Annotated in this window: 45 protein-coding genes (2 of these 45 only partly in view); 9 read left to right on the top strand and 36 right to left on the bottom strand. The window is 37.0% G+C overall.

Annotated features, from left to right (window positions below; genetic code table 11):
• Positions 1-1,041: the end of a carbohydrate binding domain-containing protein gene (locus ACZ5R4_RS19820; RefSeq protein WP_464367877.1), read on the top strand. 1,335 nt of this gene lie to the left of the window's left edge; the window shows 1,041 of its 2,376 coding nt (coding positions 1,336-2,376); the start codon falls outside the window, past its left edge; its stop codon occupies positions 1,039-1,041.
• A gap of 272 nt (positions 1,042-1,313) precedes the next feature.
• On the opposite strand, the gene dhaM is transcribed toward ACZ5R4_RS19820, so the two are convergent.
• The 7 genes from dhaM to ACZ5R4_RS19785 all read right to left on the bottom strand — a co-directional run bounded on the left by dhaM (position 1,314) and on the right by ACZ5R4_RS19785 (position 8,295).
• Positions 1,314-1,706 (bottom strand): dihydroxyacetone kinase phosphoryl donor subunit DhaM, encoded by a 393-nt coding sequence (gene dhaM, locus ACZ5R4_RS19815; RefSeq protein ID WP_109983637.1) that lies wholly within the window; start codon positions 1,704-1,706, stop codon positions 1,314-1,316.
• A 2-nt stretch (positions 1,707-1,708) separates the two neighbouring features.
• Positions 1,709-2,329, bottom strand: a complete 621-nt coding sequence (gene dhaL / locus ACZ5R4_RS19810) for a dihydroxyacetone kinase subunit DhaL (RefSeq protein WP_054787151.1) — start codon at positions 2,327-2,329, stop codon at positions 1,709-1,711.
• A 12-nt stretch (positions 2,330-2,341) separates the two neighbouring features.
• Complete coding sequence (dhaK, locus tag ACZ5R4_RS19805; protein ID WP_464367876.1) at positions 2,342-3,334, bottom strand: dihydroxyacetone kinase subunit DhaK; 993 nt, start codon at positions 3,332-3,334, stop codon at positions 2,342-2,344.
• 128 nt (positions 3,335-3,462) lie between these two features.
• Positions 3,463-5,115 carry a glycerol-3-phosphate dehydrogenase/oxidase gene (locus tag ACZ5R4_RS19800; RefSeq protein WP_109983639.1) on the bottom strand — a complete coding sequence of 551 codons (1,653 nt, stop codon included), beginning with the start codon at positions 5,113-5,115 and terminating at the stop codon, positions 3,463-3,465.
• Positions 5,116-5,140: 25 nt separating this feature from the next.
• Complete coding sequence (glpK, locus tag ACZ5R4_RS19795; RefSeq protein WP_109983640.1) at positions 5,141-6,631, bottom strand: glycerol kinase GlpK; 1,491 nt, start codon at positions 6,629-6,631, stop codon at positions 5,141-5,143.
• Between the two features lie 45 nt (positions 6,632-6,676).
• Complete coding sequence (locus tag ACZ5R4_RS19790) at positions 6,677-7,510, bottom strand: MIP/aquaporin family protein (protein ID WP_109983641.1); 834 nt, start codon at positions 7,508-7,510, stop codon at positions 6,677-6,679.
• A 233-nt stretch (positions 7,511-7,743) separates the two neighbouring features.
• Positions 7,744-8,295, bottom strand: a complete 552-nt coding sequence (locus ACZ5R4_RS19785; RefSeq protein WP_054859818.1) for a glycerol-3-phosphate responsive antiterminator — start codon at positions 8,293-8,295, stop codon at positions 7,744-7,746.
• A gap of 365 nt (positions 8,296-8,660) precedes the next feature.
• Between ACZ5R4_RS19785 and ppc the strand changes: the two genes are divergently transcribed.
• The 8 genes from ppc to ACZ5R4_RS19745 all read left to right on the top strand — a co-directional run bounded on the left by ppc (position 8,661) and on the right by ACZ5R4_RS19745 (position 17,723).
• The gene (gene ppc, locus ACZ5R4_RS19780) at positions 8,661-11,411 is read left to right on the top strand and encodes a phosphoenolpyruvate carboxylase (protein ID WP_109983643.1); all 2,751 of its coding nucleotides are present in this window, start codon (positions 8,661-8,663) and stop codon (positions 11,409-11,411) included.
• A gap of 195 nt (positions 11,412-11,606) precedes the next feature.
• The gene (locus ACZ5R4_RS19775; RefSeq protein WP_054859816.1) at positions 11,607-11,888 is read left to right on the top strand and encodes a spore morphogenesis/germination protein YwcE; all 282 of its coding nucleotides are present in this window, start codon (positions 11,607-11,609) and stop codon (positions 11,886-11,888) included.
• 144 nt (positions 11,889-12,032) lie between these two features.
• Entirely contained in the window at positions 12,033-13,160 is a 1,128-nt protein-coding gene (locus ACZ5R4_RS19770) for a glycerate kinase (RefSeq protein ID WP_109983644.1), read from the top strand.
• 227 nt (positions 13,161-13,387) lie between these two features.
• Entirely contained in the window at positions 13,388-14,338 is a 951-nt protein-coding gene (locus ACZ5R4_RS19765) for a ribose-phosphate diphosphokinase (RefSeq protein WP_109983645.1), read from the top strand.
• Positions 14,339-14,468: 130 nt separating this feature from the next.
• Positions 14,469-15,224 carry an ABC transporter permease gene (locus tag ACZ5R4_RS19760; RefSeq protein ID WP_109983646.1) on the top strand — a complete coding sequence of 252 codons (756 nt, stop codon included), beginning with the start codon at positions 14,469-14,471 and terminating at the stop codon, positions 15,222-15,224.
• Positions 15,225-15,245: 21 nt separating this feature from the next.
• Positions 15,246-16,016, top strand: coding sequence for an ABC transporter ATP-binding protein (locus tag ACZ5R4_RS19755; RefSeq protein ID WP_054787260.1), 771 nt, complete (start codon positions 15,246-15,248; stop codon positions 16,014-16,016).
• 17 nt (positions 16,017-16,033) lie between these two features.
• Positions 16,034-17,104 (top strand): ABC transporter substrate-binding protein, encoded by a 1,071-nt coding sequence (locus tag ACZ5R4_RS19750; RefSeq protein WP_109983647.1) that lies wholly within the window; start codon positions 16,034-16,036, stop codon positions 17,102-17,104.
• 91 nt (positions 17,105-17,195) lie between these two features.
• Positions 17,196-17,723, top strand: a complete 528-nt coding sequence (locus ACZ5R4_RS19745; RefSeq protein WP_109983648.1) for a nitroreductase family protein — start codon at positions 17,196-17,198, stop codon at positions 17,721-17,723.
• A gap of 10 nt (positions 17,724-17,733) precedes the next feature.
• Here the strand turns inward: ACZ5R4_RS19745 and ACZ5R4_RS19740 are convergent, their stop codons facing one another.
• The 29 genes from ACZ5R4_RS19740 to ACZ5R4_RS19600 form a co-directional block, all read right to left on the bottom strand.
• Positions 17,734-19,551 (bottom strand): DUF2264 domain-containing protein, encoded by a 1,818-nt coding sequence (locus ACZ5R4_RS19740; protein WP_464367875.1) that lies wholly within the window; start codon positions 19,549-19,551, stop codon positions 17,734-17,736.
• Between the two features lie 21 nt (positions 19,552-19,572).
• Positions 19,573-21,333, bottom strand: coding sequence for a heparinase II/III domain-containing protein (locus ACZ5R4_RS19735; protein WP_464367874.1), 1,761 nt, complete (start codon positions 21,331-21,333; stop codon positions 19,573-19,575).
• Positions 21,333-22,940, bottom strand: a complete 1,608-nt coding sequence (locus tag ACZ5R4_RS19730; RefSeq protein WP_464368520.1) for a response regulator transcription factor — start codon at positions 22,938-22,940, stop codon at positions 21,333-21,335. Before ACZ5R4_RS19730 ends, ACZ5R4_RS19735 begins: the two co-directional genes overlap by 1 nt.
• A complete protein-coding gene (locus ACZ5R4_RS19725) occupies positions 22,927-24,741 on the bottom strand; it encodes a sensor histidine kinase (protein WP_464367873.1) in 1,815 nt (604 codons plus the stop codon). Before ACZ5R4_RS19725 ends, ACZ5R4_RS19730 begins: the two co-directional genes overlap by 14 nt.
• A gap of 109 nt (positions 24,742-24,850) precedes the next feature.
• Positions 24,851-26,218 carry an extracellular solute-binding protein gene (locus ACZ5R4_RS19720; RefSeq protein ID WP_054859809.1) on the bottom strand — a complete coding sequence of 456 codons (1,368 nt, stop codon included), beginning with the start codon at positions 26,216-26,218 and terminating at the stop codon, positions 24,851-24,853.
• A 128-nt stretch (positions 26,219-26,346) separates the two neighbouring features.
• On the bottom strand, positions 26,347-27,174 hold the full coding sequence (locus tag ACZ5R4_RS19715; RefSeq protein WP_464367872.1) for a carbohydrate ABC transporter permease: 828 nt from the start codon (positions 27,172-27,174) through the stop codon (positions 26,347-26,349).
• A gap of 15 nt (positions 27,175-27,189) precedes the next feature.
• Complete coding sequence (locus ACZ5R4_RS19710; RefSeq protein ID WP_109983653.1) at positions 27,190-28,122, bottom strand: carbohydrate ABC transporter permease; 933 nt, start codon at positions 28,120-28,122, stop codon at positions 27,190-27,192.
• The gene (locus tag ACZ5R4_RS19705) at positions 28,112-28,783 is read right to left on the bottom strand and encodes a YesL family protein (protein WP_464367871.1); all 672 of its coding nucleotides are present in this window, start codon (positions 28,781-28,783) and stop codon (positions 28,112-28,114) included. The genes ACZ5R4_RS19710 and ACZ5R4_RS19705 overlap by 11 nt, the downstream gene beginning before the upstream one ends.
• A 143-nt stretch (positions 28,784-28,926) precedes the next feature.
• Positions 28,927-32,295 (bottom strand): glycoside hydrolase family 30 protein, encoded by a 3,369-nt coding sequence (locus ACZ5R4_RS19700; RefSeq protein ID WP_464367870.1) that lies wholly within the window; start codon positions 32,293-32,295, stop codon positions 28,927-28,929.
• Positions 32,296-32,355: 60 nt separating this feature from the next.
• Complete coding sequence (locus ACZ5R4_RS19695; protein WP_464367869.1) at positions 32,356-35,139, bottom strand: FIMAH domain-containing protein; 2,784 nt, start codon at positions 35,137-35,139, stop codon at positions 32,356-32,358.
• 112 nt (positions 35,140-35,251) lie between these two features.
• The gene (locus ACZ5R4_RS19690) at positions 35,252-38,707 is read right to left on the bottom strand and encodes a glycoside hydrolase (RefSeq protein WP_464367868.1); all 3,456 of its coding nucleotides are present in this window, start codon (positions 38,705-38,707) and stop codon (positions 35,252-35,254) included.
• Positions 38,708-38,741: 34 nt separating this feature from the next.
• A complete protein-coding gene (locus ACZ5R4_RS19685) occupies positions 38,742-39,368 on the bottom strand; it encodes a YesL family protein (protein ID WP_464367867.1) in 627 nt (208 codons plus the stop codon).
• Between the two features lie 14 nt (positions 39,369-39,382).
• Positions 39,383-40,267: a carbohydrate ABC transporter permease gene (locus ACZ5R4_RS19680; RefSeq protein ID WP_054787240.1), complete on the bottom strand. Its 885-nt coding sequence runs from the start codon at positions 40,265-40,267 to the stop codon at positions 39,383-39,385.
• Complete coding sequence (locus ACZ5R4_RS19675; RefSeq protein ID WP_464367866.1) at positions 40,260-41,141, bottom strand: carbohydrate ABC transporter permease; 882 nt, start codon at positions 41,139-41,141, stop codon at positions 40,260-40,262. The genes ACZ5R4_RS19680 and ACZ5R4_RS19675 overlap by 8 nt, the downstream gene beginning before the upstream one ends.
• A 78-nt stretch (positions 41,142-41,219) precedes the next feature.
• The gene (locus ACZ5R4_RS19670) at positions 41,220-42,500 is read right to left on the bottom strand and encodes an ABC transporter substrate-binding protein (RefSeq protein WP_109983661.1); all 1,281 of its coding nucleotides are present in this window, start codon (positions 42,498-42,500) and stop codon (positions 41,220-41,222) included.
• A gap of 231 nt (positions 42,501-42,731) precedes the next feature.
• Positions 42,732-43,523, bottom strand: coding sequence for a mechanosensitive ion channel family protein (locus tag ACZ5R4_RS19665; RefSeq protein WP_054787235.1), 792 nt, complete (start codon positions 43,521-43,523; stop codon positions 42,732-42,734).
• 188 nt (positions 43,524-43,711) lie between these two features.
• The gene (locus ACZ5R4_RS19660; protein WP_054859793.1) at positions 43,712-44,083 is read right to left on the bottom strand and encodes a hypothetical protein; all 372 of its coding nucleotides are present in this window, start codon (positions 44,081-44,083) and stop codon (positions 43,712-43,714) included.
• Positions 44,084-44,102: 19 nt separating this feature from the next.
• Positions 44,103-44,618, bottom strand: a complete 516-nt coding sequence (locus ACZ5R4_RS19655; RefSeq protein ID WP_054859792.1) for an acyl-CoA thioesterase — start codon at positions 44,616-44,618, stop codon at positions 44,103-44,105.
• 165 nt (positions 44,619-44,783) lie between these two features.
• Entirely contained in the window at positions 44,784-45,662 is an 879-nt protein-coding gene (locus tag ACZ5R4_RS19650) for a LysR family transcriptional regulator (protein WP_109983663.1), read from the bottom strand.
• A gap of 120 nt (positions 45,663-45,782) precedes the next feature.
• Positions 45,783-47,126 carry a GH1 family beta-glucosidase gene (locus ACZ5R4_RS19645; protein ID WP_464367865.1) on the bottom strand — a complete coding sequence of 448 codons (1,344 nt, stop codon included), beginning with the start codon at positions 47,124-47,126 and terminating at the stop codon, positions 45,783-45,785.
• A 384-nt stretch (positions 47,127-47,510) separates the two neighbouring features.
• Positions 47,511-48,128 (bottom strand): SGNH/GDSL hydrolase family protein, encoded by a 618-nt coding sequence (locus ACZ5R4_RS19640; protein ID WP_464367864.1) that lies wholly within the window; start codon positions 48,126-48,128, stop codon positions 47,511-47,513.
• 45 nt (positions 48,129-48,173) lie between these two features.
• Entirely contained in the window at positions 48,174-49,154 is a 981-nt protein-coding gene (locus ACZ5R4_RS19635) for a glycoside hydrolase family 113 (protein WP_347834547.1), read from the bottom strand.
• A 21-nt stretch (positions 49,155-49,175) separates the two neighbouring features.
• Complete coding sequence (locus ACZ5R4_RS19630) at positions 49,176-51,635, bottom strand: beta-mannosidase (RefSeq protein WP_464367863.1); 2,460 nt, start codon at positions 51,633-51,635, stop codon at positions 49,176-49,178.
• Between the two features lie 86 nt (positions 51,636-51,721).
• Positions 51,722-52,651, bottom strand: a complete 930-nt coding sequence (locus ACZ5R4_RS19625) for a glycoside hydrolase family 113 (protein ID WP_277678724.1) — start codon at positions 52,649-52,651, stop codon at positions 51,722-51,724.
• A gap of 16 nt (positions 52,652-52,667) precedes the next feature.
• Positions 52,668-53,498, bottom strand: coding sequence for a carbohydrate ABC transporter permease (locus ACZ5R4_RS19620; protein ID WP_277678725.1), 831 nt, complete (start codon positions 53,496-53,498; stop codon positions 52,668-52,670).
• Between the two features lies 1 nt (position 53,499).
• Complete coding sequence (locus tag ACZ5R4_RS19615) at positions 53,500-54,372, bottom strand: carbohydrate ABC transporter permease (RefSeq protein ID WP_464367862.1); 873 nt, start codon at positions 54,370-54,372, stop codon at positions 53,500-53,502.
• Positions 54,373-54,538: 166 nt separating this feature from the next.
• On the bottom strand, positions 54,539-55,885 hold the full coding sequence (locus ACZ5R4_RS19610) for an ABC transporter substrate-binding protein (protein WP_277678727.1): 1,347 nt from the start codon (positions 55,883-55,885) through the stop codon (positions 54,539-54,541).
• A 166-nt stretch (positions 55,886-56,051) separates the two neighbouring features.
• The gene (locus tag ACZ5R4_RS19605) at positions 56,052-56,630 is read right to left on the bottom strand and encodes a hypothetical protein (protein ID WP_054859787.1); all 579 of its coding nucleotides are present in this window, start codon (positions 56,628-56,630) and stop codon (positions 56,052-56,054) included.
• 247 nt (positions 56,631-56,877) lie between these two features.
• A protein-coding gene (locus ACZ5R4_RS19600; RefSeq protein ID WP_277678744.1) for a substrate-binding domain-containing protein crosses the window boundary here: on the bottom strand, positions 56,878-57,671 show its 3' portion. The gene runs 217 nt beyond the window's last position; 794 of the gene's 1,011 nt are visible here — the last part of the coding sequence; the start codon falls outside the window, past its right edge; it ends in the stop codon at positions 56,878-56,880.

The following is a 57,671-nucleotide window of genomic DNA, read 5'->3' as shown; positions in this document are numbered from 1 at the left end:
AATGAAAACTTGAAAAAATTAGATACTGTGAAGGTGAAAGGAAACGGCAAAACTGTAACGATTCAGCTTTCTAGTGAAAGTGTGACGACCTTTATCCCGAAAGAATTTGAATTACCAGCATTTGACGATTTGAAGGATATATTCTCTAGCTATGAAGCAGAAGAAAATGACGGACAATCTCCGGAAATGATAGCGCCTCCTGCTAACCAGAAAAAAGGTTATATAGAGCATGTTAGAAATGGAGATTATATCAAATACACCAATGTAAATTTTGCAGATGGCACAGCTAATGGACAGCCTGGCATGAAGCATATTTTATCAATGGATGCCTTAGTCCATCCGATAAATGGTGGTACGATCGAGGTTAGATTAGATGATCCCTATCATGGCAATTTAGTAGGAGAAATAACTGTTTCAGGAAAAGGCTCTAATGATTGGATAAAAACATCGACCATGATTGATACGAATTCAGACACTGGTGCCTATGGAATTCATGATATGTACCTCGTGTTTAAAGGAGAAAACCGTAAAAAGCTCTTTGCGATAGACAAATTGACCTTTAATGATGGAATAGAAAAGCCAATAGAACTTAAAAAACATGTCTTGGATTTTGAGAATGGCACAACAGAAGACTGGACAGGAAGAGCAGGTACTGAAATGGTTGAGGTAACAGATGTTGAGGCTTATTCGGGTAGCTATAGTTTGAAAACATCTAACAGAACTTCTTCCTGGCATGGACCAACTATGGATATTACTAATATGGTTGTAAAAGGTAAGGAATATGAGTTTTCTACCTATTTCCGTTTTGTGCAACCACCAGCAACAGAGAGTAAAGTAAAGCTTACATTGGAAGTCACTGATTTTGGAGGAACGAAATATATAGCACTCGACGAATTAGATACCAATCGCAATGATTGGTTCGAATTAAAAGGGAACTATGTCTTAGATCCAGATATAACCACTATTAAGCTCTACGTCGAAACCTCTAATCCAAATGATTCCTTTTATATCGATGATGTAATCATTAATCCAGTACAATAGACGAACAAAAGCGCAAGCGACCGTTTAGAAACGTAGCGACTGGAGCGAACCAACTGAGATAAAGGAATCACGGTGAGGTTACGAACCGATGATGACTTATCGTAGGGCGGTGCGGGAAGTCGCCTAGTTTCTGGGCGCTGGAGCTGGACGTGGCCCAATTCGCTTCCCCTTATCCATAGGATCATATTTTTATACCTTCCTCAGAACAAAAATTTATCCCTCACTGCTCTAGAGATTTCTAGCATAGTGGGGGATATTATAGTTTTATAAATTCATGAAGAATGGTCTATTTTCAGCTTATCCAAACTTACCATAATTTCTTCTACTGTTTTCCCCAGATTTGCTTCCACCGCTGCGATATAAGAGCCTTCTACTAGTGGCACATCCTCCGCTATTTGTAGATTGTTCCTATCGACTAATTCCAGTACCATTTCTGCGTTCATTTTGGCGCTACCTAAATCATAGAGTAGAACAGCTCCATTCTCATTGCCGACTTGGTCGATTGCTGATTGTATCCTTTCCATACTCGTTCCAATTTCGCCATTCTCTGTCCCACATGCAAGAGCGATTGGCACATCTTCAATCACTTGATCAATCAGCTTTTTGATTCCTTCACCTATTTCGAAGCTGTGAGAAATAATAATGATCCCAGCTTTACCAGACATCTTCATCCCTCCAATTCCAATACTTCGACTAAAGCTTCAAAAATATACAGTGATGACATGGAACCAGGATCAACATGTCCTTTAGATCGTTCCTTTAGATAAGAGGCGCGACCTTTTGTTGCTATCATTTCTCTAGTATCCTCAATAGTTGCTTGGCAAACTTCTACCATGCCACCCCAATCGTTTACCTCTTCTTCCTCTAAAAAATCAGCTACTTGTGACCAAACGTCATACATTGTTTTTTCACCAAAATCTGCTTTACCTCGTGAATGAATCCCATCGACTGCTTCTTTAATTGCCTGCTTAAAAACATGCTCGTCCACATCTTTCCCTTGCATCGCAACGGACATTTTTAAAAATGCTGTTCCATAGAGTGGTCCAGATGCACCTCCAACTTTTGCCATCAGTGTCATTGCTGCACTTTTTAATACATCGGAAACCGAATCATAGTTTACATGATGGATCTTGGCAGTTACCTCTGTAAAACCACGAGTCATATTGATTCCATGATCACCATCACCAATTGCTTGATCTAGTACCGTTAATTGCTCTTTGTGCTCATCCATTCGTTTTTGTATTTCTTTCATCCATTCGACTGCTTGATCGACTGTTAAAATGATCATAATATCCTCCTATTAAACGTGAAATGCTATCGTTTTTACTTTTCGTGTTAAGAGATTTTTCAATTCTTGATCTAATTTTAATAAGGTTATCGAAAATCCTGCCATTTCTAAAGATGTCATATATTCTCCTACCCATGTTTGGAAGATTTTAATCTCCTTATTGCCTAAAAGTTCTGAGAGCTTTCGATAGACAATGTGTAGCTCCATTTCTGGTGTAGCTCCCAATCCATTGATCATTACTGCAACCTCGCTTCTTTCATAATCTATATCCGATAAGATTTTGTTGACTAAAATTTCCGTTATTTGATCAGCGGGTTTTAACGGAACGCGTTCAATACCTGGCTCTCCATGTATTCCAATTCCAATTTCCATCTCGTTTTCTGCTAATGTAAAACTTGGTTTACTAGCTGCTGGTACCGTACAAGCTGATAAGGCAACCCCCATAGAGCGAACATTCGCAATTGTTTTTTCCGCAATGCTCTTTACTTCTTCAAGTGAGGCACCATTTTCTGCTAATGCCCCCGCTATCTTGTGAACAAATACAGTTCCAGCTATTCCTCTTCTACCTATAGTAAAGGTACTATCTTCTACAGCTACATCATCATTAACAATGACTTGATCTACTTGGATCCCTTCCATTTCAGCCATTTCTTTGGCCATTTCAAAGTTCATCACATCTCCGGTGTAATTTTTAATAACTAAAAGAACACCTTTCCCACTGTCAACTGCTTTGATCGCTTCTAACACCTGATCTGGAGTTGGAGAGGTAAACACTTCCCCTACTACAGCAGCATCTAACATTCCTTTTCCCACATAACCTGCATGGGCTGGTTCATGCCCACTTCCACCTCCACTTACAATACCAACTTTTCCTTCAGCTGGAGCATCAGTTCGTACAACTACATTTGTATTCGGAAGCCTTTTCAAAAGATTCGGATAAGCTGTTACTAATCCAGTAATCATTTCATCGACAACATGATTTGGATCATTTATTACTTTTTTCAATCCGCTTCACCTCTACTTTCATTTTCTTTCATCGTATCGGAATTTAGATGTTTTTTCCACTTTTAATGTATCTGTTCCTACTTGATAATGATGGACTCAGTCAGAGCTCTGACTGAGTCCAATTCGGGTTATTCATTTGTTGGGTGTACTGCTTCATATAAGAGATTTTCAAGCTCTTTCGTATACACATCCTTTTGCTCATCTGTCCATTTAAAAATATGTTGCATTTCATCTATAACAGCATCTTTTTCCTGCTGAACCCAGTTTATGTCAAAGAAAAGCGCTCCTGTTCTTCGAATAAAGAAATCAACAGGTTTACACGTTAATTCGTGCTCTATACTATACAGAAGCATTGCCTTTGTTACAGGATGAATGTCTGAATCATCCTCTAAAGCTTTCTTATAATAGTCAAATAATTTTGGAACATTAGATCCATAGCGAAGGATAAGAAGTTTTGTCTCTTCCTTTGTTAGCCCTATCTTCATTCCGTCCTTAACCTGTTCTTTAGCATAAGCCACAAAGCCTTTTGAACCACCAACATCTCCACCTGAAATTGGTAAATGCTTCGTATTGCTCGGCTTAAATACCCTTTTTTCTTTTTCAATCATTTTATCAACAATTACTTTTACTACATCCTCTGCCATCTTGCGATATCCAGTTAGTTTTCCTCCAGCTATTGAGATAAGACCAGAGCTTGATTCGAATATTTCATCCTTTCTAGAAATCTCAGAAGGGTCTTTACCTTCTTCATAAATGAGAGGTCTTAGTCCTGCCCAGCTTGATTCCACATCTTGTGAAGAAATATCTAGGTTCGGGAACATAAACTGAATAGCATTTATTACATAGTCACGATCTGATTCGGTCATTGTTGGATGGGCAATATCGCCTTTATATACTGTATCTGTCGTTCCAACATACGTTTTCCCATCTCGTGGTATGGCAAATACCATTCTACCGTCAGGCGTATCAAAATAGATCGCTTGTTGCAATGGAAATTTTGATTGATCAAAAACAAGATGTATTCCTTTTGTCAGCTGAAGTGTCTTTCCTTTTTTCGATTGATCTATTTCTCTAATTGTATCCACCCACGGACCAGAGGCATTGACAATGTACTGCCCATGAATATGATGGGTCTCATCATTTAACTGATCCTTAATCTGAACACCAATAACCTTGCCATCTTCATAGATAAGATCATCTACTTTTGCGTAGTTCAGAGCAAGTGCTCCCTTTTCTACCGCTTTTTTCATTACTTCCATTGTTAATCTTGCGTCATCAGTTTTGTACTCCACATAATAACCGGCACCTTTTAGACCTTCACTCTTTAAAAGTGGTTCACGCTTGAGTGCCTCTTGCTTATTAAACATTTTTCTTCTTTCTGATTTTTTAACCCCTGCTAAAAAATCATACACCCTTAGTCCAATATTAGTGGATAACGGGCCAAATGTACCCTTTTCATAGAATGGAAGCATCATCCATTCTGGTGTGGTAACATGAGGTCCGTTCTCATAGACAATTTCTCTTTCCTTGCCGACCTCTGCAACCATTTTTACTTCAAATTGTTTTAAATACCTAAGTCCTCCATGAACAAGCTTTGTTGATCTACTTGATGTACCCGCAGCAAAATCTTGCATTTCAAAAACGGCTACACGAAGGCCACGTAGAGCAGCATCTAGTGCGATACCTGCTCCAGTTATTCCGCCACCAATAATAATCATATCAAGCGGCGTCTCCTTCATTTGTTGGTAAGTATTTTTGCGATTCAAACTAGAAAAAGTCATAATAGATGTCCCCTTCTTTTTGTTTTTATTTAAATACTCTGGCTGCTTCTACTGCCTTTTTCCATCCTGAGTACAGCTTTTGTCTGTCTTGATCGTTCATTTCACTACTAAATCTTTTGTCCATTTGCCATTGTGCTTGAATTTCCTCGCGATCCTTCCAATAGCCTACAGCTAATCCAGCCAAATAAGCTGCACCCAATGCCGTTGTTTCGATTACCTTTGGTCTTTCTACAGGAAGATCCACTAAGTCACTCTGGAATTGCATTAAGAAATTATTTGCAACAGCACCACCATCTACTCTGAATGATTTTACTTCAAGACCTGCATCATCCTTCATGGCAGCAAGTACATCCTTTGTTTGGTAGGCAATCGATTCAAGTGTTGCACGGATGAAATGTTCTTTTTGTGTACCTCGTGTCAATCCGAAAACTGCTCCACGTACATCACTGTCCCAATATGGTGTACCTAGACCAACGAAAGCAGGAACAACATAAACACCATCTGCTGATTCTACTCTTGTCGCATACTTTTCAGACTGTTTTGCATCTTTAAACATTCTTAATCCATCTCTTAACCATTGAATTGCAGAACCACCTACAAAAATACTTCCTTCTAATGCATACTCCACTTTGCCGTCAACACCACAAGCTAAGGTTGTTAATAATCCGTGGTCAGACTTCACTGGCTCTTCACCTGTATGCATTAACATGAAGCACCCTGTTCCATACGTGTTTTTCACCATTCCTTTTTCGAAGCATGCCTGACCGAATAATGCTGCTTGTTGATCCCCAGCAATTCCTGCAATCGGTACATTTTGACCAAAGAAATGGTAATCTACGGTCTCGCCGTACACCTCTGAGGAGGATTTTACTTCAGGAAGCATGCTAGATGGAACCCCCAGAATATCGAGTAGCTGTTCATCCCATTTCAAATCATAAATGTTATACATTAGTGTTCTAGAAGCATTAGAGTAATCGGTAACATGTACTTTTCCGCCAGTTAGCTTATAAATCAACCATGTGTCAATTGTCCCGAATAATAAATCTCCATTATCGGCCTTTTCTCTTGCGCCTTCCACGTTGTCAAGGATCCATTTCACTTTTGTTCCAGAAAAATAAGCATCGATTAGTAAACCTGTTTTATCACGAAAAAGATCTTGATGTCCTGCTTCTCTTAATCTTCGACATATATCTTCTGTTTGACGTGATTGCCATACAATTGCCTTATAAATTGGCTTTCCAGTATGTCGATCCCAAACAACTGCTGTTTCTCGTTGATTCGTAATTCCAATACCTTCGATTTGGTTTGCCTCAATATCTGATTTTCTCAGAACTTCTGCGATACATGATAAAACAGAGGTCCAAATTTCATTCGCATCATGCTCTACCCATCCCGATTTTGGAAAAAACTGCTCAAATTCTTTTTGTGCAACATCCACAATCGAGCCTTTTTTGTTAAAAATAATTGCTCTTGAACTTGTCGTACCTTGATCAATCGATAAAATGTATTTTTCCATTTTAATTCCTCCTCGTATCTTAAAAATCCTCTATATTAAATGTCTTTATACAACCTTGTCACTGGCTTTTTCTGCTATGTTTGTATTATTTTTTCTTAATTCTTTAGAGACAGCTACTATAACAATTACTAACACAACAGCTGACATGATCCAAAATAATGCTGTTATTTCCCCTAGGAAGAACGCATTATAAAATACGGCGCCATAAACACCACCAATAATCGGACCAAATACTGGTATGGCGGCATAACCCCAATCTGAGGACCCTTTGCCGATAATAGGTAATACTGCATGGGCAATTCGTGGACCTAGATCTCTTGCTGGGTTTATAGCATAGCCAGTTGTTCCACCTAAAGACACTCCGATCGCAACAATTAATAACCCTACGATTGCTGGATTGAGACCGTCTGTAAAATCATTAGCACCAATGAACAAAAGCCCCATAATTAATACAAATGTACCGATCATTTCACTTAATAAATTGGATGGCAGACTTCTTACTGCAGGATCTGTTGAAAAAACAGCTAACTTTGCCCCTTTATCTTCTGTTTTGCCCCAATGAGAAAGATATTGAAGAAATACAATAACTGCACCAATAAAAGCACCTATTAGCTGAGCTGTAATATAAGTCGGCACTTTTGACCAAGGAAATTCACCTATCGCTGCGAACGCTAAGGTCACGGCAGGATTTACATGCGCATCGGAAACATTACCAACAGCGTAAACTGCCATTGCCACAGCTAACCCCCAGCCAATCGTAATCACTACCCATCCAGCACCTTCCGCTTTTGTCTTTTTTAATACTACTCCACCAACTACTCCTCCACCGAAAATAATGAGGATCATAGTTCCAATTAATTCTGCCACAAATTCAGACACTTTACTCACCCCTTATAGTTTAAATTACCCTTAAAATTACAAGTCATAACACGAAATTAGTTAGAGTACAAAAAAAGTCCACACTAACAATATCCATACTTCCCCCAAGGAAGTACTAAATATTGCAGTGTGGACTCCATTTCTCCAACACATTCGTTAACTTGTTGCTTCTAAGCATAACTTATAAATAAAACGCTGTCAATCCTATTTTTTGTTTGAAATGCATCCCTTATTTAGAATTCAAATTCCCACAAAGCATTATTCGAGGTTGTGACAGCAATAGCTCCTGCATTAGAGGCTTGATTGGCTTGTTCTTTTGTATTAATTAAGCCACCTGCTATAACCGGAATTCCAGTGTCCACGGCGACTTCTTCTATTACGGAAGGTATAATACCTGGAAGGACTTCGACATAATTCGGTTTGGATTGTTCTACTAATCTTTTACTATTTTGCAAAGCAAGGCTATCCAATGCAAATAACCGTTGAATCGCTATTACTTCATTCTTTTTAGCTAATGCTATTACATTAGCACGTGTAGATATCACACCATCGACTTTTACGACACGAATTAAGTATTCCATTCCGTAACGATCTACTTTTAAACCATTAATCAAATCGGTATGAACTAAAACCTTTTTTCCCCGTTTATGTGCATAATTCACCATTTGATGAATTTGAGCTATTCTCGTTTCAAGTAAAATTAAGATTTCGAAATTACTATGGGCTATTCTTTCAAAATCCTTCATTTTTCTTGCTGCTGGTAAGACTCCAGATAATTTTATCAATGATTACAACTCCAATTCTATCTTCACTTTTTCTTTATTAATTAGGGAAATTTCTGAATATTCCCAATAAAAAATATTTGCGCAACCATTCGTTTTAGCTTAAACTAGTAATGTTCCTGTTTTTCTTTCCCCTTGATTATACATGATTCTTCTAGCTGTGGTAGCGAAAAATTATTCAATTCGACAAATTCATGTTATGATAGTAAAGGTGTCTATTTATATTCATTTCTAAGCCAATTCCTCTATCCAACTCCAACCAATGAAACGTTGTGCGATTTTCGCGCAAGGACGATCAACAATTCGTACTTAATTTTTACGAAATGTTCCATATCATACAACAATATTTTTGAAAGGAAGTGGGATAAATGGGAGTAAAATCTGACGAGAAAACAATTTCCTTACTTAAAGATGTGGAGTACTTAACGAAAATTTTAGATGATGTCTTATTACATGAAGGCGGAGAAGAATTATTAGATAAAATCAAGAAAATCCGTGAACTTTCTACAAATGTTCGTGATACTAGTACCCAGGCAACACAAAAAGAAATTAAGGAAGCAATCCAATCCCTTGATCCTAGTTTACGTCAAAATGTAATTCGAGCGTTTTCTATTCACTTACATTTAATCAATGTTGCGGAACAGAACTACCGGACTCGTCGTCGACGCGAATATCAGGCTCAAGATGCCAACATCATACAGCCTGGTTCACTTGAAGCGGGTGTGAAGCAATTAGTTGATAATAACGTAACCCCTGAACAAATCACTGAATTATTAGATAAGCTTTCTCTTGAATTAATTATGACAGCACACCCAACAGAAGCAACTAGAAGAACGATACTACAAATCCATAAACGGATTGCAAAACTATTAACTGCTTGGGATTATTCTTATACACGATATGAGAAAAAATTGATTAAAGAGAAAATTTATAATGAAATTACCATTCTTTGGCAAACACAAGAAATCAGGCAGAAAAAACCTTCTGTAATGAAGGAAGTATCCAACGGTCTTTATTATTTCTATCATGTCTTATTTGATGTATTACCTAGAATTCACGATGATTTAGAAGATCTTCTTTTTGAAAAATATAATCAACGTTGGAACATTCCATCCTTTCTCCGATTTGGTTCATGGATCGGTGGAGATCGAGACGGAAATCCTTTTGTAAAAGCAACTACTACATTCGAAACCATTAAACGTCATCGTCGATTAGTCCTTAAAAAATATAAAGATTCACTAACCATCTTAAAGGATCGTTTGAGTCATTCTGATACGAAGATTGAAGTGAGTAAGGAGCTTCGTGAATCCATAGAGTTAGATAAAAAAGCTTTAGGAGAAGAAGGATGGCATAAGGAAGACGAAGTGTATCGCGTTAAATTAGCTTATATGCTTAAAAAATTAGCCTATACTGAACAGGATGATGAACGAGGATATTCCGAATCAGAGGAGCTTTTAGCAGATCTTAATCTTATTCGTGATAGTATGAAACTGCATCACCCAAACAAGAATCCGGTTAAATTATTAAGAAAAGTTGCTCGCCAGGTAGATTTATTTGGATTTCATTTAGCATCATTAGATATACGTAACCATAGTGGTGAGCATGAAGCAGCACTGACAGAAATTTTTAATAATGTAAGCATTACAGATAATTATAAAAACCTAAGTGAAGAAGAAAAGGTACAAACTTTAATCAGTGTTTTAGAAAATCCTCGTCCTATGATCTCGATATATGATGAGTTCACACCGGAAACATTAGAGGTAATTGATACCTTCCGTATGATAAAACGGGCTCAGGACACCTTTGGATTACGTGCAATTGAAGTCTATTTAATCAGTATGACAGACAATGTCAGTGACTTATTAGAGGTACTTGTATTAGCAAAAGAAGCAGGACTATATCGCGTGTATCCTGATGGTAAAGTAGTAAGTCGTATACACATTGCCCCACTACTTGAAACCATTGATGATTTAAAGAATGGTCCAGAAATGATTCAAAAGCTATTAGATATTCCTTTATATCGTAAGCATATTGAAGCTCGTGGCAACCATCAAGAGGTCATGCTCGGGTATTCAGATGGTAGTAAAGATGGAGGAAATATTACAGCAAATTGGGAACTTTATAGTGCACAGCAAGAAATTCACGCTATTGCATCTAAATATGGAGTGAAGCTAAAATTCTTCCATGGACGTGGCGGTTCGCTTGGACGTGGTGGTGGTCCACTTTATTCAAGTCTATTATCACAGCCTCCTGTTACACTTGGAGATGGTGTAAAAATAACTGAACAGGGAGAAGTATTATCATCTAGATACCTTTTAGAAGACATTGCTTACCGAAGTCTAGAGCAAGCCACATCTACTTTAATTACAGGTATTCTCGGTATCAATGATGAAAGCTCTACTATGCAACCAACTCCAGAAGAAGAACAAGCAATGGGCATCATTTCAGAATATGCCTTGAAAAAATATCAATCCCTAGTATTTGATGAACCAGGATTTATTAAATACTTTAATCAAGCAACACCATTGCATGAGCTTGGTGATCTAAATATTGGTTCTCGTCCAATGAAACGTAAAGGTAGCGATAATTTGGAAGATCTACGCGCCATTCCTTGGGTATTTGCATGGACTCAATCAAGACAGTTGTTACCTGCCTGGTTCGCGACAGGAACTGGCTTTAAAAAATATCTAGATGAAACTAATAATTTAGAATTTTTACAAAATATGTATAAGCACTGGCCATTCTTTACGGCAACAATAGATAATTTACAAATGGCTCTTACAAAGGCAGATCTTGAAACAGCAAAAGAATATGCTAACATGGTCGAGGATCCTGACATTCGTGACCGAATATTTGGTCAAATTGAAGAGGAATATCATATAACAAAAGATATTATTTTGAAAATTACAGGACAAGAAGAATTGCTTGATAATAAGACAAATATTAAAGAATCAGTACGTGTACGTAATCCATTAATTGATCCGTTAAATCAATTACAGGTTCAATTAATTTCTAAACTACGGAACACAGATGAAAACAGTGAAGAATATCAAGAATTATTGTTGGAAGCTTTATTAACCATCAATGGTGTTGCGGCAGGTCTTCGCAACACTGGCTGATTCACTTTTCAAACCTTTGGGCATAAATTAAATGCTCAAAGGTTTTTTTATTTTCATAGGCGGGTAAAGAATTAGTAAGTTAGAAAATTAAATGTGTCTATTTTTTGAAGGAAAAGTTACAAAATTGTGAACAAGTGTGTTATACTGTAACTGGAAACACTTACAAATAATTAATTTGCCTATGAGGTGATCATGATGGATATATTATTGATATTCTTGTTAATATTTAGCTTTACACCATTTTTACTTTGGGGTGACAACTGGAAAAAAACAGCGTTATTCCAAATTCCATTTATTTTAGGTGCATGGTATACATTTATAAAATTTGTTTCCGTTGGTATCGCACCACATGAAAGTTACCTTTGGATCCTATTCTTTGCTAACCTAGTATATGGACATATTGCCTTTACCATTATGTTATTAGAAATGCGAAAATCATTAAAAGCACGCCAAGGCTTTGTTCAACATAATAATTAAAAATGAGAATTGTACATGTATGATCGAGAAGGTAAATAACACCTTCTCTTTTTATTGTTCAAATATTAGGGTTACTTGTTGTATGTATGCGCTACCTTCAGTATAATTTGAATTAAGTTCGTAATCTGTCCGAGGAGGATTAACATGAATATAATAGTTGCTCCAGATTCTTTTAAAGGAAGTTTATCCGCTACAGAGGTAGCTATGACAATAAAAAATGCTCTAGAGGAAATCGCTGAGGATACTGTTACAATTAAGCCAATGGCTGATGGTGGTGAAGGAACGATTGAGGCTATTCTGTCTTCTACTAATGGAAATGCTGTATCTGTTTCCACATCCGGGCCATTAGGTAATCCCATTGATACCTATTATGCTATCATCGATGAAAACATAGCAGTCATTGAAACCGCATTACATGCAGGAATTATCCAAGTAAAGGAAGAAGATAGAGATCCCAACCTAACCACCACTTATGGCATAGGAGAAGCGATATTAGATGCTTTAGAAAGAGGTTGTTCTTCATTTATTATTGGTTTAGGTGGAAGTGCAACTAATGATGGTGGACTTGGAATGCTACAAGCACTTGGATTAGAGGCATATGATGAAGATGGAAAGAAGCTCGGTCCCTTTGGACAAGACCTGTTAAACATCCACTCCATTAATTTATCAAAGCTTGATCCACGCTTAAAAAATACCCATTTCCAAATTGCTTGTGATGTCGACAATCCTTTATGCGGAGACAATGGAGCATCAGCAATCTATGGACCGCAAAAAGGGGCAACGGATGAGCAAATAACACACTTTGACGATGCATTAGATTACTTTGCCAATCTTATAGAAAAGGAATTCAATATAAACGTGAAAAATACCCCAGGAGCTGGTGCAGCTGGTGGCCTAGGCTTTGCATTTCTAGTCTTAAATGGACAACTAGAATCTGGTGCCTCCCTTGTAGCTAAGGCAATTCAATTAAAAAAGGCGATCACAAATGCAGATCTTGTTATAACTGGAGAAGGCAAAAGCGATGAACAAACCTTATTCGGTAAAGCCCCTAGCCATGTAGCTGATCTCTCTCAGCAATATGGGAAGCCATGTCTATTACTTTCAGGTAGCTTAGGTGAAAATAATGAACGTTTACGCGAAAAATTTGCTGGATGCTTCTCTATCACTAATCGACCACTATCCCTACAGGAATGTATGAAGAATAGTAAAACACTACTATCTGAACAAACAAAGCAAATTCGAACATTAATTAGTTATTTTGGGGTAAGGTAAGAATTCCATCCATGAGGTGCTAACATTCCTCAAGATTCCTCCGAGATAAAGAAGGATAACGAGAGCTTGTGGACAGTTGTGATTTTAGGATGAAATAAAACAACGAATTACTTTTCACCTCGAGCCTTTTGCTTTATGATTAGGTAGTTAGCTTTTTTTAATTACAATAAAATTTTCTATGAATTGTTTTATATTTGAAATTTTCACTAAAGTAGGAGGTTTTTTCCTTGAGCAATACTTATCATAATACTAATTTGAGAGTATTTAGCCTTAATTCGAATACAGAACTCGCAAAAGAAATTGCTGATAATATCGGAATTGAACTAGGCGAATCATCTGTAAAAACATTTAGTGATGGCGAAATACAAATTAATATTGAAGAAAGTATTCGTGGTTGTGATGTCTATGTCATCCAATCAACTTACGATCCTGTAGAGGATCACATAATGGAATTACTAATCATGGTTGATGCATTAAAACGTGCATCTGCTCGATCGATCAATGTAGTAATACCATATTATGGATATGCCCGTCAGGATCGAAAATCACGTGCCCGTGAACCAATAACCGCAAAACTGATTGCTGATTTAATCCAAAAGGCCGGGGCAAACCGAATGATTTCTATTGATTTACACGCTCCTCAAGCCCAAGGATTCTTTAATATACCAGTTGATCCAATCACAGCTGTTCCAATTATTGGCGAATATCTGTCAAAGAAAAAGCTAAAAGACATAGTTGTTGTGGCACCTGACCATAGCAGTGTATCACGAGCCAGACAGCTCGCAGATCAATTAAAAGCACCTATTGCGATAGTCGATCGAAGGGGGCCTAGAGATAATGCATCTACTATTAATGTTGTAGGTGAAGTGAATGGAAAAACCGCTATCATCATTGATGATATAATTGATACAGGTCGTAGAATAACGACAAGTACCATGACATTATACGCACATGGTGCAACAGAGGTTTATGCTTGTACCACACACCCGGTTTTATCCGGTATAGCTGTAGAGAAAATTGCTGCTTCTAATTTAGTAGAGTTAATTGTTACTAATACTATTCCATTAACCGAGCATAAAAAAATCGACAAGCTTACCCAGTTAACCGTAGCACCAATAGTAGCAGAAGCGATTATCCGATTATACGAACAACAATCTGTAAGCTCCTTATATACATAATCATAAACAAATGCACCTCCACCCGGACTTTATCTATATGATAAAAATCCGGGTTTTTTCTTGTTCATTTTCTCATGCACATTATTTGGGCGGTTATCATAATATGACCATATAAGAGAGGAAGAGGTTTATGAAGACAAAATTATCGATTCAACAATTGATCACCATCTCCTCCCCACTCATTTTATTATTACTTTGGGAAATTCTATCCCAAACCAATATTTTAGATGCGAGATTTTTCCCGCCACCAACGGTAATATTACAAACTTTAATAGAATTAGGGGAATCAGGAGAGCTATTTCAGCATGTCTCAGTAAGCCTTGTGCGAATTTTGTTAGGCTTTTTATTAGGGGTGCTTCCAGCAATTTGTATTGGTTTATTAATGGGGATGTATAAACATTTTAAATACTTCTTCTCCCCTATTGTGATGATTTTCATGCCAATACCAACTTTAGCTATGCTACCGATTATCTTAATCTTGTTTGGAATTGGGGAGTTTTCCAAAATAGTAACCATTGCTATCAGTGTATTTTTTCCTGTTGTAATTAATACTGCTGCAGGAGTTGCCAATATTGACCGGATTTACTTAGATGTCGCAAAAAACTATCAAGCAAGTGCGAAGGATTTTTTCTTAAAAATCGCACTACCTGGGGCACTACCTGTCATGCTTGAAGGGATTCAAATGGGTCAGGCAATTGCATTACTGACGATTGTTGCTGCAGAAATGATTGGTGCAACCTCTGGAATTGGGTACTTGATTTGGATGAATTATAAAGCCTTTCTTTTACCAGAAATGTATGTAGGATTAGTACTTATATCGTTTTTTGGTTATTTATTTTCCCTATTACTTAGAGGACTCGAACGAAAATTATTGCCATGGAAATAATGGTTGAAACGGGGGATGATGATGTCAAAAATCCAAATCAAGCAATTATCCAAAAAGTTCAAGAAACGGAATAAATATATTGAGGCTTTGGATCAAATCCATTTGTCGATTCAAGAAGGAGAATTTGTCTGTCTACTAGGACCGAGTGGCTGTGGAAAGACCACTTTACTTCGAATTCTTGCAGGATTAGAAGTACCTACTACAGGAGAAGTTAACATTCAACAAGAGGGATCATCCAAAACCCCTATCCAATCTATGGTATTCCAGGAAAATGGCGTGATCCCCTGGCTTACAGTAGAAGAAAATGTTGCCTTTGGATTAAAAATGCGCCACCTACCTTCCTCGTATATAAAGGAACAAACAGAACATTATTTACGGAAAGTCGGTCTTATAAATTTCAAAAAGCTCTATCCAAAGGAACTATCTGGTGGAATGAAGCAAAGGGTAAGCATTGCAAGAGCTTTTGCGAATGACCCTGAGATTTTATTAATGGATGAACCGTTTGCTGCACTAGATGAGCAGAATAAATTTATATTACAAGAAGAGCTTTTATCTATTTGGCAGGAAACGAAGAAAACGGTACTTTTTATTACACATAGTATCGATGAAGCTTTACTATTAAGTGATCGAATTTTACTGATGAGCGCACAGCCAGGCAAAATCGTTAGGGATATCCCGATTAGGTTGGAAAGACCAAGAACCATTGAACAGGTACGCTCCGATCCTGAAATCACCAATACCTTCTTAGAAATTTGGGAGCATTTACAGAAGGAAGTAAAACAAACAAGATAAGTTTTGGGGGAATGATGATGAAAAAAATCATTGGTTGTCTGCTTATAAGCATTTTGGCTATATTATGTTTAACGAGTTGTCAGCAGGAGGAAAAGCCTAAAGCAGAAAAAGCATCCGATGGAGAGCTTCCACCATTAGAAAAAACAGAGAAAGTTGTGATTGCAGAAGATGGATCAGCTTCTGGTGCAGGCTTTTATATCGCTAAAGATAAAGGTTATTTTGAGAAGTACAATATTGAAGTAGAATTTGCTACATTTGGCAATAGTGATGAAATGCTCCCGGCCGTTGCAGCAGGGGAAGTCGACGTGGCGGGCGGTGTCTCCTCTGCCTCTTTCTTTAATTCCATTGCACAAGGAATCGATGTTCGATTTATTGCAGATAAAGGACACAACAATAAAGGCAATTCGTATTTCACATTTGTTGTTAGAGAGGATTTAAAGGACGAAATTAAAGATTATGAGGATGTCAAAGGGAAACGAATTGCAGTCTCCACGAAAAATGCAGTAGATGATTATATCTATCATAAAATGCTTGAACATGCAGGAGTGTCGCCAAATGAAACAGAATTTGTGTTAATGAGTGATTTTGCTAACATGATGGCAGCGATGAGTAATAAACAGATTGATCTCGCCTTGCAAATAGAGCCCTTAATTACTCAGGGTGAAAATAAAGGTATTCATACCCGCTTTGGTGATGCAACGGATTATGCACCTAAAGCACAAATTGCCATGGTATTAGGGTCACCAAAATTTCTGACAGATCGTCGTGATGTTGCTGTACGTTTTATGGCTGCCTATCTAGAAGGTATACGTGATTATCATGATGTTTTTATGAAAGGTACTGGTGATGAAGAAGAGATAATCTCTATTATGGCAAATCATACGGCTTTAAAGGATAAAGAACAATGGGTGCAAGCTGGCGTAACAGGACTCAATCCAAATGGTACGATTTTTGAAGAGGATGTGATTCAACAGTATGAATTTTATAAGGAACAGGGTGCTATTCAAGAAGAGCTAGATTTTGATAAAATTATCGATATGTCATTAGTTGAGGAAGCAATTGAAGTAATTGGTACCTATCAAGAATAAGAGTAACATTTTCCTTCTATTCCAATTGTTTTAGTAGATTTAATGTTTGCTATTTGCTAAAATATAGAAAAAGGAATGAGGAGGAAAAGAAATGGATGTATTAGAGGCGATAAAAAAACGTCGTGAAATCACAAAATTTGAAGACCGATCCATTGAGAAGGAAGTACTGGAAAAGGTCATTGATGCGACCTACTATGCTCCTTCAGGAAACAATCTCCCCTCAAAAGATATTATCGTAATAAAAGATACGGAAAAGCTTAAAGCATTAAAAGATACGACTCCCTTTATGCCATGGATCGCTGAAGCAAAGGCAGCCATTGCGATAACTGGTAGGCCGGATATAAGTAAATATTGGCTCCAAGATACTTCGATTGCATCTGGTTATACATGGTTAGAGGCTGTGAATCAAGGATTAGGTGCAGCCTTTGGTGCGATTTATCATGCAGAGGATGAAGAGGAATCTGTTCGTAGAGAAAATCATGCGCGAAAGATATTGAATATTCCTGAAGATCGTCGTGTTGTTGCCATTATCGGTCTCGGTTATCCAGCCGAAACAAAGCCACCTAAAAAGCTTTCGCCAAAAGTAGAAATGGTTCATTTTAATAGTTTTACAGAGTAAATCCCGGATTCTAGCCCCGGGATTTTACTATATCAAATATTTTCTTTTTACCTGAAGAGTAAATACTATCTCCTTTTTTATAGGGTCTTTTTTGCCATTCTGATAACTCATTAGTCGATGGCTGTCCATAAAAAGCATGGATCAGTAAATGTTCCCCTTCTTGGATCGATGATGTTATCGTCGGAATAACCGTTCGCTTATATAAAAGATTTGTATTGGCATTTGGACGGATAAGGATGGCCTTGTGTTCATCCATTAAGTCAATACAACCGACCATCCCATTGTCATTTACCATACCAATACCTACCCCTTCTTTTACTAGTTGTTCTTCTGAAGTATGATCTATGCCTAATGCAAAGCCACCATCAGCAATGTCTAAAGGTCGTTCTGTCTTGATCTGATGGACACGAACATGCCAAGGTAATCCTGGTAATATCCATGTTTGCACCATCACATCCTTCCATGGACGCCATTTCATATATAGGTGGGTCTCCTTCACTTCCTTTTCCACAACATTACGTTTTACTCGATACAATTCATCTTGCTCACTGAGAGCAAGCATCGAATCAAACGCTCCTTGATCCAAGCCCCACTCCGCACGTGGTACACTAAAACCAAAATGGGTGGAATATGCGAATTTTTCATATTTTGCAGAAGTATGGGTGTGAGCATTTGAATGCGCATAGCCTGTTTGGAACGCAACGACATGTTTACTATTCTTTTCTCGGTCTAGAATAAACCCTGGTTCATTTTGTATATCTCGCTCTGGTAAAGTAGGCAGTGGTTCTTCTGCTACTCGCCAAAAATAATGATGATCAGGTAATGCCAAAATAAGAAATATTTTAAAGGACCAATAAGGGGAGCCTGGTGCATTATAATTTTCTGCCATCAATAAATTAGGGTAATGATAGCCAACAGATAAAGTGCCATCTGGGAGAAAGATGTCTTGGTTCATCCAATGACGTAAATGGCGTAAAATAATTCCTTTTATAATCCCCAGTGAAAATACCTCAACGTCCGCATAAACGATTGCACTCCAAAAGGATGCTTGTGCAAATCGATAGGTTAAGCTCCTTCCGTAGGGTAGGCTTCTTCCGTCTTCACTAAACCAATAGATAAACTTCTTGGCAAAAAGGACAGCTCGCTCTTTGTACTTTTTGGCACGGATTGGATCATCCTTTTCCATCACTTTTGCATAAAACAACCCGTAATAATGCATGGCAAATGGGGTGTAGTAATCAATATGGGCAATCTCTCCATCCTGATACCAACCATTTCCAATATAAAAGTCCTCTATTCTTGTTAAATTTTGTTCTATTTTCTCTTTACTATATGGGGCACCAACCTGCTTTAAACCAATATTGACGATTACCGCGAAAAACAACCAATTACAATCATGTGCCTTAAATCGATTGATTTGAGACAACCAATTAACAAGGTTTTGTTGTTCTTTTTCTCCTAGTACATGCCAAATCTCATCTGGAGCAATACACAATGCATAACCGAATGCAGCCATCTCGACAATTCTTTGGTCATAATCATGAATATCCCCCCAATACCCTTGATGATTTGGATTTGTTCCATTCATGATTCCTTGTAAGTGTCTTGGCCATAGCTCCGGCTTCTTTTGATGAGCTAACAAGGGGGCAGCTCCCCAAAGAACGCGAGAAAAACACTCCATTCCCGCTACTTCATCAGAGTAAGCTGCTCCGGCACCCTCTGGAAGAATTCTAGAATGAAATGAATCATAATAAGGCTCTAATTTCCCCCATAAATCAATTAATAATTGTTCGACATCGGCTTTTGTTTTCAATGGATTTTGCTTCAAACTATCCTACCTCTTCTCCTTTTAACAAAATTCTAATGTGAATATAACCTCTATTTCTTGCTCCAAATCCACTAACGGAAATTGAACACGGAGAAACCCTTCCTGCTCTCCTTGATGATTAGTAAAAAATTGTTGCTCAATGATCGGAGTAAGCTGAGAATCGAATATAAATTTTAATGATTGCTCCTCCCCTTCGAATAAAATATAATCATCAAATAGTCGATAGCTTCTGTCTTCTAAAATAAAACTTTCGATAATGGAGCTTGGTTGTTTCTTAAACTGAAATACATCCGTTAGGAAAAGTCTTGGTTTAGCTGTTTTCTTCCAATGAAATCGTCTATTGTATGCTAATAGAGTAGGTTCTGGATATGTCTGTTCTAGAGCTAATTGCCATATATCCTCATCCTTCGAAAAATCTGATTTCAGTGGAATAGCTTTATATTCTTTACCATCACGCTGAAATTTTCCATTAATAATCGGAATCGAATGCCCTGCTGCACTTGTACAAATAAAGTCATAGCGTTTATCGTTAAAATAGTCTTTATGGTACTGCCCTGCTCCTAAATCCTTTAGAAAAATTTCATTCCCACCAAGCAAAATAAAGTGGCCGATATCATTATGATTATGTGGTTCTGCATTATGTCCACCTTTTGCGGCAAAAGCATATATGCTTATTCTTGAAAGAAATATCATCGATTCCTCAAATAAAACCGTCTTCTCTGGCCAATTATTCCCCGGTAATTTAGAATCGTACCAGCTAAGCTCACGAAAAGCAGGTGCCCATCTTCCACAATGATCAATGATTTGAAATTGACCATGCTCTCGTGCAGGAAGATGAATGTCATTCCATTTATGATATAAATAATGACTGAAACCTAGCATTGGTTTGGCCATCGGTATAGCATCTGAAAAATTCACGACAAAATTGCTTGATAGAAAAATATTTTGTTGAAATTGAGCAATTTTATGTACCTTATCCCTTGATAATAAGCGAGACGTTTCTCCAGTCGCTTGTTCATATAAATCTAGAAAATAGAGAAAATATCCAAACCCGTATTGCCAATAGCTGTAGCCCTCTGTACATGCACCATCCTCTTCAAACCCTTGCAAATAGCATTCCATTGTTTGGAAGACTCGTGCTAGGATCGAGCGAAGCACGCTCCTATCTGATACCAAATATAAAGCGGCAGCCCCTATCGATCCTGCACAAACTGCTGCCCAATTATGAGTTGCCTCCTCCCACTCATATGGTCCATTGTCTAAATAGATTGCAATCACTCTTCGATCGATTTCGATTTTGATCTTTTCGATTAAAAATGGATCTAATTTATCTTGAAAAATATGATGAATCTCCGCTAGAGTAAAGGCTGTCTCCGCTGCAAATAAGTCAATGGAATAATGTAACGATTGTGAAATTCGATAGTCTTCATAGGTCTGCCCCTCCCGCTCCATATGTAAATGAGCTGGTAGACACCAGGTAAACTCCTGACAAATTTGCCAAATTTGATTTTCTAACTCCTCTATATAAATAGACTCATTAGGGTATAAATAGCTAAGTAATCCAAAGGTAGTTAATCTCTTTCTTCGATCAAAATATTCGCTCTCAAAAAGCTGTCGATCACCGTTCTTGTGAAAGTGTCGAAACGATTGAAAGGAGGGCTCCTTCGCTCGATTTGTCAGGAAACATTCCGCTTCTTTTTCTATAAAAGCTAGCATTTCTTTAGGTAATTTACTAGGATTTATCGGTTTTTTTTTCCAGATTCCTTGTTTATTTATTTCCATTATGATTGTAGGACTCCTTGTAAAAGTTTGTTCCGGTATTCTAAGGGAGTGCAACCAGTTTGCTTTTTAAATATCTTAATGAAATAGCTTTGGTTATCATAGCCTAATCGCTCACAAATTTGACCAATGGGATCTGTTGTGAATTCTAATAATTCCTTTGCACGTTGGATTTTTTGTTGTTTAATATATTCCACAAATGTAATATTCATTTCTTTTTTAAATAAGCGACTAAAATAACTTGGGTTTAAGTAAAGGTGATCTGCCACTTCATCCAAAGAAAATTTCGATTCAATATTACTAGAAACATAATAGCATGCACTAAGTACATCCTTGTGATAAGCGCTTTTTAATAAATGCTCTGAAGCGCCAAGACAGTTTATTAAATATTGAAGAACATATTCCTTTAACTCTTCCAAGGAAGCAATCATTAAAATATCCTTTTGGATTGCCTCTGCTTGATAATTGGATGGATAGTAATGAACAGAACTCAACTTCATTTTCAGCTCTAATAACATTCTTAAAAATCCTTCTTTGACTGTTTCAGGATCACAATCTTCCTTTTGACAGTAGAGAGACCAATGATGGATTTGTCTTTCTAATTCGGATCGATCCCGTTGAAAAATAGCCTTCTTCATTCGACTAATGATCTCCTGATAGAATTGTAACATTTCACTTCTATTGTTTTTGCTTGACGCTTTGCTCAGTTTTTGCTTATCTGTAATGCTATTTTGTTTTAAATAGAACAATTGCTTATCACTATTGACTAAGTAATGAATTTCCTTTTTTATTTGGTAAACAGGCTTATTGTCCCCGATTAAAAAAGTGATTTGAATATGCAAAAACTGATTGATTGCTTGTTGGATTTTATTCAACAATACTCGTAAATCATCAAAATAATTCCGCTTAATATTATTAGAATTAGGGTATAAAAGAACCCCCTTGTTCTGTTCATAATGGATAAACAATGCATGTGTTTCCTGCTTGAGAATCATTTCCTCTGCAATATTTTGAATCGCAAATAACAAGGTTTCCTCTGATACATAGTTGTTTTTTACAATATAAAAATGGTTGATAAGAAATAGAACAGGAATATAGTACTTGTCTTGTTGTAGGCGTTCTTGATGAAATCGATTGGATGCACCTTGAATAAATTCTTTTAACAGTCTTTGGTTTTCTAAGTCATGATTTTGATTTACCTGGTGTCGAAGACGCTGCACCTCACCTTTTTGATATTTTTCATTATCTAAACGTTCCTTACATTTACGTAATATATTTTGTAAATCTTCTGGATCAAGTGTTTCTTTCAGCACATAATCTTGAACATTTAATTTTAGTGCTTTTTGCGCATAATTAAATTCATTATGACAAGAGATAATAGCGACCTGTAAATTAGTTTTTAGTTCTTTTAATTTTTGCGTTAATTCTATCCCATCCATTTTAGGCATTCCAATATCTGTGATGAGAATATCTGGCATCTCCTTTTTAGCAGATTCATAGGCACTTATGCCGTTGTCGTGGGTACTAATTAGTTTGAGACCTAATTTGTCCCAATCTACCACCTCTGTCAGAAATTCAATGGTAGGAAAATCGTCATCAACTAACATCACCTTGTACAATACCATCACCCTCCAAAGGAATTTTTATGCTAATCGTTGTGCCTTCTCCAATTTGACTGCGTATTTCCATCGATGGTCTCAGAGGAAATGTCAAATGTAGACGTTCATAGACATTTGCTAAACCAATACTAGAGAGTCCTTTATTGGATTTATACTTTACTTTTGGTTTGATGAAAGACTTCTGAACTTTTTCCAATGTTTCCGGATCCATTCCTATTCCGTTGTCTTGAATCAAAATCTCTAATTCACCCTCTTCAACCCTTGTCTTTAATAGAATCCTTCCATTACTCTGATGAAACCCGTGGATAATCGCATTTTCTATTAGAGGCTGTAGGATAAACCGTGGTATCATCACTTCCATGCTTGGTTGATCCATTTCTTTTAGGAGGTTCACCTTATGCTTTTGTCTCATATTCATTAAATGAACGTAATCACTAATTAGACTAATTTCATCAGCAACCGTTATCATATCATGGTTATTATCTATCGTTCCTCTTAATAACTTCGACAAAGATTGAATCATGATAGCGCTGTCTTTATCACCGAACTTTAACACTTTCATCCTAATGGAATTTAATACATTAAATAAGAAATGTGGATTAATTTGAGCTTGAAGCATAGCAAGCTCTGCCTGTCTTTTTCTCCTCTGTGTATTTCTCACTTCTTCAATCATTCCATTAATTCGTTCAATCATTTGATTTAAGGACCGGGAAAACTTTCCGATTTCATCATGGCTTTTCACCTCTGCACGTACTGTTAGATCACCAGTTTGCACTTGTTTCACTACTTTATCTAAATGACCTAGTGGTTTTGTAATACGTTTCATTAAAAAGGCTAATAGCACAAAAAATATGGCGAATGAAATAGATAAAAACGAAAAAACCTTTGAAAATACGGCATTGATATTGGATGTCGCTTGCTTATATGGAATGATTGAAACAAGACTCCAACCATTAAAGGAAAGTTTCTTAGTCGTCAATAAATGCTTTTTCTCTTTCCAATCAATAATAGTAGAGGTATCCTTGTTCGTAAGCTGTTCTCTAATCTTCAGTTTTTCTCCAATTTGATCAGCATTTTGTGTAGATAATATCGTCTGATTCTGATCAACTAAAAGGATCTGTTCTTGATTATTTTTGTTTTGTAAAATATTTCTGATTTTCGTTTCAAGTAGTGTAACGACCACATAGCCATATATCTGTTGATTGGTGTCTCTTAGGGTTCTCGCTACCGATAACTGAAATGGGTGATTCAGTTGGTCATAAGCGAATTCAGTTGATTCCACTCCCACCCATAAGGATTGATAGCCTCTAATTTGTTGCAAGTCTTCAAACCAATCCTTCTTGAATATTTCCATTGGATTATATTCCGTTACAGAATAATTCGTATAATACTTTCCATTTGTTAGCAATATCGTAACATAGGATTTCTCCCCCAATTGTGTAATGTTTTCAATCGTTTTTCGAACGAGCCGATCCTCCATATATGCTTCATACGTATGGCTATCTTCTCCACTTCCATCTCTTGCTTTACTTTTTAACACGGCATTGATTTCTGTATCGATCTGAACAAAATTGGAGACATTCATTAAATCCTCTAATATTTTCGTTACATTCTCATTTACTAAATTGATTTCTTTTTTGGCATTCATAATTGCTTGCTCTTCCACCGCATCTCTCGTTAAGTATGTATAAAAGGAAAGACATACGAGGACAGGAATGCCGATACATAAAAAGGATGCAAAAAATACCTTAGAACGAAAAGAAGGAGACGCCAATCTCCGAAAATTCACCATCATTTGTTCACTCCTCTAGGAAAGAAAGGTGGGAAAGGTCGGGAGAAAACGTCCCTATACTAATTGTAATCGCTTTTATATTTTATTGCTATCATACTGTTTTTTTAGATTACTGGTTATTGGCTATTATTTCTTTTGCTTTCTCATGCATTGCCTGTATCGTTTGATCTATATCCTGTTCTTCGTAAATCAGTTTTTCGTATTCATCATTCACCATTTGGTAGATTTCTGCTTGATACGAAACTGGTGCAATAAGCTTGGATGACTTGGCATTTTTTAATACCGTAATTAATGCTTCTTTATCGACTTTTTCTGGATTATTCGTATCTGCTAAAATCGTGTCAACAATCCCTTCTAGTTCACTATCTTCCACACCATTCCATGATGGAATATTCTTCCCTTGTACTAATTGACCTTCTGTTGTGTACCAACGGATAAATTGATAGGCTGCTTCTTTGTGCTCCGAGCTTGATGCTACAGCCATATAATCTGTTGTGACAGGAGTATACCCACCTTCTGAATTTTCGTCATTTTTCGGATATGGCGCAACTCCAACATTAAATTCTAATGGAAATTGATCGGTACCACCTAATTCTGTATTCATCCAACTCCCAATTAATACTAGGCTGGAATCTTGATTAAAGAATTGATCCCTATAATGCAATTTCTGTGACATAATATCCGTATATGGTGTCGCTGATTGATCTTCTTTTTCCATTTGCCAACGTAATTCTAGTGTTTTACGAAAAAGTGGATGTTCAAAATTAGAAGAACCATCTTCCTTAATAAAACCTGTTTCCTCTTCTTCACTTGCTAAAGCGAGCTTCATATATTCCATCCAACCACCATTTTGAGGCCCATGGAAAAATGTTCCGTAGTGATCGTCTGTCGTTAATTTCTTCGCATAATCGGCAAACTCATCCCAAGTCCAATCTGTCGGCATCTCTAATCCAGCTTCTTCTAAATGATCTTTATTCACTAATACATACCATGGATTAAACTTTCCTGGTAAAGCATAATAGTTTTCATTCAGTTTTGTGTTCACTTTATATTCCTCGCTTACTTCAAATCCTTCTTCCTTAATAAATTCATCAATCGGAGCTACCATACCTAAATCTACTCTTTCTGCATAGGATGCTGGATCACTGAACATCAGAACATCTAGCTGTTCACCAGAGGATGCGGCTAAATCTAATTTTTGTAATGCTTCATTTGTATCCCCTTTTTCACTGAGCACAACTAGTTCCACATTAATATTTGGATAAGCCTCTTCAAATGCTGGAATGGTTTCTGACCAGTTGTAGCTTGCTTCGTTTCCATGTGTATGGAACTTGATCGTTACCTCCCCATCTTCTTCATTTGATTGATTACCATTGGCTGAATCGTTTGAATCGGTTTCCTCTGTATTACAGCCAACCAACATACCGATAAGTATAAACATACTAAATAAGACCCACAAAACTTTTTTTTGCATCATTCTACCCCCTCTATTTTATGAAAACCCTTTCATGCTATTAGCTTAACAAAATTCAATTTTATCGACATACTCATTTTTTTACCTATGACAGCACTATTTTGACATTCAATGAATACTTGTGAAAATACTTAACCTTTTACACCCCCTAATGCAATTCCATCGATAACATGTTTTTGACCTAATATGAAGACAATCAATAACGGTAATATTGCAGATACAGCTGCTGCCATAATTAGTGTATAGAAGCTTCCATTAATCGTGGTAAACTTCTGCATAGCTAATTGGATCGTATATAATGCATCTGTTCTTAAGAATATCAGTGGATTTTGGTAATCATTCCATGTCCAAATAAACCGCAAAATAGCATATGTGGCAACAGCTGGTCTAACAATTGGCAAAGCTATCTTCCAGAATATTCGCCAGTGTCCTGCCCCATCTATCTTCGCTGCATCAATAAAGTCTTGATGGATTCCCATAAAGAACTGCCTAAGCATAAATGTACCTAAAACACTAAAGCTTCCGAGTAGGATTAAGCCTAGGTGACTATCAAATAATCCAATAAAACGATATAAAATGAATTGTGGTACTAAACTTGCTTGTGGTGGTACCATATAAGTTGCTAATACGATAATAAATAGCCATCCAGCAGCCGGGAAGCGAACCTTCGAGAAGCCATAGGCAGCTAGTGAAGAAACGACAACTGATAAAGCAGTTGTGAGAACAGCTACTTTAATCGAATTCCAATAATAAAGATAAAATGGATGCTCTCCAAACCATACTTCTTTATAATTCTCTACCGCATTCCATCTTGAAGGAATCCATTCTATTGGAAATTTAAACACATCTGCCTCTATCTTCAAAGAGGTAGAGAGCATCCAAATAAAGGGTAATAAAAATGCTATACTACAAAACAATAAGACAATCGTACTTACTAATTTTTTTATGTTTAACGTCATTCTACACACCTACCTTTAATAATTCACCCATTTTTTCTGCCCCAACCATTGTAAGATCGTAATTGTGAATACAAAAATAAATAAAACAACTGCAATTGCGGAAGCATAACCAATTTCTAAGTTAAGAAATGCCATCTCATATAGATGCCAGACGAGCATCGTAGTAGAATTTAATGGTCCACCTTGTGTAAGGACAGCTATTAAATCAAATACCTTAAATGTTGCAATAATCCCTGTTATTAATAGAAAGAACGACGTTGGTGAGATTAAAGGAAAAGTAATATTACGAAACTTGTACCATGTATTTGCCCCATCGATATCTGCAGCTTCATATAGTTCTTTGGGTATAGATTGGAGCCCAGCTATATAAACTATCAAATTAAACCCAATTGAAATCCAAATATGGATAATCATTACGGAAATAAGGGCAAAATTCGGATCCGAAATCCATGTTGGTGGATTTTCAATACCGAATGACATTAATACTTGATTAATTGGACCTTGTGACGGATGAAACAACACTTGCCATACAACGGCAATAGCCACAACACTTGAAATATATGGCATGAAAAACGCTACCTTAAAATAGCTTTTTAAATAAACATGCTTGTCAATAATGATAGCCAAACATAATGCAACAAGCATCGTAATAGGTACGGTAAAAATAAAAATAGCATTATTAACAACAGATTGAATAAATTTCTTGTCCCCGAGTAGTTCAGAAAAGTTCTCTAAACCTACCCATTGTAAATTTTCAATGCCTTGAACAAATTTCCAATCTGCAAATGCTAATATAAATGTTGCAATAATAGGAAATAAAACGATAATCGAAACCCCTATTAACATTGGGGAAACAAATAGAAAACCTGCTAGATTTTCACTTTTTTCTATTTTACTTTTCTTTTTACGCTGTGTAGATTGGGAAGTCCAATTTACTTCACTTGCCATGTAAGACACCTCTTTCCTCGATTGGTTGGATTCTAATCGGTTCCTTTATTTGATATTTTTTCATTCGCTTAAATGCCAGCTGTGTGAAGTACATTGCAATAAAGGAGAGACCACTTCCTAAAAATAAAAATGACAAACCTGGAATAACCAGACATACAAATAAAAAACCCCAAATCGTCATAAGCATCCAAAAGGTTTGTAAAGGAAATAATGTCCCAATTTGAATCGCAGCTTTTATTTGTTGATAGATTTTTCTTTTAGCTGAAACCAGTAGGCCAAAAACATATAACAAAACTACGATACCTAGAATAAAGACGGTTGCACTACTACTTAAAATGACATAATAGATAAAACCACTAAAATTCTGTACTAATGAAAAATCAATGTAAAGAGCAATTCCGCTTAATAGGACGAAGCTTCCAATTATATTGCTTTGAATAAAATATTGCTTATATGCACCCCAATATTCTTTCCACACTACAAAATCGTCCTCACGATCTATCCATTTTTTATTGATCGCAAACATGGCTGTAATGGCTGGAAAGATTCCTACTATAATCCCACCTATTATAGTAAAAATAAACGCTAAAATGTTGAGATAGGCCAATCGATATATCCAATCACATAGCCTAAAAATTCCACTAGTTGTATGGAATTGCATGTCGTTCACCTTCTTTCCTACCATTCATTTTAAGCGTTTTCAACAAGGGGTTATAGCTCTATTTTTACTTTTATCATGTGCATTTTTACTTATATAGCTAAAACACACTAGGAATTCCTTAAAAGGATCCTAGTGTGTTTTCCTTACTTTTTCTTTAATTCTGCTATTGCATCATCTAATGAGCTCCTTGCTTCAGCCACATCTAAAATAGTAGATTGAGGATTTTTTAATACCCTTTTGGCATGTAACAATGCTTTATGGAATATCTTCCAGCTTTGTTTCGTATATTCTTTACGATTTTTATCTTTGTGAGTATCGTAAAGCTCTTGTAATTCTGCTTTATCGACTTCGATCTTATTTTTTCCTGTGATGATATCCATACCATCAAAGGTAAATTCGCCTGCTTTTATATAAACTTTTGCAGAATGCTCCTGATCCTTTAAGCCCCTAATGGAATAAGAGGTTTGACGATCACCTTTTGCCTGTATTCGATAATCATCATCCACTAAAACACCATCAATATAAACATCAACTATGGAATCCGAGGTAGCACCAAACAAATTGAATCCAGAGCCATTAAAATGAAAGATCATACTACTATTACTTATTTTATCTGAACCATCTGATATAGGGTCATTGGTTTCTACTTCTGCTTTTGTAAAACTAGTCCAGCCATCCTTAGCAACTACTCGTAATGTGTGTTCTCTTTCCTCTAGATTTTCAGCAGACCACACCATTTTTTCCATACTGCTATTGTTTAAGTAGTTCCCTTCAGCAACTAATTTACCGTCCAAATAAATATCTGCTTTTCCATTGTTTGGATTTGCCTCACCGTATAATCGAATGCCATGACCTTTGAACTTAATTTCAAATGCTTCGCCATCCGAACCCCATGCATTATTGCTATTGGATGACCAATCACCCTGATAATACACCTTGTTTAAGTCCCCTTGTTGCTTAGCAATATCTTGATGCGTGATCGTCACTCCATTCCAGACAGGAATCTCTGTACCTGCGCGCATGAGGGTACGATTAAAATGGCCGTACCCTGATTGTAAAAACTCCCAGTCTCCAATATAGCTAATTGGATTCCATTTATCTTTTTGACTTAATGCTTCTTCCTCTGAATTCATTTTCTTACCTTGTGCATTATCATATTTTTCAGAGGTATAGGTATATCTTTTCAATTTATCGATATGCAAATTATCAAATAATGTCTGATAATATCCTGAACCAATGGCTACTCTACCAGCCATTACCGTTGCATCCTCATCTATAAAGCTATCAATTTCTTTACCATCTAAGTAAAGCGTAAAATTATTCTCTTTTGCCTCAAAAGCTAAATGATGCCATTCTTTATTATTAAAGCCTTTCAGGGTACCACTTTTTTCAATATTTCCTAATTTCCATAATTCATATCGACCATCTGCATAGATACGAGCATTATAAGGTGCAGAGGAATCGGACCATGCTGATTTCACCTGGCGTAAACCAATCAACACATAGTTTTCTCTACCTTCTACTTGCTGTGTATCGGTATCCAATAAAAAGTCAAAGGAGGCCTTATAATTTACCCAACGGAAATCCCCTAATACGGTATGTGGATTGACGTCAGCTGCTGATCCGTCTTCTCCTCCCCAGACGGACCATTCTGCTCCAATCATATCTGGAGTAATTTTTTGCATGAGCATATTTCCATGTGGTTCTGCATTTGGAATATCACGGTTAAGTTTTGTCTCTTTAGTAACCACTTCAAATGCACCGATTTGGTCAGTTGTATACCTTGGAGTACCCCCTCGACGTTCTACATAATCTCTACCTTTTTCATCAATGGAATAATCGTCATATTCAAAATTATCCTTATAAGGTAAAGGCATGATGGTATCTTCGGTTAAATCTACTGGATTAGATTGATAGGTGAAATCACTAACCTCTGATTCCTTATCTAATGTAGATATCGTGACAATCGAATATGGCTTGACCTCTACTTCATAGGTGCCCTCTTTTGGTGTGATAACATCTATATTTTGAAGCCAATTTTCATCATAACTTTCATCCTTATCTGGTCCGCGTGTTTCCCAAACGTATACAGGGGCGTTTTGCTTATTACTTAAATTCTTTGTCTGAATCTTGTATTTACGTGTTAGATTCGTGTTGTTGGCAAATACAGTTGTATAATCATCTGTCTTCGGATCCTTTAAAGTTAAATAGTTATGGGTACTTGTATCAACATCTACCCCTCCATCAAAAAATTCACCATCACTATATGTCGCGTCCTCGACGTACATCCAACGTTCATTTTCCTTTGTTGATGGGTCGTCTTGTTCAACAAAATTCATGACATGACGGACCCCCGTTATACCACCATCTACTTCATAAAAGCCTGACCATGGATCAAATGCGCTGATCAGGTGCTTAGGATTGTATTGGGCACCTTGATAAAAAGCTGCTACAGCAGGTTGAAAATCAAAGGATACCGCATTCAGTGGATAATTTCCTGCTCCGGTCCAGGAGTAAACGGAAATGATACGAGATGTTACGTCTATAATCCCAGCCCTTCCTCCAAGCCCATGATATTGTGGCTCCATGTTATCTCGGTATCGAGCATTAATCATTGGGGCAATTCCTTCCGAAACCCATAATTCCTTTGGTTGTTTACCTTCTGCTATTAATTGCTCTTGCAACTGATTTAATTCACCAGATCCAGTTAATCCATAGTGGCTACTAATCACATCAATCTCATCGATTAAATCAGGCTCGTCAAGTAATACTTGACTAATTGAAGATGTGTCACGATAACCATCTGCCGCTACTAATTTTAAATGCTTATAATCTGATTCATAGTTTGGCTCTTGTTTAATCTTTGAGGTAAAATATTTCAACCATTCTACTTCTACTCTTCCGTTTCCATTAATAGCTCTTTCATTCTGTGAGATTCCAATATAGTCTAGTTTAAAGCCATATTCTTCATATACTGCATCTATCGTTTGTTTATACCATTGATAGCGATTTTCAAAATTGCCATCTTTGGCACCATTCCAAGTCCAACGTGGCTCACCCCATCGTAAGATTTCAGTCGTTATATTAGGATTAATCGATTTCGCATCTGCAGCAAATTGAAATCCTGCTCCTCTTCTGACATTTGCTGGTTCGTTCTCCTTTCGTTTTGTTGCAGGTTCGGTTCCTGACGAAGAATTCACATCTGCACCTAATTCAATCTTTACATGAGCAAGCCCAGCACCTGTATCTGGATTAAATAAGTGATTCATTATTTCCCAATACTTATCTGGATGTTCTTCTTTATAATCCAATAGTAATCGTGATGTATTGTTGGCAGTGACGACACCAAAGCCTTTGAAGCGATGGTAATCATTGACCTTTTCTCCATCGATCGTAATTGTTTGGACATCTTGATCTGCTTTCACATCATCCTTCTCGAACACGGTAACAGCAATAATGATAATCATGATAGAAGCGAATACCCAGATTCGTTTCTTATTCCTTCTCCCCATCAAATCTCCCTTTCTATTCGCATAATTGCATACGCCTACAAGTAAAGTTTATAACTCTAGCTATTCCTTCCATTGCTCTATTAATTTTTCGCTATATTTTTTTAAATCCTCTTGTGCCTCACTCGATATATTGTCAGCATTATTATTCAAATGCTTAAGGAAATCCTCTAGACTTTTGATTGCTTGGTTCCACTTGTTTTTTTCATAATGCTTTTCTGCTACTGTTAATCGATTATTTAATATTTTGTAGCTTGGTTTGGCTATTTCTTCTGATTTTACGTAATCACTTAATGCCATTCTCAATGAATCGATGGAAATCATTTCTTCTCTTTCAACTGCTAGCCATGCTAGAACCGGATCACTTCCACCTACTTTACTAACACTAATTTGTACGTCATCAGCCTGTTCTAATTCAAATTGAAGTCTTTCTTGGTGGGCTTTTGTGTCTTTATTTGTTGTGAATTCTACCGAATCTAGCACATGACCAGTAGAATCTATGGCAGAGAACTTCATATTTCGTGTAGCACCCCACCATTCCTTGTAACCTGAAATAACTGTATATTTCCCCGGCTCTAAATTTATTTTGTAATCGATACTTTTATCGGCATGTGCCCACCAGCCACTATCATAAATATTGGTAGAGTCGGAAGTGCGAGAACCAATATCTGTCCCAATGATTCCTGTATAACCCCAATTGCCATCATACTCTTGATCAGGGACATTATTGATAAGCTGATCACCTAATCTTTTCTTAACAGCCTGAAAAAAAGGATCCTCTGTTGCAGCACCATGAATAAAATAATTGGTATCCTGATTAATTACATCTACGGTTGCAGTTACTTCAAAACCATCAGCCATCGTCCCTGTAATCTTTTCTGAGTGATAAGGGGTAAAATCTATATCATTTGTTAGCCAATTAACTGATTCTGTCACCGTTTCACCAATCGCATTCTTTACTTCAAGTGTTTCTGGTAAACCTGAAGCACCTTCATCGGCAGTGACGGCGAATTCGGTTGGACCAACCACAGATACAATCGTATCTGGTTCTATAAGATTATACGTTTCTGTTAATATACCGCTCGACTCTTCCCCGTCTACATAAGAAACCGCCTTTAGCGTTGTCTCGCCATAGGTTAGTGCAATCGGTTCCTCATATAATGTACTGTTCTCCGTTGGTTCAGAACCGTCCGTCGTATAGTAGATACGGGCATTACTATCTGGACTAGTGAGTGTAATAGATTGTTCCGATGGATAGGTTTCCCCTTCCTTATTAACTACAGGTAATGCAGCAATTTCTCTATCTAGATTATTCGCATAAACCTGCATCTCTAGTAACCCATTTTCCCAGCTAGCCGTAGAATTATCATTATGGGCATTTTTTACGGCTGTCACATCTATCTTTACATAACGATATTTACCTTCTAACTGGTTGCTTTTAAAACCAGTCATTTTATTCTGGGATTCGTCCGCAAGCAACGTCCAATCTTTATTATTATTGCTACCTTGTACTGTATATTGATAGTATGCCTCTGAACCATTGAATTGCTTGAAGCTAAAGTCAACACGGGCTAAATCATACACTTTTTCTAAATCAATCGTTGCAGACCATGGTACTTTATTTTGTTGATAATATTTCGTGTCTGGACTCCAAGTATCTGGTTCAAAATAATGACCATCATTTATATAACGTAGTAACTTTCCTTCAATAACATTATCTTCCCCAAAGACAGGCTTACCTTCTGATACATTCGTTACATTAGGATGGACAAATTTCCCTGTATCAGAATCCATATACCAGCCAGGTTCATATTCCATTATCATTGTCTTTGTTTCATGATTTATTTCAAGTGGTAGCCAAACATAGGTGGAGAATCCGATCGAATCAGGCTTCCAACGATCTCCCATATAAACATATTGAGAGCTGCCATCTTTGGCTTTTACCTCCATAATATTCGTTGGTTGACTATAAAAAGTCGTATTATTTCCTACTGGTTGAAGCTTAGCCCAACCTTCGGGGTTACTAATATCTGTTGTGTAGGAATACATTGCCTGGTTAGGATACCATCCAGATTGTCCTGAGGTGATGATATAATAAATGCCATTTGCTTTAATTAAAGCTGGGGCCTCTCTTCTTTGACCTGTAAATAATAAATAAGATTCATCCACTACCACATTAGTACTATCTTCCGTAAGTGGATAAACTCTCATGTTCTCATGATCTTGTGTACTAATTAAATATCCTTCTCCCGTATCTGGATCTTGGAATACATTGAAATCACGTGAAGTAAAACCACCAGGTCTGAAATTATGATGGATGGTATAATGTCCGTCAATAGTATCCGAAGAAGCGATCAGCAACTGGGAAGCAGTATAACTTTCTCCATTTTCCCAATGGGCAAATAAGACAAATTTTTCGCTATCTTCATCGTAAATAAGCTTCGGACGTTCCATATTAAAATTACCTGTTTCTGGATCCACTAGACCAGGTGATTCATCTGTGTTTTCTCCTGGATTTGTTTCATCTGAAAGAATCGTTTTAACGAATTCCCAATTTAATAAATCCTTTGAACGATAAAGATTAGCTCCATGTGTATCGTGTGTATTATCAGATTTGTCTTCGCCAATCCAGTAATACCAGCCATCATATTCAAGAAAACCTCCACCATGTGCTTGAATATGATTTCCATCCGTATCATTCCAAATTTCCCCTACCGGAACACCTTGGTAATTAGTAGTAGCTGAGGAAGTAGCTAAGCTTGCTGCAATAGATATCGGGACAATTCCGCTAAACATTAGCATTAAAACCGTAGACAAAAATATTTTTTTTGCTTTTAAGTCTTTCATTTTCCACTCCTCCTCTTGTTTTTGAATCATTAAGTGGTTACACACTTTAGGTATGGGGCTAGTCATCGCACTAGCCCCAGCTTGATTTAAGCTAGTCTCAGTGAATGGCTTTCTATTTTTTTTCTAATTCGGCTACTATTTCGTCAACATAATGGCTAATCTCTTGAATGATACTCTCAGAAACATGCTTCCGATTTTTGTTGCTCGTTAAATGTTTTTGAAAATCTTCTAGACTCTTAATGGTTTGCTTCAACTTATTATCCCGATAATGTTTCTCCGCTTGCCTAAGTCTATTACTCATTACTTTTACCATAGGTCCAGAGATTTCTCCTGATTCGACATTACTGTTAAATAAGGCTGTTAACCCTGCAATCGTCCCTTTTCCATCATCGGGGTTTTGCTGCTTTACAGTAAAATGTACTTGATACGTATTGGTATTCTCTTGGTCTTCGGAAGTAACGATTATCGATGCTTTCCCTGGGACAGAGTCTGGTAAAACTACTTCATATGTCGCAAACAAATCTGTAGGTGTTACGATAATAGATGGGATGTCGGTTTCTTTTTCCACTTCTAATTCATAAGTGAATTGGTCTGATCGGAAGCCTTCTAGCTTTTCCTCGTTAACTAAAATATTAGTTAATGTGGCATCCTCGCCTATTATAGGACTATCCCCTACGCCCATTACCTCCATTTCAACGACAGCAATACACGTTTCAGGCATTGCCTTTAGCTGTGCTCTAATCTTTGATGTGGTTATTTCATCAAAGGTTATCGTTTTTTCATCCTTATCTTCTATGATTGCGTCCGAATTTTTGATTTTTGTCCAGTCGGAGCCATTCCAATATTCTAGATATAAGGATTCTGGTGGTCTTGTTCCACCTTCATCGTCGTAAAAGGTAAATCTCACTTCGGAAATTGCTTCTGTCTTACCAAAGTCTATTTGTATCCAGTCCTTTTCACGCCATTCATTTGGATCCCAATTTGTCCACCTATTACTGGAGTAATCTCCATCATTAATTCGATCCACATCATCCCATTGACCTGTAAAAGAGGCACTAGCAGCCGGGTACTCCTCGTCATTTTCTTGGAGTGCTATATTTTCGATAGCAGCCTCCCTTACTTGTACTTTAGCGATTACCTTTTGGGTGCTACCAGTGACGAAACCATGTACCGTAAATTGTCCAAGTTCATCATATTTGGCTTGATCTATTTCCTCCCAATCTACAGGAACATTAATTTTTTCCCCAATTGCTAGCTGTGTTTCAACAAAGGATGGTAAGGAGGGTGCATTACCGATAACTGTTTTTAATTTTGGTTCTATCACATTTACTATCTCACTTACATATACGATAGCCTTTGCTTTTAAATCTGTTCCCGCAACCTTACCTTCCACGGTAAATTTCCCTTCCTTTTCATATTGGTCAGAAGATATCTCCTCCCAGATTACTTTTTCCTCCACAATATCTCCATTACCATAATGTGCGATTACTGCTTCAGGTAAGCGTGGAGCTTTGTTAATACTTGTCCAAATTGTGGTGTCTTCTAATTTAGTAATGCCTGCCTCAAAAATTCTCCATGCCTGATTTGCACCTGCATTAGCCTTCCAAACACCTGCTGAGGCTCCTTCTTCTTTTGATTGGCCACCTATTTCTAGTAACGTTCTGCTTTCTACATTGATAAACATATATTCCTCTTTACCAGTAGTAGAGATAATCCATTGCTGAGCCCCCGTTCCACTATCCTCAGCTAGTATGACTTTTCCGTCTTGGTGGGTTAACACTTGATTTGTTTCCTTATTCACGATTCGGTATTTTTCCATCGTCGTATAGCTATCCGTTATCTTTTCAATTTTCCATTCCTGACTAACCTTTCCTCGTTCTGTTGAGTACTGAACAGCTTTTTCCTTTTCTACATCTAATACCTTTTGACTGTGCTTATTTTCTAGTTTAAACACTTTATTATCTGATAAGTATACTTCCTCCTTATTCACCCCAGAGACACCAGAAATAACAAATGTTGTAACCGACTTTGGTGCTACAGATGTGATAAGCTGATCATTTTCAACCTGTATTGTTTCTCCTTGTGTGAGATTACTGTCAGCTGACGTAGTATATGGCACGGCAGAAGCTGACTGTTTTACCACATCAAATCCTGAGAGGTCGATGTCGATCTTTTCAGCGTTTTCGGTATGATTGGTATAAACGACAACCGCTTCCTGATTTTCCTTATTAATGGCTGCTAGTGTATTGTTATTATCTGTATTAATAACGTTATAGCCTGGTCGAATAAACTTCGAATAATTTGCCATCGTGTAATATTTTTTATTTTTGTGCCATTCTAGCTCGTCAAAATTATCAGGGTCAAAGTCCACTTGAATGAGACCCCAATTCGAATTTTCATTGTCTTCATTCATGTTTATTTGGTCTTCAATAGCTTGCCAAAGCACCCAAGCTCGTGGCTCTAAATTCATAATATCCGATGCAATACGTTCTGATAACTCCAATCCTGGTTCGATATGATCAAAATCCTGTGGGACACTTCCTCCTAAGTCCACTTCTGACATCCATAGACGCTTCTTCTCGCCCTTGGCTAGATCACGGACAGCGGTTCTTTCACCAGGCCAGTATGTGTGTACATTCATCTGACCTACATTTTCCTTTGTCGTTACATCGTATTGCTCCCAATTCTGTCTGAATTTTTGTGGATTTGTTTCATCCATTGCAGATACGACAGTTCCTAATTGTAGCTCCTTTAGTTGTTCACTTACTTCCTTAATGATTTTCGCCTGGGATTCTGGTGACCAATTCGATCCTTCCTGTCTACCTAAGGAACCCCAATAGCCTGTATTAGGCTCATTAACAGGGGATAATGTATGAATATCTATACCTTTTTCTTCTTCTAAATATTGGACTACTCGAGTCAAATAAATGGCGAATTCTTCAAATTTATCTCGTTGGAGGTTATCCTCCCAGGAATCAAAGTTTCCTGAAGTGTACCCACTATTCGTCATAAAATATGGAGGAGAATTAGAAAACGCTTCAAATAAATTAGCTCCTCTTTTCTTTGCGGCTTCTAACCACCATTGTTGATTTTGGTCTTTATCCCAGTCCCAATGGTCGGGGTTATTTGGATCCCACCAATCATCTGGTTCTTCCCAATCGTCTCCTGCATTTTCTGGTGGGCTATATTCTGCTGGTCGATTCCAATATCCTGGTACGGCACCACCAAGACGCATATATGGCTCTGTTTCTGGTGAATCCTCTCCACCGATGTTATAACGTGCAATATTAAAGTTTAAACCATCCTCTCCAAATAGCGCATCTGCTAGTTCATTTTTTATGTGATCAGGCCAGCCTCCTGTGATGTTAGCAAACCATACCAATGCCGTCCCCCAGCCTCCAAAGTATTTATGCTGATAACTAGGATCTAATTTGATCATCGTTTTCACCTCCCCCTCTTCTTTAATGGGGCTTTGCTGTGCGTTTATACGAATAGGGTGCTGAATGATACTTAACAGCAATAGAAAAATACCTCCTAAAGCGATTGTTTTTCTTAATGATAATTTCAACTTAATTCATCCTTTCTGCATTCATTACACTAAGCTAAGCACTCTCCCCTTCTACTTGCTCAAGCTTTCGAAAAATATTAGAAGCAATATACATCGTCACTAAACTTGTCATACTTCCTGAAAAAAATGGGATTAATCCAGGTAATAAAAGAAATAATAGACAGATTAATAGAATCGAAAAAGCTAAAGCTAACATGTGAAATGGATGACTGATAACGATCATGGCAGAGTATTTAAGGTAGTGAAAAATAGATAGCTTAGCGTGACTAAATAAAGGAAATGACATACAGATAATCAATATGAAGTAACAAGTCGTAACGAGAGTAATCACCTGAAATAAATCACCTATCACCCCCTCTAACCCGCTTATTAACAGATAGTAGACAGATAAAAGATAAACAAGGATTAAATGTGTGTATACTAATAAATTTGCTTGAAAGAAATTTTTCTTAAAATTGTGCCAAAAAACTTGAAAAACTGGCACCTCTTCCTTTTCTAAGATCCATTTTCTGCTCACGGAAAACATCGCCAAAGTTGCAGGCCCAAATCCGAGAAACACCAATCCAATAAGAGTAAATAAGAACCATAGAATATTTAGATAGGTTAGCTTCATCACCCATTCACAACAATTGTACAATCCATTCAAATTAACCTTCTTCATTTCGCCCACCCCTATTATCCTTTTAAAGACCCACCGATCTTAATACCTGATAAGATATACTTTTGTAAAAATAAGAACAAAAGGAGTGGTGGTATCAATGCAGTTAAAGAAGCAGCGAACAAGATTCCATAATCCGTTATACCGTCTCTTTCCCCCTGCAATGAGTATAGCCCTAATTGTAATGGGAATTTATCTGGGTCACTTAAATAAATCAAAGGACCGAGAAAATCATTCCAATGGAAATTAAAGGTCATAATCCCTATTGTTACCATAATAGGCAAGCAGAGTGGGGCAATAATTTTCCATAAAATCTGAAAGGAATTTGCCCCATCCATGTAAGCTGATTCATCTAGCTCCTTCGGTAAAGTCTTGATGAACTGTCGAATCAAAAATATATTAAACGGAACACCAAAGGCACTTGGTACAATTAAAGGCAAATAAGTATTCACCCACCCTAATTCAGAGAATAATAGGAATTGGGGAACGAGTGTAACTTGTTCAGGAATCATCATGGTAGCCAAAACGATTAAAAATAGTGGTCCATTTAATGGTGATTTAAATCTAGCAAAACCATAAGCAACAAAGAAAGAAGAGGCAAGAACAAAAATAATATTAAATGCGACAATGATCATACTGTTCCATGCATAGGAAACCATTGGAAAACTTGATAACATATTGATATAGTTCTGCCACATGAATGTCTCCGGAATCCATTGAATAGGAACAGTAAAAATTTCCCCATTAGGTTTTAAGGATCCTGATAATGTCCAAACAAGTGGGAGCATAAATACGATGGTACCACCAATTAAAAGAATGTACTTTATCATTAACAGAACTAGTCTGCTTTTATGCTGTTTGTTCGTGTCCCTCATCGGAACTGCGACTTGACCATTATTCATAATCGTAATACACCCACCTTTTGGATAAATATAAATTCAAGATGGTAATCATTAATATAATGACAAACATAATCCAAGCTAATGCAGATGCATAGCCCATTTGAAAATATTCAAATGCATTGTGATAGAGGTGAATCATCAAGGTATCGGTCCAAGCAGGATCGAGGCCTGGAATAATCATTGGCTCGATAAACATTTTTAGTGTTCCGATAATTTCCATTGTTGCAACAAACAATACAGCTGGACTAATCGCCGGAAATGTTATGGACCAGAACTTGCGGAATGGAGAAGCTCCATCCATTTCTGCAGCCTCATGTAATTCCTTTGGCACACTAGATAAGGCAGGTAAAAAGATCAGTAAGCTTCCTCCAACACCCCATAGCTTGACAAGCACAACGGTTGGCTTTGCCCAATTCGGATCACTTGACCAACCAGGTCCATCTATCCCGACTAAAGAGAGCATGGCATTAACTAAACCAACATTCTGCCCGTTAACCCCAGGTGCTAACATATAATTCCAAAGCAACAGAATCGCCACACCACCAAAAATGGCTGGTAAATAAAAAGCTGTTCGAAATATCATAATCCCGGGAATTGCTCGTAATAGAAGTAAAGAAATCATTAGCCCAAGAAAAACATGTAAGGGAACTCCTAAAATAGTGTAATAAATCGTATTCCACAATGAGCTCCAAAATCTGTCGTTTGAGACAAGCTCGATATAATTACTTATACCAATCCAAGTATGTGGTGATAAGATATCATATTCGGTGAAGCTTAAATAAAGTGATACGAGCATTGGACCTGCTGTAAAAACTAAAAAACCAAATATCCATGGCGAAACGTATAATAAGAACTGCTTTCGTTCATTTCTCACAGCCATTCCCCCTTCTAGCATGTCAAGATCAAACTTGGTTTAGGATCTTCCTTATCCTAAACCAAGTAGAACAATGGATTAATCCTTCAATTTTTGAAGAAGTGCTTCCACTTCGGATTTCACTCCTGGCATAACCTCTTCAATTGGCTGATCTAAATCAACCATTTTACTCATCCCTTCTTGAACGATTCGATTAATCTCTCCCCATTCTGACGTCACTTGAGGAGGATAAGCTCCTTCAAGGGAAGTGAGCATCATTTCAAAGTTTTCTGGTGCCTTACCACCTAAGTCTAAATATAGATCAGATTCGGCAATTTCTTTATTTGTTGGAGTATCACCATGCTCTTGTGCTAATATTTTTTGCGCCTCTTCCCCTGTCCAGAACTTGATTACCTCCCATGCTGCATCTTTCACCTTCGAGTCCTTCGCCATGTGAAATGCATTAGAAAAGATTGGGGTGGCATCTTGAGAACCGGCTGGGGCTGTCGTCATATCCCAATCGAACTCCTTAATATTTGCTTGGCTGCTTAATATGTGCCATGGTCCATCAATCATCATCGCTATTTTGCCACTCGTCCATAGGTCAATGCCTTCAGGAATCTGTGTGGAACTTGGTGCTATGTCTTTATCCCATGTAACTTCTTTCATGAATTCAATTGCTTTCCGTGATTCAGGGGAATCTAAATGAAAGGCATCTTTTTCCTCATTCAATACTCCTCCACCAAATGATTGTAACGTTTGCGATGTACTTGCCCACCAGCCTCCAATAGGATTCATACCGAAGATACCTTCTTCTGGATTTGCTATTTTCTCACCGGCCTTCACTACATCATCCCATGTCCAATTTTCATTTGGATATTCTAAATCATGTTGATCAAATAAGTCTTTATTATAGAGCATAATGACAGACCCTACGCGTAATGGTAAGCCATACACCTTTCCATCATGTGTATATGCATCAATTGCTACAGGATAAAATTGATCTAAATCCAAACCATCCTCTTCAATGTATGGTGTGAGATCCTCTAACACACCTCTTGAGGCAAATTGATAGGATTCCTCGGCAAATTGAATGACGTCATATGGTGTTTTCGCAGACATCATAACTGTTTGCTTCTGTGAGTATTCTTCACCATCTGGAAGGTTAACTAACTCTACCTCTATTTCTGGATGGACTTTTTTAAATTCCTCGTTTATTGCTTCCATCCTTTTTTTATCAAAATCCCCTCCCCAATAACTAAATGTTACCTTTGTAGTATCACTATCTGTTTCAGAAGAGGATGGATCAGCATTACCGTTACAACCAACCGCAATAAGCATGAGAAATATAAGCATGAACAACAAATAAAGACGTTTCATCGAAGCACCCCTTTTTGGATATAATTTCGCCAAGTCTTTTATAAACTTGTAGCAATTAAATGACTATACCTCCTCCCCTCAATTGATAACGCTTACATTATTTCATAGTTATTTAGCGGTTTTTACGCTTATATTGACTTTCTTTACTATTATTTTTACAAGTCCCACTTGCTAGCTGTTTAAAAACGGAAAAAGGACTGCCGTATGAATGGCAGTCCTCCGTGTCTATAGTTATTCATTTGTTACATGTACATCCATTTGTGGATATGGGATCGAGATGTTTTCTTGATCAAACCTTGTTTTTACTTGTTCCAAAATGTCGAAATGTACGTCCCAATAATCTTCTGCATTTACCCAAACCCTTACTGTATATTCCACCGCACTATCACCATGTGCAGATAGACGAATAAATGGTTCTGGATCCTGTAATATCGCTTGGTGACTATGTACCACGCTCTCTAATGTTTGAATAACATGCTTCGTATCTGCTTCATATCCAACTCCGAACTTAAAATCGACCCGACGCGTACTGTTTACTGAATAATTGACAATACCTGCGTTTGATAAATTACCATTTGGAATAAAGATCACTTTATTATCTGGTGTAATCAATTCTGTATATAAGATTTGAATCGCCTTTACTGTTCCATTATATCCTGCTCCCTCAATGTAATCACCTACTCGGAATGGGCGAACGGTAAGTAATAATACACCACCGGCCAAGTTAGCTAATGAGCCTTGGAACGCTAAACCAATTGCTAAACCTGCCGCACCAATCACTGCAACAAATGAAGCAGTCGGATATCCTAAGATATTAACGACAGATATAAGCAGTAAAATTTTTAAAATTGCACTAACTAATGATTGCAGAAATGGCTTTAAACTTTCATCTAATTTAGAGCGTTCTAATTGTTTTCCTACAATCCGAACAATGAATTTAATCACAATTAGTCCGACAATAAGTGTAATAAGTGCAAATAAAATAATCCTTCCATATTCAATGACTACGTTCATCCAATCCATTCTCTCCATCTCCTTTACTATTGGATTTCTTACCATTATTATATAGAATTCGGTTGATGTCCAATCTTTTTGGCTATTTTAACTCGAAAATTGTGAAAACATTGATACTTTTGACGAAATATAGCAATTCAATAAAAAATCCCCCACCCTTTTTAAGACAAAGGAATGAGGGATTTTGTCATTATTCATTATTTCACTACAAGTGGTCCTACCAAAAACTCTGGACTACTACCAATTGCTAGTCTACAAACATTTTCATAGCTAATCGCTTGATGTTTCTTTAATAACTGTTTGACAACAGAAAAACTTGGATCTTGCTTCAGCTTATTGATTTCATCCTGATAAATGGAAAGCACATAGCTTTCCTCTGGTTCAGGGGTAAAATCCTGACAATCTTCATCCAATAGAAAACAACCAAAATATTGTAGTCCGTATTGCAATTGTCTTGTTAATTTAATTGCATTGATAAGTTGTTGATATTGTACTGGATAATTTTTTTGTAAATCGTTAATGGATCCTTTAGCATCCTTCAATTCTTGAAAACTAGAAGTAACAATCATGATTTCTTCCTCCATTCTATTAGTCCCAAGGTTTATCAATTAAGAGCTTCGCCACTAATGCATTGTTTTGTTCTCTTTTTAGGTTTCTAATTTTTACACGTTCACTGCCTGTTTCATATAGGTATTTCTCTTCTTCTGTTTCTGGTATTACTTGTGGAACTTTCACTGGCTTTCTATTTTCATCTAATGCAACAAACGTTAAAAAGGCAGTTGCTGCAAAGCGCCTATTACCTGTTTCTAAATCCTCTGCAATGACTTTACAAAATATTTCCATTGAGCTTTTACCAGTATAAGTGACAAATGATTCAATACAAACTGAATCTGATTGAAAAATCGGTGCGATAAAATTCACTGAATCGGTTGAAGCAGTAACACATTCCTTAATGCGAGAATGCCTTCTTGCCGATAAAGTGGCACAGGCATCCATTTTTTTCATCAGAACTCCACCGAATAAGGAGTTATAATTATTTAAATCATTTATAAGAACTTGATCTGTTTGGACAACACGAGTATCTTTCATTTTCTTTGATTCCATTTTACTCATCCCCTATTTTTATCCTTCTATCCTCGCTCCATTTATGATTATAACGCCAACTATTTCGATAAGTACAATGCCGATCACTTATCATCTATATAACAAAATCGTATGGAAGCGAACACAAAAAAATCTGTTATTGAATCGAAGGATTCAATAACAGATTTATACGAGCTTATTTTTGGCAAAGCTGATGAATTTTTTATTTGTTTGCGAAAGGTAAGCATCTTTTTTCCAAACGAAGGCCAAATTCCATTCCATCAACGATTCTGTAATCGGAATGGTCTTCACATCACTTGTTAAATCATTACTTGTACTCTCTGGTAATAAGGTTATCCCAACTTTGGAGGCAACCATTTCTTCGATAAAATCGAGCTGTGAGGTTTCAGAAGTAATCCTCGGCTGAAAGCCTACTTGTTTACAAGCATTTAGTATAATATTTCTTAATTCAAAATCTTGGTTAAACATAATAAATGCCTCATCCTGCAACTCTGATAAGGTAATGTTATCTTTATTAGCTAGCGGGTGAGTAGAAGGAACTACTGCTCTTAATGATTCATTGACAAAGGTAAAGAAATCGAAGGACTGATGATGATCTGTCAGCACGACGACGCCACAATCTAATTCTCCATTAATAATTTTTTCTTCAATCATTTTCGATCCGTTTTCTTCAATTTCAAAAGTAATGGCGGGGTACTCTGTATGAAAAGCACCTATTAATTTTGAAAAAAAGAAGGAGTTCACGACGGTCGGAAGTCCGATGCGGATATGACCAGTATTTAAAGTATGAAGCTCTTCTAGGTCTCTCTCCAAATCCTCTATTTTTTGAGCTATTTCTTCTGCATGATGAAGTAAAACCTCCCCAGCATCCGTTAGTAAGAGTTTTTTCCGGGTACGGACGAAGAGGGAAGTATTTAGTTCGTCTTCTAAAGATTTAATAATTCGACTCAAGGCTGGTTGAGTTATGTAAAGATTATCGGCTGCCTGTGTAAAGCTTCTAGTCTTGGTTACCTCTAAAAAATACTGCAAATGTTTAATATCCATTCTTCATCCTCCTTCGTTTATTTTAAACGAAAGGAAACAGCTTGAAAAGGGGAAGAAAACAGGCTATCTACTGAATTCATCCCTAACATAGAAAAAAAGCCACCAAATGGTAGCTTTCCCTCACTTCTCAAACCAGTTATTTGCGATTGTTTGCTTATACCAGTAATAGCTGTCTTTTTTCGTTCGCTCTAATGTACGATAATTAACATGGACAATTCCGAATCTCATCGTATAGCCTTCAGCCCATTCAAAGTTATCCATTAAGGACCACGTAATATAACCTTTAACATTCACACCTGATGCAATCGCACGACTTAATGCCGTTAAATGCTGCTGTAAATAATGAATTCGCCCACTATCTCTCACTCGACCGTTCTCAGGCTCATCATTGTAGCAGGAGCCGTTTTCTGTAATATAAATAGGAATGTCACCATAGCTGTCTTTAATTCGCATTAACACGTTATAAAAGCCTTCAGGAAAAATCGGCCAACCAATATCTGTACGATCATAATTCATTTCAACCAATTCCCAGTCTAAAAGACCTTCATTTTCCTTATAACGAGCGATATGTCCTGTGTAATAATTGATCCCTAGGAAATCAACTGGCTGATGAATATCTTCCATATCACCATCTTGTATTTCTAGCTCCACTCCTTTTTTCTTAAACCAATCAAGCATGAACTTCGGATATGTTCCTTTGAACACAGGATCCATAAACCACTCAATATACCAGCCTATTTCTCGGTTACATGCATCAATATCCTCTTGGCGAGTACTATATGGCTCAAGCCAAGTCGTATTCGGTGCAAATCCAATCTGTCCTTCAATGCCGATCTCACGGAATTTTTTCACTGTACGTCCATGTGCGACAAGTAGATGATGAGATATTTGTGTAGCAAGCTGCAAATCTCTATTTCCTGGTGCATGTACTCCGATATAATTCGAAAGAAACGAAATACACCATGGTTCATTTAAAGTAAGCCAATGTTTGATTTTGCCATCGAATTCCTTAAACATCAGCTCTGCATAATTTACGAATGCATCAATGGTTTCTCGATTATTCCAACCACCATTGTCCTGTAATGCCTGTGGTAGATCCCAGTGATATAATGTACACATTGGTTCAATACCATTTTCCAACAATTTATCAACTAAACGATGGTAATAGTCCAGTCCTTTTTGATTCACTTCCCCTGTTCCATTTGGGAAAATTCGTGGCCAAGCTACTGAAAATCGGTAAACATCAATACCTAACTCTTTCATTAATTCCACATCTTCTTCATATCGATGATAACTATCACATGCTATGTCTCCATTGTCCCCATTTACTACTCTTCCAGGAGTCTTTGAAAATGTATCCCAAATCGAAATTCCACGTCCATCCTCATTTGTTGCACCTTCGATCTGATAGGATGCTGTCGCTGTTCCCCATTTCATACCTTTTGGAAATTGAATAATTGCCATAATGCTATTCCTCCCTATTTATATAATGAACAAATTGCTAAAACATATCTTGCATGCTTTGGCAAATGCTCAGAATCCAACCGATAATATTAGTAGACTCCCTCCACTGATTATTGAAGAGGCTTATCAGATGTTTAGTATCCGATTGCTCTCAAAATCTCTAAAGGAAACCGATTTCCTATATAAGAAGGGAAAGTGACGTTTTAACCAATGCATCTACTAGAATCTGTCTAGAAAACTACACTTTATAGCCACTAAGCCCTTAAACATTATTATTAAAATGACTTGAATAGGATACCGGTTTCATTATATCATATTCACCTTAAAAAAGGCATAACATTTTAAATCGCTTTCAAAAACTTTCTTCATCTAAAGAAATGGTTTCTAATTTTCTACCGCTTTCATCCACTGTTGAGCGACTAAAAGGTTACCTGCACTATTTAAATGCACCCCATCTGTTGTTAGTCTATAACCACTGTTTGTATGTAGATATTTCATAAAAGCTTGATGTGTAGGCACTAATATGGCATGATATTCTTCTGCTAATCTATTCACAATATCCACATATGGTTTTAGCATCTTATTCCCTTCGGATAATAGACTTTCTTCAATAATAGTTGGTTCCATTAAGATCAGTGATGCGTTTGTATGATTCTTTACTTGTTTTAATAGATGACGATAAATAGCTTCAAACCTGTCTGGATAAATCTGTTCTAATTCTGGATGATCGAGCTGACGCCAAACATCGTTAATTCCAATGGAGATGGATACAGTATCTGGATTCAGCTCCAATATATCCTGATCCCAACGACTCTTTAAATCATTGATTCGGTTTCCACCAACTCCCCGATTCACTATCTCTATCTTACTATCAGGCTTAGTTATTTTAAAATAATCATGGATCACACGAACATATCCCTTACCTATCCCCTCTGGATCTTCGTGCCTTCCCCACTCAGTAATACTATCCCCTATCAAAATGATTCTCCCACCTAGGTTCAATCAAAGCCCCTCCTTCATCAAGATAAGATTCCCACCAGTAATAAACTACTGATGGGTTGTTATATTGTGTTTACTATACCACTTTTTCACAATATTTTCTGCCTTTTTCCCATATATATCAAAATCGAGATCTTTTTTTGCCTCCTCCTTTGGGTAAAGCTTTGCTTTCCAATCCCACCAGAAGAAGCCTGCAAACCAAGGCTTATTCCAAAATACTTGAAAGACAGATTCATAGAAATTTGCCTGCTCCTCTTCGCTAAAGGGCAGATCCTTATGTTCAAAATCCCAAGGCATTGTAGCACAACCGAATGCACTTCGACAGCCTATTTCCATAAATAAAATTGGTTTATGAAAGGTTTGATGCAGCTTTTCTAATTTAATCGCTAGCTTTTGCCATTCCTGGACCATATTTCCTACAGAATCACCAGGCGTTTTCGCAACGGGGTAATAGGCACTCGTTCCGATGATATCTACTGCATCAAACCACTCCACGCCATCTTCCTTCCCGTGGTTGGCGTTATAAATAATGGGGCCATGATAAATTGCACGAACTTGTTCAATCAGCTGCCGCCAATAAGCTGTTTGTCCTTCTGTTTGAATCATCTCACAACCAATGCAGAACATCTCACATTCTAGCTCTGTTGCTAATTCGGCGTAGTGGATTAGAAAACTCTGATACGATCGGAACCATTTTTCCCATTTATCTGTCGCTTCCTCTGGAAATCCAATTCTTGCTCTCCAGATGCCATCACGACAATTGACTACTGGCTTCAGACAAACCTTCAATCCTAGTTTTTTGGCTTGCTCGACTGCAAATTGAATATCTCTGTCTGTCATCGTATGACTATAATCAAACTGAATATCCGTTGAACAGTACGTATCCTGTAATGCAAAGAAGGATAAAGCAATCCATTCACTACCTGTTTCTTTTAATTTTTGTAAAGAGTCGATAGCTTCCTTTGTCCTATAAGCGCCACGTGAGGTGTTCCAGCCATAGGTCATTCCCTTAACAAACAATTCTTTCATATTATTACCGCCATTCTACTACTAGTCTTGTGTGATATGGTAAATACTTCGAACTTTGAGACCTTTCGTGATCTGCTCAACTGTTGCAGGCGCTGACATTGAATGTTTATCAATGGTTACCGTTTTTGGCTCATTTGCGGATAAATCGAAATAATTGTCAGAAAGAGGGCCATCCTGCTCTAATAAAAGCTCGACATATTTGGTGTAAGCACTCGCATTTACTTCCATCACGAATTGTTCTTCATTTTCGGAAACCTTTACTTCAAGCTCTGGATTCAAAAACTCAAAATGCTTTGGCTTTGTAAAAATAACAGAAGCATCACTATAATAGGTATCATCTATATATAGAATGGCTTCCAGATAGCAATCTCGCTTTCGCTCCTCTGTCAATATTTCCGAAAAATCGAGTGATTGACACGATTTGGCTGTTAATGCGTCTATTCGTTCAGTCACACTTCCTTCTTGTAAAATCTGTGATTGATGATCACGAAGTCTCCAGCTAATACGGCAATGAATTGGCTGTAATTGATCATTCGTCACATAAATTTTTACATCCTCGCCGCCCTCTTCTAATGATAATAAAATCGGATCATAGAATTTTTTGGCGAAGTAATGGAGTGCCTTCCATCTTCCGTAATAATCCATACTAGACCATGAAGCAACTGGCCAGCAGTCATTTAACTGCCAATATAAAGATCCCATACATCGTCCTAGATTTCGGCGCCAATGCTCTACTCCATATTTAATGGCTTCTGCCTGTAACAGCTGGGAAGTATAAAGCAAAGCATCAAAATCTTTCGGATAAAGGAAATTTTCTGATAGATAAAATAAAATCTTCCCATTTGCCGCATCATTTTTTTGATGCTTTTCCATTACCCTTGAAAAAATATTACGATCTTCTGCCTCTGTAAATGCTTCCACTGTTTTTATTGAAGGGAATGATTGAAAACCAAATTCAGAGCAAAAACGGAAATGGTACTTGCGATACTCGGTAAATGGCTTCTCGCCATGCCAGACTTCCCAATAGTGTACATCTCCAACATCTGGATTCTTCGGATTGTCAAAGCCTCCACCAGATGATGGTGAAGAGGACCAATAAAAGGTTTGCGGGTCATGCTCTTTCACAATATCAGGTAAGATGATTTCAAATAGCTTAATATAATCTCTGCGCCAATCCGATCGTTTTGGCCAACCCCAAAATTCCATTGCTTCTTCAACCTCATTATTGCCACACCAAATTCCAAGAGAAGCATGATGACGAATTCGTTTTATTTGATCGATCGCTTCCTCGCGAATGTTTTGTTCAAATTCCTCTGTTAGTCGATAAACACTGCATGCATACATAAAATCCTGCCAAACAATCAGTCCATACTTGTCACATGAATCATAAAAATAATCTTCTGGATAGTGTCCCCCACCCCAAACACGTATCATATTAAAGTTCGCTGCAACGCTATCCTTTATTAGCTGTTCAGTTCTTTCTTTGGAGGTTCTTGGTAACAAATTATCCTCTGGTATGTAGTTTGCTCCCTTCATAAAAATTGGATAGCCGTTGACAACAAACTCAAAGGATTTACCCCATTGATCTTCTTCATGCCTTACGGTTATGGTTCTTAGACCAATGGAGTATTTTCTTCTATCTAATTGTTCACTTTGTTTTTTAAGAATGATTTCTACTTGATATAATGGCTGTTCTCCATATCCAGCAGGCCACCATAGCTGTGGATTTTCAAGCGTAAAAGAAAGTTTCTCTTTCCTTGTAAGATTGTGGACTACTTGCTCTGACTGATTACCATCTGGAGAAGTAATTTTAGCGATTAGGGACAGATCTGGATCGACTTTTTCTTGGATTTCAGTTACTACATCTACCTGCACATACTTTTCATGGTGCTCTTGTTCAATATATACATCCTCTATTCTGTTCTCATTCCACATAACCATTTCAACATCACGCCAAATTCCAAGGTCAGGAATCTTTGGTCCCCAGTCCCATCCGAACATACTATGTGCTTTTCTTAAGTGAGGATAGCCTTCTAGAGCATGGTCTACACCTACTAATGGATCTTCTTGCTGTTTCTTCTCAATATAATGAATAGGTGAATAGAGCATAACTTCTATTGTATTGCGTCCTTTTTTTAGAAAATGTTTCACCTCTAATCGATAAATTCGATGCATGTTTTCAGTGTGAAGGAGCTTATGACCATTTAAGAAAATGTCTGCAACAGTATCTATTCCATGAAAATAGAGAGAGATATTTTCATAGTTTAACAGGTCTTCCTTTATTTCAAAATCCTTTTCGAATACATAATCTTTTTTAGCTATTTCGATTGCTTGTTCCTCATTATCTCGATAAAAAGGATCATCAATTACTCCTTTATCTAACAATGTGTTCATCACCGATGCTGGTAAGTCGATCGAGTACGAGCTTTTCTCTTCTAATCCCTTCATTCTCCAATTCTGATTGAAATTAATCGTTTTCATGGTTCACCTCTACTTATACATTTTTTATAATATATAAAAGGAAGTCCTACCATCTAACAGACAGTGAGAACCCCATTCTAATATTCTTATATCGATTGATAGAATTCCTTGATTATTTTTTCTGCTGACTTCCCAAAAACTGCATAATCCGAGTCCTTGCTTGCTTCTGATTCTGGATAAAGAATAGCTTTCCAATCCCATAATCCAAAACCTCTTACCCAATCTCTTTTTCGTGTTTTTTCAAACATATCCTGATAAAATAATTTTTGTTCTTCTTCATTTATCGCCCCATCTAATGACCAGTCATTAGGAACTTTAGCCGAACCTTTTCTACTAGGACAGCCAGCCTCTGCAAAAAAGAACGGTTTATTATATGGTTTGATTATTTGTTCAATCCTGTCAAGCTGATGTTCCCAATCTCCTAATGGATAATAGCCACTGGAAGAAATAACATCAACGGCATCCCACCATTCTACGTTACCTTCTTGATATTTATCCGTATTATAGGTGATAAGACCTGAATACTCTCTTCGCACATCCTGAATTAATTGACGCCACTCCTCGTCTCTACGCTCTGTCTGTACCATTTCACAACCAACAATCAACATTTCTGCTTTTTTCCTTTCGGCAATCCTAGCATAATGTAATTGATAGTCTGTATAACTTCTAAACCATTCACTCCATTTCGGCTCACAAGGCACATCGATATCAAAGAAATTAATGTGCGCGCGCCAGATACCATCCGCTGGATTGACAGTCGGTTTGAGCATTACTTTTAAATCAAGTGTTCGAGCATAGTCAATCATCTCCTCTAATTCTTGATCAGTTACCATATGCTGTCCCCGGTAAATGACTTTTGTTGAAAAAGCGGTCTCTTGAGTAGCTGCTAGCGCGAAGATTACATAATTGCTAGCAGTGCGCTCCTTCATTAGCTTTAAAGATTGCCTTGCCTCTTCCTTGTTAAAATCGCCACGCTTTGCCCCCCAGCCAAACGTAAAGCCTTTTATATATTCCATTATTTTTCTCTCTCCTTTATTTAACAGAACCTGATGTTAAGCCATTATAGATGTACTTTTGCAAAGAAATAAATGCAATAAAGGTTGGGATAATAGCTAACATAATACCAGCACAAATAACTTCCCATTCCGAACCATATGGTCCTTTAAATTTAAACAAAGCTGTAGAGATCACATGCAGCTCTGACTTTGGCATATAAAGAAATGGGGTATAAAAATCGTTGTATACATTAATCCCCTTTACAATAATGACAGTCACGATTGCTGGTGTTAAAAGTGGTAAAATAATTTTCCGGTAAATCGTAAAGTAAGACGCTCCATCAAGCATTGCTGATTCATCTAACGAAACCGATATCGAATTCATAAATTGCAAGAAAATATAAATGGCAATGATATCTGTCCCAAGATACAACACAATTGCTGCCCACATTGTATTAAATAAGCCTAATCCATTTACAATTTGAAAGGTAGCTACTTGTGTCGTAACACCTGGTATTAAAGTGGCAAGTAAAAATGCGCCTAAAATTAGCTTACTTCCTTTAAATTTAAATCGATTCAGAACAAAGGCCACCATTGATCCAATTAAAGTTGTCCCAACGATTGAAACAAGTAGGATAATGACCGTGTTTTTGAACCCTGTCAGCATATTACCTTCTGTAAAAGCTCGTGTGAAATTATCAAAATTCGTCCAATCTTTTGGAGGTGTTAAGGGCCCAGTACTTGTATATTCCGTGCCTGTTTTAAATGCGGCAAATAATACAATTAATATTGGTAATATCGCTACAATTGCCCCAATAATTAAAGACCCATATTTAAAAACACTTCCTGCAACACTTTTCGCTTTCATCTTAATCCTCCTCCGAGAAGAATTTTCGTTGTACTGCGGTTACGATAACGACAATAAAGAGTAAAATAACCGCCATCGCTGAAGCTAATCCAATTTTTCCATACTTAAAGGCAGTGTCCACTGTTTGGATAACAAATGTTGCACTTCCATTTGAGCCACCAGTCATTATATAAGGAATTTCAAATGCACTTAATGCTCCACTAATTGCCAAAATTAAGTTTAAAGAAACGATTATCTTAATACTTGGTAAAATAATATACCGAAATTGGTGCCAACGGTTTGCCCCATCAATCTCAGCTGCTTCGTAGATTTCGTTCGGGATAGACGAGATCGCGCCAAGAAAAATAATGAAGTTGAATCCCATATATCTCCATACAGAAGTACCTGCTAAGGAAATATTAATAATATCTGGATTCCCGAGCCAGTGTGCTGTAAGATCTCCTAATCCGATAAATGTAAGCACCGTATCTAATCCTCCATCTGGTTGGAAGAATAATAGAAACATAAAGCCAATCGCAACACCATTTAATAGATATGGGAAAAAGATAACCCCTTTAAAGAAATTTTTCATTCGTACTTTAAAGCTCAAAATCGTTGCAAAATATAAGGCTAATCCCATTTGCGCAAAAGTAGCAACAAAATAGTATAAACTAACGGTAAATACTTGGAAGTATTCTGGATCCGTAAAAACGGTAATATAATTTTCTAGCCCAATAAAATTCTTCTCACTAAATCCATTCCAATCTGTAAAACTATACCAAAACATGTTGGCAACAGGTAAAAAAGAAAAAGTACCTAATAGGGTTAATGGTACAATGAGGAATGTTACAATAATGACCATGCGTTGTTTTTTATAATTTAATTTAGAGAACATAATAAATTGTCGCACCTCCTAGTAAAAACTAAAGGAAATTGGAAGCAATATTTCCTCATTTCATTTAATTTTCACTTTTATGTCTTTCTAGGATTTTCATTCTTCTGTCTTTAGAGAAAGCACACCATTCACCACTACTGGTGAACAGTGCGCTTGATTTATTTTCTTACTCCCCTACTATTTTTTCATACGCCTTGGACCAGTCTTCATTCCAGCTCTTCATGACATCATCGTAGGATTCATCTCTGTTACCGATTGCTGCTTCAATAAGGATTTTTTTGTTTGGCTCTAACCACAAACCAACTTCTGATTCTTTATCTATTTCGTCTAGTAATCCTTCTTTACCCTCAGGTGCTGGAGTTAACATAGAGAATTGCGCTCCTGCTTCCTCTGCTTCTTTCAGTTCATCTGGTAAAGGTACATCCTTAGAGGCACTAATTCCACCAGCTTGTTCTACAGAGTATCCAGACTCATGAATAAACCAGTCTACCCATGCGAAAGCGGCTTCTTTATTTTCACTATGCTTGTTAATGGAAATGTTTAAATCTGCACCTAATGAGAAAATTGTATTTTCTGCATCTGTCGGAAATGGCATCATGGCAATATTATCACCATTGTCTCCTGCACCCTTGATTTGCTCAATAGCCCAAGAGCCTAATACCATTGTCGCGATCTCACCATTATTCATTCTAACCTTAGATGCTTCCCAATCCGTTGTAAGTGGATCCTCTTCAATTAAGCCTTTTTCTGCTACTTCATACATGAGATTATAATGCTCGTAGTGTGGATCTCCTTTATCAAACGGAGTAGGATCTTCAAGCATTTCCACATTATAATAATCTACATTTCCTGCTGTTGTTGTTACCGCTCCTTCCCATTGTGTTAACGGCCAACCTGCAGCATAATTTGTATACAATGGTATGGCATCTGTGTTCTCTTTTACCTTTTCTAACGCAGCAATAAATTCATCTTGGGTTTTTGGTAATTCTGTAACTCCTGCTTCTTCAAATACCGCTTTGTTATAAACGACTCCAGTATAAGTCAAGGCGATTGGTATACCATATACGGTTCCATCCACTTGACGTTCCTCAACACCTAAATATTTTTCATTCATTTCCTCTAACGTACCCATAGGCTCGAAGAATTTCGGAATATCTTCAATCGGAACCTGTACTGGTAAATATTGAACATCTCCGTAATCCTCTGTATTCATACGTGGCATTATTTCTCCACCGTAATCCGTTAGTGCTTCAAAGCTTACATTTACATTTGGATACTTTTCATTAAATTTCTTCGCATAATCTTGGTAAACGGTATCCACAATGTCCGTTCTATGTGTAATAACTGTTAAATCCCCTTCAATCTCTTCAGGATCTTTTTCTTTCCATGTCTCGTATAATGGATCACCTGAGGAGTTGTCACCAGAAGCTTCCTCTTCTTTATCTGAGGAACAGCCAGCAACGATAAGTACAACTAACAGTGTCGCAAAAAACATTACTAATTTCTTACTCATGTTTTTTGACCCCTTTCCCTTTTATTTAAGTTAACGTTTAAGTTAACAATAACTTAATAATAACGTGCAAACGGTTACTAGTCAATAGTTTTTAAAAAATTATTTACTTAATCTCTTACTTTATACATTATAAAAAACCCCGGTTAATGAAACCGAGGTTTTTAGGCTATAGCTTTTTCAATTGGAACAGAAGATGAATACTGATCCCAAATAGACTTGGTCCAAATGCCAAAAAGGCGATTAAATTCCACCATGCTAAAAGCGACAGACAGAGGAAAATAAGTAAAATACCTAAGGAACGGATTGGATGCTTTATTGCTGTCACAAAAGCAAGTGCTAAAGAGTATCGGATCGTTTGCTTTTCAAATATCAAATAATAGATTGTGTAAACAATATTTAAGTTAATTAGAACAAGCAAATAAACACAAATAATCACCATTGCCAAACTAAACATATGATGTGAACGATTAATAAAAAATAACGCAATACTAACTAAAATGTTCAGAAAAACCGCAATAAAAGAAATAAGAGGTGATTGACTGTAGTTCGCATAATTCTCTTTAAATAAATCCTTTATTTCCATCTCCTTATTTGTTATCATCTGTTGACTTGCCATCCACAAGGAGGCTGTTGCTGGAATAAAGCTATAGATAATTCCACCCTTTAGCAAGTAAATCCAATAATAAAAACTAATAAGTATCCATTTATAAATAAACTGAAAAAGTCGAATAATAGAATCTCCCACAATACTCCCCTCTCTTCTCTTCTTGTTGAATATAAAAGGCGCCGATATATTTATCGATAGCGATTCGATATGTTAGAAAAAACTCGCATTCGCTCGTCCTTTAGCGGGTGCGTTAGTTTTTCTTATACTTTGGACTTCAAAATTTTCGCTTCGTCGCATTACTTCTTGCAAAAATTTTATGTTTTTCCTAACGTGGAAAAAAGACCAAGGCTTCAACCTTGGTCCATTACCGGTAAATATACATTTTTTATTTGCCTAGTCTTTGGACAGAATCTCGATAAATAATTTTACCTTTTACTGCAACTCTTCCGAATGCTGCCGTTTCATCATCCATCTTCTCGCAAATAAATTTCACCGCATTTTTCGCCATTTCATCAATATCTACTTCCACTGTTGTTAAGTTAGGTGATGTTAATGTCGCATAAATATCATTATCAAATCCGACAACCGAACAATCCTCAGGAATTTTAAAGCCATTTTTTTGTAGTCTTTCCATTAACAAATGGGCAACCTGATCACAGTTACAAACGAACGCAGTTGGTAATGCTTCTGGTAAATCGAATTCAATAAAGCTTCCACGGTCATCACGATCACTTATTACATATTCTTGTTTCAAGTGAATTTTGTGTTCTAATAACGATTTATAATAACCGAGAAAACGATCTTGAATGCTGCTTGTGGAGAACAAATTACCGACATAAGCAATTTCGCGATGCCCTGCCTGAATCAAATAGTTCGTCAATTCATAGGCACCATAAAAGTTATCGGTAATTACGGCGTCTACGTCAGCATTTTCATCATAAAAATCTAAAAACACGAGTGGCATATCAACACTCTGCATCAACTCAATATATTCCTTAGAAGGTTGACCGAGTAGAATAAAACCATCCACTCTCCTTTCATGATATATCCTTGGAAGCTTTAAACCTTCTTCATCGTCAGATGGCAAAATATGAATAATGCCATAATAGCCTCTTTCTTCTAATATTTGTGCAATCGACTGATAAACTTTTAAGTAAAAGGATTGTGTCATACCAGTAA

Source organism: Gracilibacillus sp. JCM 18860, from assembly GCF_055395245.1.
Note: the sequence above shows the minus strand (reverse complement) of the source record. Positions and strands in the feature narration are given on the sequence as shown.

What these genes read in the sequence shown, in the direction of transcription:
- ACZ5R4_RS19715 (WP_464367872.1), bottom strand. Translation starts at nt 27,174, where the DNA reads ATGACGTTAAACATAAAAAAATTAGTAAGTACGATTGTCTTATTGTTT.
- ACZ5R4_RS19700 (WP_464367870.1), bottom strand. Translation starts at nt 32,295, where the DNA reads ATGGGGAGAAGGAATAAGAAACGAATCTGGGTATTCGCTTCTATCATG.
- ACZ5R4_RS19705 (WP_464367871.1), bottom strand. Translation starts at nt 28,783, where the DNA reads ATGCAATTCCATACAACTAGTGGAATTTTTAGGCTATGTGATTGGATA.
- ppc (WP_109983643.1), top strand. Translation starts at nt 8,661, where the DNA reads ATGGGAGTAAAATCTGACGAGAAAACAATTTCCTTACTTAAAGATGTG.
- ACZ5R4_RS19755 (WP_054787260.1), top strand. Translation starts at nt 15,246, where the DNA reads ATGTCAAAAATCCAAATCAAGCAATTATCCAAAAAGTTCAAGAAACGG.
- ACZ5R4_RS19720 (WP_054859809.1), bottom strand. Translation starts at nt 26,218, where the DNA reads ATGATGCAAAAAAAAGTTTTGTGGGTCTTATTTAGTATGTTTATACTT.
- ACZ5R4_RS19630 (WP_464367863.1), bottom strand. Translation starts at nt 51,635, where the DNA reads ATGAAAACGATTAATTTCAATCAGAATTGGAGAATGAAGGGATTAGAA.
- glpK (WP_109983640.1), bottom strand. Translation starts at nt 6,631, where the DNA reads ATGGAAAAATACATTTTATCGATTGATCAAGGTACGACAAGTTCAAGA.
- ACZ5R4_RS19665 (WP_054787235.1), bottom strand. Translation starts at nt 43,523, where the DNA reads ATGGATTGGATGAACGTAGTCATTGAATATGGAAGGATTATTTTATTT.
- ACZ5R4_RS19775 (WP_054859816.1), top strand. Translation starts at nt 11,607, where the DNA reads ATGGATATATTATTGATATTCTTGTTAATATTTAGCTTTACACCATTT.
- ACZ5R4_RS19635 (WP_347834547.1), bottom strand. Translation starts at nt 49,154, where the DNA reads ATGAAAGAATTGTTTGTTAAGGGAATGACCTATGGCTGGAACACCTCA.
- ACZ5R4_RS19725 (WP_464367873.1), bottom strand. Translation starts at nt 24,741, where the DNA reads ATGGTGAATTTTCGGAGATTGGCGTCTCCTTCTTTTCGTTCTAAGGTA.
- ACZ5R4_RS19750 (WP_109983647.1), top strand. Translation starts at nt 16,034, where the DNA reads ATGAAAAAAATCATTGGTTGTCTGCTTATAAGCATTTTGGCTATATTA.
- dhaM (WP_109983637.1), bottom strand. Translation starts at nt 1,706, where the DNA reads ATGTCTGGTAAAGCTGGGATCATTATTATTTCTCACAGCTTCGAAATA.
- ACZ5R4_RS19710 (WP_109983653.1), bottom strand. Translation starts at nt 28,122, where the DNA reads ATGGCAAGTGAAGTAAATTGGACTTCCCAATCTACACAGCGTAAAAAG.
- ACZ5R4_RS19685 (WP_464367867.1), bottom strand. Translation starts at nt 39,368, where the DNA reads ATGAAGAAGGTTAATTTGAATGGATTGTACAATTGTTGTGAATGGGTG.
- ACZ5R4_RS19680 (WP_054787240.1), bottom strand. Translation starts at nt 40,267, where the DNA reads ATGAATAATGGTCAAGTCGCAGTTCCGATGAGGGACACGAACAAACAG.
- ACZ5R4_RS19650 (WP_109983663.1), bottom strand. Translation starts at nt 45,662, where the DNA reads ATGGATATTAAACATTTGCAGTATTTTTTAGAGGTAACCAAGACTAGA.
- ACZ5R4_RS19800 (WP_109983639.1), bottom strand. Translation starts at nt 5,115, where the DNA reads ATGACTTTTTCTAGTTTGAATCGCAAAAATACTTACCAACAAATGAAG.
- ACZ5R4_RS19645 (WP_464367865.1), bottom strand. Translation starts at nt 47,126, where the DNA reads ATGGCAATTATTCAATTTCCAAAAGGTATGAAATGGGGAACAGCGACA.
- ACZ5R4_RS19660 (WP_054859793.1), bottom strand. Translation starts at nt 44,083, where the DNA reads ATGATTGTTACTTCTAGTTTTCAAGAATTGAAGGATGCTAAAGGATCC.
- ACZ5R4_RS19670 (WP_109983661.1), bottom strand. Translation starts at nt 42,500, where the DNA reads ATGAAACGTCTTTATTTGTTGTTCATGCTTATATTTCTCATGCTTATT.
- ACZ5R4_RS19760 (WP_109983646.1), top strand. Translation starts at nt 14,469, where the DNA reads ATGAAGACAAAATTATCGATTCAACAATTGATCACCATCTCCTCCCCA.
- ACZ5R4_RS19735 (WP_464367874.1), bottom strand. Translation starts at nt 21,333, where the DNA reads ATGGAAATAAATAAACAAGGAATCTGGAAAAAAAAACCGATAAATCCT.
- ACZ5R4_RS19655 (WP_054859792.1), bottom strand. Translation starts at nt 44,618, where the DNA reads ATGGAATCAAAGAAAATGAAAGATACTCGTGTTGTCCAAACAGATCAA.
- ACZ5R4_RS19695 (WP_464367869.1), bottom strand. Translation starts at nt 35,139, where the DNA reads ATGAAAGACTTAAAAGCAAAAAAAATATTTTTGTCTACGGTTTTAATG.
- ACZ5R4_RS19615 (WP_464367862.1), bottom strand. Translation starts at nt 54,372, where the DNA reads ATGTTCTCTAAATTAAATTATAAAAAACAACGCATGGTCATTATTGTA.
- ACZ5R4_RS19625 (WP_277678724.1), bottom strand. Translation starts at nt 52,651, where the DNA reads ATGGAATATATAAAAGGCTTTACGTTTGGCTGGGGGGCAAAGCGTGGC.
- dhaL (WP_054787151.1), bottom strand. Translation starts at nt 2,329, where the DNA reads ATGATCATTTTAACAGTCGATCAAGCAGTCGAATGGATGAAAGAAATA.
- ACZ5R4_RS19610 (WP_277678727.1), bottom strand. Translation starts at nt 55,885, where the DNA reads ATGAGTAAGAAATTAGTAATGTTTTTTGCGACACTGTTAGTTGTACTT.
- ACZ5R4_RS19620 (WP_277678725.1), bottom strand. Translation starts at nt 53,498, where the DNA reads ATGAAAGCGAAAAGTGTTGCAGGAAGTGTTTTTAAATATGGGTCTTTA.
- ACZ5R4_RS19745 (WP_109983648.1), top strand. Translation starts at nt 17,196, where the DNA reads ATGGATGTATTAGAGGCGATAAAAAAACGTCGTGAAATCACAAAATTT.
- ACZ5R4_RS19770 (WP_109983644.1), top strand. Translation starts at nt 12,033, where the DNA reads ATGAATATAATAGTTGCTCCAGATTCTTTTAAAGGAAGTTTATCCGCT.